The 57,671-nt window shown below is 52.3% G+C and carries 60 protein-coding genes (1 of these 60 cut by a window edge); 50 read left to right on the top strand and 10 right to left on the bottom strand.

The window, feature by feature from the left end:
- On the top strand, window positions 1–1,394 hold the 3' portion of the coding sequence (locus SNR34_RS05905) for an acid phosphatase (protein WP_486181413.1). 385 nt of this gene lie to the left of the window's left edge; only the last 1,394 of its 1,779 coding nucleotides appear in the window; its start codon lies beyond the left edge, outside the window; the stop codon is at window positions 1,392–1,394.
- Between the two features lie 825 nt (window positions 1,395–2,219).
- Here SNR34_RS05905 and queF read toward each other — a convergent pair.
- From queF to SNR34_RS05935, 6 genes are all read right to left on the bottom strand, one after another.
- The gene (gene queF, locus SNR34_RS05910) at window positions 2,220–2,711 is read right to left on the bottom strand and encodes a preQ(1) synthase (RefSeq protein ID WP_236415359.1); all 492 of its coding nucleotides are present in this window, start codon (window positions 2,709–2,711) and stop codon (window positions 2,220–2,222) included.
- Between the two features lie 62 nt (window positions 2,712–2,773).
- The gene (gene queE, locus SNR34_RS05915) at window positions 2,774–3,553 is read right to left on the bottom strand and encodes a 7-carboxy-7-deazaguanine synthase QueE (protein ID WP_486181414.1); all 780 of its coding nucleotides are present in this window, start codon (window positions 3,551–3,553) and stop codon (window positions 2,774–2,776) included.
- Between the two features lie 46 nt (window positions 3,554–3,599).
- Entirely contained in the window at window positions 3,600–4,091 is a 492-nt protein-coding gene (gene queD, locus SNR34_RS05920; protein WP_236415357.1) for a 6-carboxytetrahydropterin synthase QueD, read from the bottom strand.
- Window positions 4,088–4,768, bottom strand: a complete 681-nt coding sequence (queC, locus tag SNR34_RS05925; protein WP_236415407.1) for a 7-cyano-7-deazaguanine synthase QueC — start codon at window positions 4,766–4,768, stop codon at window positions 4,088–4,090. Before queC ends, queD begins: the two co-directional genes overlap by 4 nt.
- Window positions 4,769–5,155: 387 nt before the next feature.
- Window positions 5,156–5,863 carry an AIM24 family protein gene (locus SNR34_RS05930; protein WP_236415355.1) on the bottom strand — a complete coding sequence of 236 codons (708 nt, stop codon included), beginning with the start codon at window positions 5,861–5,863 and terminating at the stop codon, window positions 5,156–5,158.
- Between the two features lie 18 nt (window positions 5,864–5,881).
- Entirely contained in the window at window positions 5,882–6,337 is a 456-nt protein-coding gene (locus SNR34_RS05935) for a hypothetical protein (protein ID WP_236415354.1), read from the bottom strand.
- Between the two features lie 512 nt (window positions 6,338–6,849).
- Between SNR34_RS05935 and SNR34_RS05940 the strand changes: the two genes are divergently transcribed.
- The 3 genes from SNR34_RS05940 (at window position 6,850) to SNR34_RS05950 (ending at window position 9,057) form a co-directional block, all read left to right on the top strand.
- The gene (locus SNR34_RS05940) at window positions 6,850–7,017 is read left to right on the top strand and encodes a hypothetical protein (protein ID WP_236415353.1); all 168 of its coding nucleotides are present in this window, start codon (window positions 6,850–6,852) and stop codon (window positions 7,015–7,017) included.
- A gap of 209 nt (window positions 7,018–7,226) precedes the next feature.
- Complete coding sequence (locus SNR34_RS05945; RefSeq protein WP_236415352.1) at window positions 7,227–7,922, top strand: hypothetical protein; 696 nt, start codon at window positions 7,227–7,229, stop codon at window positions 7,920–7,922.
- A 169-nt stretch (window positions 7,923–8,091) separates the two neighbouring features.
- Window positions 8,092–9,057 (top strand): helix-turn-helix transcriptional regulator, encoded by a 966-nt coding sequence (locus tag SNR34_RS05950; protein WP_236415351.1) that lies wholly within the window; start codon window positions 8,092–8,094, stop codon window positions 9,055–9,057.
- 34 nt (window positions 9,058–9,091) lie between these two features.
- Here SNR34_RS05950 and SNR34_RS05955 read toward each other — a convergent pair whose 3' ends face one another.
- A complete protein-coding gene (locus tag SNR34_RS05955; RefSeq protein WP_236415350.1) occupies window positions 9,092–9,760 on the bottom strand; it encodes a 3'-5' exonuclease in 669 nt (222 codons plus the stop codon).
- A gap of 539 nt (window positions 9,761–10,299) precedes the next feature.
- Between SNR34_RS05955 and SNR34_RS05960 the strand changes: the two genes are divergently transcribed.
- Window positions 10,300–12,126 (top strand): proline--tRNA ligase, encoded by a 1,827-nt coding sequence (locus tag SNR34_RS05960; protein ID WP_486182411.1) that lies wholly within the window; start codon window positions 10,300–10,302, stop codon window positions 12,124–12,126.
- A 469-nt stretch (window positions 12,127–12,595) separates the two neighbouring features.
- On the opposite strand, the gene SNR34_RS05965 is transcribed toward SNR34_RS05960, so the two are convergent.
- The 3 genes from SNR34_RS05965 to SNR34_RS05975 all read right to left on the bottom strand — a co-directional run bounded on the left by SNR34_RS05965 (window position 12,596) and on the right by SNR34_RS05975 (window position 15,484).
- Window positions 12,596–14,398 carry a 5'-nucleotidase C-terminal domain-containing protein gene (locus tag SNR34_RS05965; RefSeq protein ID WP_236415349.1) on the bottom strand — a complete coding sequence of 601 codons (1,803 nt, stop codon included), beginning with the start codon at window positions 14,396–14,398 and terminating at the stop codon, window positions 12,596–12,598.
- Between the two features lie 180 nt (window positions 14,399–14,578).
- A complete protein-coding gene (locus SNR34_RS05970) occupies window positions 14,579–14,995 on the bottom strand; it encodes an ImmA/IrrE family metallo-endopeptidase (protein WP_236415347.1) in 417 nt (138 codons plus the stop codon).
- A 42-nt stretch (window positions 14,996–15,037) separates the two neighbouring features.
- Window positions 15,038–15,484 carry an XRE family transcriptional regulator gene (locus tag SNR34_RS05975; protein ID WP_236415405.1) on the bottom strand — a complete coding sequence of 149 codons (447 nt, stop codon included), beginning with the start codon at window positions 15,482–15,484 and terminating at the stop codon, window positions 15,038–15,040.
- Between the two features lie 379 nt (window positions 15,485–15,863).
- Here SNR34_RS05975 and SNR34_RS05980 point away from each other — a divergent pair, with 379 nt between their 5' ends.
- The 45 genes from SNR34_RS05980 (at window position 15,864) to htpG (ending at window position 57,474) form a co-directional block, all read left to right on the top strand.
- Window positions 15,864–16,346: an ArpU family phage packaging/lysis transcriptional regulator gene (locus SNR34_RS05980; protein ID WP_236415345.1), complete on the top strand. Its 483-nt coding sequence runs from the start codon at window positions 15,864–15,866 to the stop codon at window positions 16,344–16,346.
- Window positions 16,347–16,438: 92 nt separating this feature from the next.
- The gene (locus SNR34_RS05985; RefSeq protein ID WP_486181415.1) at window positions 16,439–18,130 is read left to right on the top strand and encodes a GAF domain-containing sensor histidine kinase; all 1,692 of its coding nucleotides are present in this window, start codon (window positions 16,439–16,441) and stop codon (window positions 18,128–18,130) included.
- Window positions 18,127–18,855 carry a response regulator gene (locus SNR34_RS05990; protein WP_236415342.1) on the top strand — a complete coding sequence of 243 codons (729 nt, stop codon included), beginning with the start codon at window positions 18,127–18,129 and terminating at the stop codon, window positions 18,853–18,855. The genes SNR34_RS05985 and SNR34_RS05990 overlap by 4 nt, the downstream gene beginning before the upstream one ends.
- A gap of 231 nt (window positions 18,856–19,086) precedes the next feature.
- Window positions 19,087–19,653: an NADPH-dependent FMN reductase gene (locus SNR34_RS05995; protein ID WP_486181416.1), complete on the top strand. Its 567-nt coding sequence runs from the start codon at window positions 19,087–19,089 to the stop codon at window positions 19,651–19,653.
- A 68-nt stretch (window positions 19,654–19,721) separates the two neighbouring features.
- Entirely contained in the window at window positions 19,722–20,174 is a 453-nt protein-coding gene (locus SNR34_RS06000) for a VOC family protein (RefSeq protein ID WP_486181417.1), read from the top strand.
- 32 nt (window positions 20,175–20,206) lie between these two features.
- Window positions 20,207–20,881 (top strand): VOC family protein, encoded by a 675-nt coding sequence (locus SNR34_RS06005; protein WP_486181418.1) that lies wholly within the window; start codon window positions 20,207–20,209, stop codon window positions 20,879–20,881.
- Between the two features lie 476 nt (window positions 20,882–21,357).
- A complete protein-coding gene (locus tag SNR34_RS06010) occupies window positions 21,358–23,208 on the top strand; it encodes a DUF4127 family protein (protein WP_486181419.1) in 1,851 nt (616 codons plus the stop codon).
- A 403-nt stretch (window positions 23,209–23,611) separates the two neighbouring features.
- Window positions 23,612–24,535, top strand: coding sequence for a hypothetical protein (locus tag SNR34_RS06015; protein WP_486181420.1), 924 nt, complete (start codon window positions 23,612–23,614; stop codon window positions 24,533–24,535).
- Between the two features lie 85 nt (window positions 24,536–24,620).
- The gene (locus tag SNR34_RS06020; protein WP_486181421.1) at window positions 24,621–24,821 is read left to right on the top strand and encodes a YqzN/YkzM domain-containing protein; all 201 of its coding nucleotides are present in this window, start codon (window positions 24,621–24,623) and stop codon (window positions 24,819–24,821) included.
- Complete coding sequence (locus tag SNR34_RS06025) at window positions 24,821–26,284, top strand: phage tail sheath subtilisin-like domain-containing protein (protein ID WP_486181422.1); 1,464 nt, start codon at window positions 24,821–24,823, stop codon at window positions 26,282–26,284. Before SNR34_RS06020 ends, SNR34_RS06025 begins: the two co-directional genes overlap by 1 nt.
- Before the next feature lie 330 nt (window positions 26,285–26,614).
- The gene (locus SNR34_RS06030) at window positions 26,615–27,022 is read left to right on the top strand and encodes a phage tail tube protein (RefSeq protein ID WP_236415328.1); all 408 of its coding nucleotides are present in this window, start codon (window positions 26,615–26,617) and stop codon (window positions 27,020–27,022) included.
- 139 nt (window positions 27,023–27,161) lie between these two features.
- A complete protein-coding gene (locus SNR34_RS06035) occupies window positions 27,162–27,596 on the top strand; it encodes a phage tail assembly chaperone (protein ID WP_339276520.1) in 435 nt (144 codons plus the stop codon).
- A gap of 14 nt (window positions 27,597–27,610) precedes the next feature.
- Window positions 27,611–27,754 (top strand): hypothetical protein, encoded by a 144-nt coding sequence (locus SNR34_RS06040; protein ID WP_486181423.1) that lies wholly within the window; start codon window positions 27,611–27,613, stop codon window positions 27,752–27,754.
- Between the two features lie 30 nt (window positions 27,755–27,784).
- Window positions 27,785–29,386: a hypothetical protein gene (locus SNR34_RS06045; RefSeq protein WP_486181424.1), complete on the top strand. Its 1,602-nt coding sequence runs from the start codon at window positions 27,785–27,787 to the stop codon at window positions 29,384–29,386.
- A 54-nt stretch (window positions 29,387–29,440) separates the two neighbouring features.
- The gene (locus SNR34_RS06050) at window positions 29,441–30,070 is read left to right on the top strand and encodes a LysM peptidoglycan-binding domain-containing protein (RefSeq protein WP_236415404.1); all 630 of its coding nucleotides are present in this window, start codon (window positions 29,441–29,443) and stop codon (window positions 30,068–30,070) included.
- Window positions 30,067–31,053: an XkdQ/YqbQ family protein gene (locus SNR34_RS06055; RefSeq protein ID WP_486181425.1), complete on the top strand. Its 987-nt coding sequence runs from the start codon at window positions 30,067–30,069 to the stop codon at window positions 31,051–31,053. The genes SNR34_RS06050 and SNR34_RS06055 overlap by 4 nt, the downstream gene beginning before the upstream one ends.
- Entirely contained in the window at window positions 31,046–31,456 is a 411-nt protein-coding gene (locus tag SNR34_RS06060) for a hypothetical protein (protein ID WP_486181426.1), read from the top strand. Before SNR34_RS06055 ends, SNR34_RS06060 begins: the two co-directional genes overlap by 8 nt.
- Window positions 31,449–31,910, top strand: a complete 462-nt coding sequence (locus SNR34_RS06065; protein ID WP_339276525.1) for a DUF2634 domain-containing protein — start codon at window positions 31,449–31,451, stop codon at window positions 31,908–31,910. Before SNR34_RS06060 ends, SNR34_RS06065 begins: the two co-directional genes overlap by 8 nt.
- Window positions 31,911–31,913: 3 nt before the next feature.
- Window positions 31,914–33,053 (top strand): baseplate J/gp47 family protein, encoded by a 1,140-nt coding sequence (locus SNR34_RS06070; RefSeq protein ID WP_486181427.1) that lies wholly within the window; start codon window positions 31,914–31,916, stop codon window positions 33,051–33,053.
- 105 nt (window positions 33,054–33,158) lie between these two features.
- Window positions 33,159–33,809, top strand: coding sequence for a YmfQ family protein (locus SNR34_RS06075; RefSeq protein ID WP_486181428.1), 651 nt, complete (start codon window positions 33,159–33,161; stop codon window positions 33,807–33,809).
- Window positions 33,809–34,780, top strand: coding sequence for a tail fiber protein (locus SNR34_RS06080; RefSeq protein ID WP_486181429.1), 972 nt, complete (start codon window positions 33,809–33,811; stop codon window positions 34,778–34,780). The genes SNR34_RS06075 and SNR34_RS06080 overlap by 1 nt, the downstream gene beginning before the upstream one ends.
- 16 nt (window positions 34,781–34,796) lie before the next feature.
- Window positions 34,797–35,225 carry a hypothetical protein gene (locus tag SNR34_RS06085; protein WP_486181430.1) on the top strand — a complete coding sequence of 143 codons (429 nt, stop codon included), beginning with the start codon at window positions 34,797–34,799 and terminating at the stop codon, window positions 35,223–35,225.
- Window positions 35,226–35,275: 50 nt separating this feature from the next.
- Complete coding sequence (locus SNR34_RS06090; protein WP_486181431.1) at window positions 35,276–35,407, top strand: hypothetical protein; 132 nt, start codon at window positions 35,276–35,278, stop codon at window positions 35,405–35,407.
- Window positions 35,408–35,490: 83 nt separating this feature from the next.
- A complete protein-coding gene (locus tag SNR34_RS06095) occupies window positions 35,491–35,976 on the top strand; it encodes a phage holin family protein (RefSeq protein ID WP_486181432.1) in 486 nt (161 codons plus the stop codon).
- A gap of 8 nt (window positions 35,977–35,984) precedes the next feature.
- The gene (locus SNR34_RS06100; RefSeq protein ID WP_486181433.1) at window positions 35,985–36,164 is read left to right on the top strand and encodes a hypothetical protein; all 180 of its coding nucleotides are present in this window, start codon (window positions 35,985–35,987) and stop codon (window positions 36,162–36,164) included.
- A gap of 128 nt (window positions 36,165–36,292) precedes the next feature.
- Window positions 36,293–36,721 (top strand): phage tail terminator family protein, encoded by a 429-nt coding sequence (locus SNR34_RS06105; protein ID WP_339276537.1) that lies wholly within the window; start codon window positions 36,293–36,295, stop codon window positions 36,719–36,721.
- 47 nt (window positions 36,722–36,768) lie between these two features.
- Complete coding sequence (locus SNR34_RS06110; RefSeq protein WP_486181434.1) at window positions 36,769–37,083, top strand: hypothetical protein; 315 nt, start codon at window positions 36,769–36,771, stop codon at window positions 37,081–37,083.
- Window positions 37,084–38,400, top strand: coding sequence for a phage tail sheath family protein (locus SNR34_RS06115; protein WP_486181435.1), 1,317 nt, complete (start codon window positions 37,084–37,086; stop codon window positions 38,398–38,400).
- 1 nt (window position 38,401) lies between these two features.
- On the top strand, window positions 38,402–38,860 hold the full coding sequence (locus tag SNR34_RS06120) for a phage tail tube protein (protein ID WP_145320645.1): 459 nt from the start codon (window positions 38,402–38,404) through the stop codon (window positions 38,858–38,860).
- Window positions 38,861–39,113: 253 nt separating this feature from the next.
- Window positions 39,114–39,536: a phage tail assembly chaperone gene (locus tag SNR34_RS06125; RefSeq protein ID WP_486181436.1), complete on the top strand. Its 423-nt coding sequence runs from the start codon at window positions 39,114–39,116 to the stop codon at window positions 39,534–39,536.
- A 200-nt stretch (window positions 39,537–39,736) separates the two neighbouring features.
- A complete protein-coding gene (locus tag SNR34_RS06130) occupies window positions 39,737–41,812 on the top strand; it encodes a hypothetical protein (RefSeq protein WP_486181437.1) in 2,076 nt (691 codons plus the stop codon).
- On the top strand, window positions 41,813–42,514 hold the full coding sequence (locus SNR34_RS06135) for a LysM peptidoglycan-binding domain-containing protein (RefSeq protein WP_236415294.1): 702 nt from the start codon (window positions 41,813–41,815) through the stop codon (window positions 42,512–42,514).
- A 16-nt stretch (window positions 42,515–42,530) separates the two neighbouring features.
- The gene (locus SNR34_RS06140) at window positions 42,531–43,502 is read left to right on the top strand and encodes an XkdQ/YqbQ family protein (RefSeq protein WP_486181438.1); all 972 of its coding nucleotides are present in this window, start codon (window positions 42,531–42,533) and stop codon (window positions 43,500–43,502) included.
- A 5-nt stretch (window positions 43,503–43,507) separates the two neighbouring features.
- The gene (locus SNR34_RS06145; RefSeq protein WP_236415290.1) at window positions 43,508–43,762 is read left to right on the top strand and encodes a DUF2577 family protein; all 255 of its coding nucleotides are present in this window, start codon (window positions 43,508–43,510) and stop codon (window positions 43,760–43,762) included.
- Window positions 43,759–44,175: a DUF2634 domain-containing protein gene (locus tag SNR34_RS06150; RefSeq protein WP_486181439.1), complete on the top strand. Its 417-nt coding sequence runs from the start codon at window positions 43,759–43,761 to the stop codon at window positions 44,173–44,175. Before SNR34_RS06145 ends, SNR34_RS06150 begins: the two co-directional genes overlap by 4 nt.
- Entirely contained in the window at window positions 44,168–45,226 is a 1,059-nt protein-coding gene (locus SNR34_RS06155; RefSeq protein WP_343262355.1) for a baseplate J/gp47 family protein, read from the top strand. The genes SNR34_RS06150 and SNR34_RS06155 overlap by 8 nt, the downstream gene beginning before the upstream one ends.
- Entirely contained in the window at window positions 45,223–45,768 is a 546-nt protein-coding gene (locus SNR34_RS06160; RefSeq protein WP_339276547.1) for a putative phage tail protein, read from the top strand. Before SNR34_RS06155 ends, SNR34_RS06160 begins: the two co-directional genes overlap by 4 nt.
- Window position 45,769: 1 nt before the next feature.
- Complete coding sequence (locus tag SNR34_RS06165) at window positions 45,770–48,466, top strand: hypothetical protein (RefSeq protein ID WP_486181440.1); 2,697 nt, start codon at window positions 45,770–45,772, stop codon at window positions 48,464–48,466.
- 12 nt (window positions 48,467–48,478) lie between these two features.
- The gene (locus SNR34_RS06170; RefSeq protein WP_486181441.1) at window positions 48,479–48,997 is read left to right on the top strand and encodes a hypothetical protein; all 519 of its coding nucleotides are present in this window, start codon (window positions 48,479–48,481) and stop codon (window positions 48,995–48,997) included.
- Window positions 48,990–49,133 carry an XkdX family protein gene (locus tag SNR34_RS06175; protein ID WP_236415278.1) on the top strand — a complete coding sequence of 48 codons (144 nt, stop codon included), beginning with the start codon at window positions 48,990–48,992 and terminating at the stop codon, window positions 49,131–49,133. The genes SNR34_RS06170 and SNR34_RS06175 overlap by 8 nt, the downstream gene beginning before the upstream one ends.
- Window positions 49,134–49,316: 183 nt before the next feature.
- The gene (locus SNR34_RS06180; protein ID WP_486181442.1) at window positions 49,317–50,261 is read left to right on the top strand and encodes a glycoside hydrolase family 25 protein; all 945 of its coding nucleotides are present in this window, start codon (window positions 49,317–49,319) and stop codon (window positions 50,259–50,261) included.
- A gap of 755 nt (window positions 50,262–51,016) precedes the next feature.
- On the top strand, window positions 51,017–52,669 hold the full coding sequence (locus tag SNR34_RS06185; RefSeq protein WP_236415276.1) for an ABC transporter substrate-binding protein: 1,653 nt from the start codon (window positions 51,017–51,019) through the stop codon (window positions 52,667–52,669).
- 342 nt (window positions 52,670–53,011) lie between these two features.
- Window positions 53,012–54,016: an ABC transporter permease gene (locus SNR34_RS06190; protein WP_236415275.1), complete on the top strand. Its 1,005-nt coding sequence runs from the start codon at window positions 53,012–53,014 to the stop codon at window positions 54,014–54,016.
- A gap of 24 nt (window positions 54,017–54,040) precedes the next feature.
- The gene (gene nikC, locus SNR34_RS06195; RefSeq protein WP_486181443.1) at window positions 54,041–54,937 is read left to right on the top strand and encodes a nickel transporter permease; all 897 of its coding nucleotides are present in this window, start codon (window positions 54,041–54,043) and stop codon (window positions 54,935–54,937) included.
- A 656-nt stretch (window positions 54,938–55,593) separates the two neighbouring features.
- The gene (htpG, locus tag SNR34_RS06200) at window positions 55,594–57,474 is read left to right on the top strand and encodes a molecular chaperone HtpG (protein WP_339276557.1); all 1,881 of its coding nucleotides are present in this window, start codon (window positions 55,594–55,596) and stop codon (window positions 57,472–57,474) included.
- The last annotated feature ends 197 nt before the right edge of the window (window positions 57,475–57,671 follow it).

Below are 57,671 nucleotides of genomic sequence, written 5' to 3' on the forward strand. Positions count from 1 at the left end.
TTGACGGTTTCGGTCCTTATGCCGATACGTATCGTGCCAAAGCTAAAGCGGAAACAACCGTCAAGGAAGTTGCTGCCGATGCAACGACAACGAAGTACAGTGACGAAGGAAATGGCGCAGGGGACGCTGAATCCAGCCTGGGCAAAGTGGTAAGCTTGGTGAACACGCTGCGTGGCGAATATTCGTCCGGCAATCCGTCCAAATATTATTTCCAATATCCGCGTCCGTTCCGTTGGGTGGATAACTCGCTGGTCGTAAACACGCTTCTTCCGGTACAAAGCAATGAGCCTGAAAAAGACGGCGGTTTCCCGAGCGGACATACCAATGCGGCTTACCTGACCGCTTTTGCGTTTGCGTATGCTGCGCCTGAACGTTATCAGGAAATGCTGACGAATGCGGCTGAGCTCGGCGAAAGCCGTGTCGTTGCAGGCATGCACTCCCCGCTGGACGTCATGGGTGGACGCGTATTGGCCACAGCGCTGTCGGCGGCGATTCTGTCCGATCCGGCGAACAGCGAACTGAAGCAAGCGGCTTACGAGCAAGCACAGCGTGAACTCATGAGCACCAAAGCAACGGGTACAGATGCATACGGCGATTATGAAGCCAACAAAAAGAAATATACCGAACTGCTGACGTTCGGTTTCCCGCAAATCGATTCCAAAACCGAACCGATGGTGGTTCCCAAAAATGCCGAGGTGCTGCTGGAAACGCGTCAACCTTACTTGAATGACACCCAGCGCCGTGAGGTACTCGCTACAACAGGACTGCCTTCCGGTTATCCGCTGCTGAATGATCCGGAAGGCTGGGGACGCCTGAACCTGTTTGCCGCGGCAGATGGTTACGGCGCATTCATGTCCGACGTTACCGTGAACATGGATGCTTCCAAAGGCGGCTTCAATGCTGCGGACGTATGGCGCAACGATATTTCCGGCGAAGGCAAGCTGACCAAACAAGGTACGGGCAAGCTGACGCTTAGCGGAAACAACACTTATTCCGGCGGCACTGTGTTGGAGGAAGGTACGCTTGAGGGTGCTTCGAAAACGGCATTCGGTACGGCGGGCGTCACCAACAACGGCGGAACGATCGGTGAAGAGGTTGAAGGCCGGTTCGTGATTGGCGGCGACTTCAAACAATCCGCCAAAGGTACGCTGGAGCTGAACATCAGCAGCAAAAACGACGTATTCCAAGTGGCGAAAAACGCTACCCTTGGCGGCAAGCTGCAACTGAACTTCACGGATGGTTACGTGCCGGCGAACGGCGCAACGATCATGACGTTCGGCCAAAAAGCGGCTGGAACGAAGTTTGCTTCCGTGGACGTTTCCGGACTGCCGAGCGGCGTAAAAGCAAGCGTGGTTTACAAAGCAAACAGCGTTGTGCTGAAAGTGAGCAAATAAGAGGTTTAGGGTTGGGTGGTGGCCTACGTACCCAGCAGGATAGAAATGTTAAGCGGAACCAGGTGACTGCACAGCCTATATAGGTTGAACTAGACATTTACACGATAACGGAGAGGGCAGAACCAATCTGGAGAAGCAAAGCGGTCTAAAAGCTTTCTGAAAGAAAGCTGCATCGGAAGCAAAAGCTTCACCGGATGTTCCCTTTGAAAAAAGGGGATCAAAAAAATCTGGGGATAACAGTGATCGGAAGATCGTTCTGACCACGTAGTGACTCCGTGTAAAAATCATCGGTTCAACTTATATAGAGCTAAATCGAGAGAACCCCGGAAAATGATCCGGGGTTCTTTTTTGTATTGCGTGTTAAACGCGACGGTGGCGAGGAATGAAGTAGACTGCAACAACTGATATGGCGGTAAGGTTTTCATGATACCAGAGCTGTGGTAGCTGGTGATAAGGTAACGCTACCTAAAGAAGCAATTAAAGGTATTGAGGTTACGATTGCAATGAAGGCATTGGTGCCAACCATATGCCGGAAAACCTCCATATAGCGTGTCTGAGGTTCGTTAGCCGCCTATACACCATGTTAATGTGCCTGAAGTTCGCTCGCACGGTCGACCATTGCGATATGTGGGTGTTGTGCCGATCTATATTAACGTTCCAGCTTTGCCGTATCCGATGCGATAAACGCAAAAAAGGAGCGATTCTTCCCCGCAGGGTGCGGGAGAATCTGCTCCTATGTTAGAGATCCGTGATGCCAACTGGCTGAATCACCCTTGAAGGGGGCACCGAGTGCTGGGTTTATGACTAGTCGCCTAAGTTTACCTCTTAACGGTTATCGACCGTTTCCGGGTACATGTCATGGTTCAACATGCGGTGCTCGGCCATCTGCTCGTATTTCGTCCCCGGTTTGCCGTAGTTGGTGTACGGGTCGATGGAGATGCCGCCGCGCGGCGTGAATTTGCCCCACACTTCGATATAGCGCGGGTCCATCAGCTTGATCAGATCGTTCATAATGATGTTCACGCAATCCTCGTGAAAATCGCCATGGTTGCGGAAGCTGAACAAATACAGCTTGAGCGATTTGCTTTCTACCATTTTGACGTCGGGAATGTAGCTGATATAAATGGTGGCAAAGTCAGGCTGGCCCGTAATCGGGCACAAGCTTGTAAACTCCGGGCAGTTGAATTTCACGAAGTAATCGCGGTACGGATGTTTGTTGTCAAAGCTCTCCAGAATGCCAGGATCGTATTCAAACGTATATTTCGTGCCCTGGTTGCCCAGCAGCGTCAAGTCTTGCATCTCGTCAGGTTGTCTCATTGTCGTTCCGTAACTCCTTTAGGTTAAAATCCATATATTTAATCGATAGCCTGTTCATTGGGCTACACGCCGCGTTTATTGCCCCATACGAGTGTATGAAGCTGCGGCAGCACGCGAACGTCATTCAACGTCTCGGAGCCGCTCACCTTGTCAATCAGCCACTCGTAGCGTTCGAGCAGGGAGGAGGCAAGGTCTGCTGTATCCGCTGACGAGACGTCAGGATTCCCGGTTTGCAAAAAGAGAGCTGTTCCCGGATACCGCTCATGCACGCGCCGGGCATAGTCCAGGTCTGTCTCGTCAAAAATGACGATTTTCAGACTCATGCTGCGGTTCGCTGGACACAGCGCCAGCCGCTGAACCAGATCATCCAGCACGCCCCAGTCCGTCTCCATGCCGGAGCTGGGGGGCTTCGGCGAGACGGTGACTTCGTCAATGTCCGCCAGCCAAGGCTGCCAGCGCGAGCCCTGCGTCTCTACCGCCGTGCGGATGCCCTGCTCGCGCAGCAATTGCACCAGCCCGCCCAGCGAAGCAAGCAGGGCGGGGTTGCCGCCGGAGATCGTGACGTGCGAGAAGCGGGCGCCGCCGATGCGGCGCAGCTCCTTCAGAATCTCCTCCGGCGCCATCATTTTGATCTGGTCCTTCCCGGTGCCGTCCCAGGTAAAGGCCGAATCGCACCAGGAGCAGCGGTAATCGCAGCCTGCGGTGCGCACAAACATCGTTTTTTGCCCGATGACCATGCCCTCGCCTTGAACGGTAGGCCCGAAGATTTCCATGACCGGAATGCGTCCCCCGCGTCCGCCATTCGCAGACCTGCTTTCCGGTTCGGGACGTGAGTCCATCATGTCTGGAAAATCCCGGGTTATGTCTGCTGACGCATGCTGCAGGAGGTTATCCATCGATCATCCACTCCCGTCTCGCTTCCGCGTAGCTGGTAGGTGTCTCGTACAGACGAACGAATTCGGTTCGTCCCCCTTCGGCGAGGGATGCATAAGGCTCCGACTGCAGCGCCAGTTCCATTTGTTCGAACAGCCAGACGACCATATTTTCGGCCGTGGTGTTCATCAAAGGTAGGGTCTCGTTCAAGTATTGATGGTCGAGATACCCTTCCATGCGTGTTTTCCAAATGTCTTTGATATGTCCAAAATCAACGGTAAGCCCGGTTTCTCCCGGATAACCGCTGATGCCAAATACGACTTTGTACGTATGTCCGTGCAAATTTTTGCACTTGCCTTCGTAACAGTGCAGGTGGTGCGCGGCGTCAAAGGTAAACTCTTTGCTGACCAGCACCCGTTTGCGATGATAGCGAAGCTGTGCAGGCAAAATGTCTTCGTCGATCCGCTGCAGCCGCTCGACGATGCGGAACGTCCCCGGCTCTCTCATCGATGATCCGCCCCCGGTGTCCCTGTTTGGGTGCGTTGTTCCAAATAACGATCCAATCCGGCTCTCCGCAGCTTGCATGCCGGGCATTCGCCGCAGCCATCGCCAATGACGCCGTTGTAGCAGGTAAGTGTACGTTCGCGCACGTAATCGAAGGCGCCGAGTCGATCGGACAGCTCCCACGTTTGGGCTTTGTCCAGCCACATCAGCGGCGTATGGATTACGAACGGGTAATCCATCGACAGGTTAAGCGTAACGTTCAGCGACTTTACGAAGGAATCCCGGCAATCCGGATATCCGCTGAAATCCGTTTCGCATACACCGGTGACCAGGTGACGCGCACCTTTTTGTTTGGCCATAATCGCGGCAAAGCTGAGGAACAACAAATTTCGTCCATCGACGAACGTGCTGGGAAGCTCGCCTTCCTCATGCGTAATCTCCACATCCGTGCGGGTCAGTGCGCTTGGCGCAAGCTGATTCAGCAGACTCATATCGAGCACGGTCTGCTGCACGCCCAGATCGTGTGCGATCGCCGCCGCACATTCGATCTCCAGTTTGTGCCGTTGACCATAGTCGAAGGTGACGACTTCAACTTCGGCAAACTGCTGTTTAGCCCAGAACAGGCAGGTGGTGCTGTCCTGGCCGCCGCTGAATACAACGACTGCTTTTTCTTCGTTCAACATAAAAAAACCTCTCCATCTTCTTAAGATCGATTCAGGCCAAAAGCCTGCATCGTCGAAGAACAGAGAAGTTCATGAACTGGCATCCATCAAAAAACACACCTTCCCGCAAACAAGCAAAAAAATGCCTGCGAAAAAGTGATCTTAGTTTTTTACATACAGATTTATCCTTCGCCATGCGGTTTCAGACGTTGTTCTGTACGCAGCACATCCGGCCGTCAGGCCTGAAATGCGCTGTAGAGGGAGTTCGCGAACCTCTCCCATGCCAAGCGGCATGGATTTTCTTCTTCAATTGTCCGGTTCAGTATAACACAATTTCAACCTTGCAGCACATGTTCTGCGGCGATCCAACATTTGACTGTCTGCAGCGGTTCGACAGGCCGGCGCTTATTTAATCAGAATGTTGCCGAACGGAATGACTTCTTTCAAGATTCGTTTGAACAGGCCATCGCCATCGTTGACGTCCCGTTCCAGCCTGTGGTTCTCGCGGCCTGCCTGAAACAGGACAGGGCCGTGTCCCGTCATTTTCCAATGATAGTTCATGTGTTGGCTGGCCAAGTGGTTGCCGTATACCGTCAGCTCCAGATGAGCATTTTCAGGATAGGCAATAACGCTGCCTGCATCCACGTACAAGGGAGCGGTGGGGTGCAGTTCCTGTTGGCACACTTGTCCCTGGGTCAGCAGACCGATTTTGCCGTGGCCGGAAAACTTCATTTTCACGGCGTCCCGGGTGATGAACATATTTTTGATCTTCTGGATTTTGGTGTGCATGGTGACGCCGTCCGAATAAAAGAACAGATGGCGAAAGTCGTAGAGCAGGTCGCTCTCGGCCGTCAATTCCACTTCCTTCATGGTGAAGCCGGGCGGGAGTGCAGCCACAAACTGGCAAGGGCCGGTGATTTCGGACTTGATCAGCTTTTTTTTGCGGTACATGCCGGAGATGTTCATGAATTTGTCGTTGCGGCTGCTGCTTGGCCCTCGAAAGGCGACGATTTGCTGGGGGTGTAAAATATGAAGCCGGTCTTCGGGCGTAAGCGAGAACTTCACCACTTGACCGGCCCCGTCCGCTTCGACCGTGTTGAGGTTAATGTGCATGTCGTGGCTCCCTATTCTTTATATTCGGCCTGAACGGCGACGCATCCCCCAACGCATCACGCGAATCAGGATAAAATACCCCAGGATGAGACAAACGGCAGTAATGACTGTGGTTTGAATGCGTTTGGCGGTGACATTGCGAGCGTTCTGCTGATCTTGAAGCTCGCTGACCATTTCGGTCAGTTTCTGGTTTTGGGCGACCAGCTGCTCATTTTGGGCTTTGAATGCCTCGACATTGGCCTCAGCTTGTCCCAACTGCGCAGAGGTTTCGTTCAATTGTTCCAACGTTTGCCGATAGCTTTCCTGCAGAGCATTCACTTCTCCCGGGAGCTCCGATACCCGTTCCCAACTGCTGTATATGTCTGAAAAGATGTTGGCATGTGCCGCATTTACGGTGTGCGTAAACGAAAACGCCATGATCGCGCATGCAGCGAGCAAAATTCGAAGGGTTCCGTGTTTCGACCGTTTGGGCATAGAGGCACCTTCTTTCGATTAAAATCGGTATATTCCGCGTTTCTTGGTACGGAAGGAAAATCACTATTACATTATACGTCAAAATCGGCGCAATGGGTTCAGTACTTCCTTCAGTCCCCAGTGAATTTTTGTGTTTGATCCTACGGATTTTCGGGTAATGGACATAGTCGGCCCCGGCGGCTGATCATTAAATGATTAACCGCGTTTGCGTATCTGCTTTTCCCTTGGCGAAAACGCCGCTATATATGTTGAACTAGACATTTACACGATAACGGAGAGGGGAACCAATCTGGAGAAGCGGAGCTAAAAGCTTTCTGTAAGAAAGCTCCATCGAAAGCATACGCTTCGCATTTATCACCGGATTTTCCCCTTAAATAAGGGGATTAAAAAAATCTGGGGATAACAGCGATTGGAAGATGGTACTGCGCCCGCAGTGGCCTAGTGGGATTTATTAATACGGTAACGAACAAAATATAATCATTTTCACATTGAACGAAAAGGAGCAGAAATCGATGCATACGACAGAACACACAGCACCTACCAAAAAAATAACCATTACCGTCAACGGAGAACCGATTGGAAGAGATTTGATCATAGACAGCATCACCTACGTTCCCGTGCAGAACGAACAAGACGGAAGGTCGCGAGGCGAATGGAGAGAGCGATCCGACTCATTGTAAAATTGGGACTTGGCAACAGATAGAACGGAAAAGCTTGGCTGGAGCCAAGCTTTTTTTGGGTCAAATTCTGTCGCATTTCGGCGGTTTTAGGCGAAGGGGAAAAAGTTTGTGGAAAAAAATGAAGGGAACATATGTTCCGTGACAATATAGTGTCCATTTACCCTGATAACTTAGAAGATAATACATATAAATCGGGGGAGAGACTACCAGTGAACTCAGTCTTTGAAGTAAGTTATTCGTGGAACAGAGAGGCCATTCCGACGGGGGGAGCCGACCCCGTATATATGTTGATTGAATGGCGCAGCGGTGCCTTAGCCAAAAGACCCAGAAAGACGGCACCCAAAATCGTGTCGCGTGACTTGGAATTGTTGCTCAAACCGGAATTCGGAGTTCGGCTTAAGGGAGTCTATGGTTGCCGCTCCAAGGAAACGGATATTGGCTGGGTTCTCAGGTTAGGTGACGTCTACAAAGGCGAAAGCAAAAAAATACTGCTTGAATTCGCGATGTCTCCCCGACTTTCGGGAAAGGTGCCTGTTTGCTCGGCGTATTGGAGCACCCGGAAATTAAAGCAAAGCCAAAGGGTATTGCTGCGAAGGGAACAATTGTACATCCAATACACAAGCCATCTGGGCATGCTGCGCCAGCCGGATAATCCGAAGGTTGAAAAAAGCATCAAGCTCAACGAAACGGTGCCTTTGATCAAACAAGCCTTGCGCGCTTATGAACGGGGGCGTATACAAGAGGGAAGCGATATTTTGCGCAGGCATGCAGATGCCTTGTTAATCGAAGCGGTGCGCAAACAAGATATCGAATATTACGAGGAGGCCGAGATCGTCGAGAAGCTGCGTTGCCATTATGGAATGACTTATGCAGACTTGCCGCATGACAGACGCGAAAACGCGTAATAGGGAGGCTGAAAACAACGTTGGCCTGACTGATGAGGAAATGGTTGTATCTACATAGATAATAAAGGTGAATATAATAAACAGGTCGAATGTACTTAACAACATAACGAAATATTAATAGAGGTTGTGTTGAATTTCATTGAAACAACATCATGGAGGGCCGGCAAAAATGACAGACCGACTGATCCGATTAATGCGCATTATTACTCTGGTGCAGGCCAAGCCGGGAATACTGGCGCGAGAACTTGCGGAGCGGTGCGAAACAACGGAAAGGACGATATATCGCGACATGGAGGCCCTCAGTGCAATGCACATTCCCATAGCCAACATGGGACATGGGAGGGGATACATGTTTATCAGCCAATTTGCCATGTACCCTTTGAACTGGTCTGATGAAGAAACCCAAGCCTTTATGCACCTTGCTGACGTCATGGAGGATATTCGGCCTTTGCTGAAGCCGGCATTCGAGAGCGCTTATGAGAAAGTGGTGGCGTCAACCCAGAAAAACAAGAAGGAACGCGTAGCATGGTCCGAACAAATCGGCAATCTGTTCAAGGTCGGCATGCCTGTTTCACAATACGACGACCAGACAGAGGAAACGGATGATACGCTTGTCAGATTGTTCGAAGCCTGCATTTCGCAAAACACGGTCGAAGCGGAATATGCTGTTCAGCACGCCAAAGCGATGGTTCGAATTGACCCGTATTGCCTCATCCCTCGCGAGTATCGGTTTGATTTGCTTGCTTACTGTCATTTATCGGAGGGATTAAGACGTTTTCAGGTCAACCGCTTGAGGAAAATCCGGGTGATGTCACGCACGTTTCGAAAGGATGATTATTTGTTTAAATCGTACTTCCGGATGCCTTTGGCTGAACGGGGTACGGAATGGATTTCGTTCAGAATTCGATTTTCCCCCGCTATTGCCGATCAGGTATCACAGCAACCGTTCCTCGTACGCCCGGCGGTCACGAAGGAATTGGACGGTTCCCTTTTGCTTGAAACCGCGGTTAGCGATGATCAGGCCTTTTTGGGTTGGCTCGCCCAATACGGGCCCGATGCCGAGATTTTGGAGCCTGAAAACTATCGGAAAATGATGCAGGAACGCCTCAGGCAATGGCAGCGGTTATACGGATAAAGTCAGTCCGATGCCTGGGTCGTTCCCCTTTAGCTTACTCTTTCGATTTGAAGAGATGGGCCAGATTACCGAAAGGGGATTCTTTCTCATCGTCTTCGTGGCTGGAATAAACGACTTTCGACACCAGTCCTTCGTCATCCGCAGCACAATTCGTCTCCAATGCAAACCGATCGTACTGATGAATGAACACCTTTGCCGTATTGATGGCATCGTCCAAAGCCCGGTGCTGTGTTCCGTCGAACTCGATCCCGCAAAGCTCCAGAGCTTGGGCAAGGCCCATCTGCCGGAATTTTCCCTCCTTCCGCGTCGTGCGCGACCACTGTTGTTGCAAATCATTATGGTTTTTGATCCAGGCGACGTCCAGCCCATGGGTACGGCAGTGTGAAATCAGTTTGCTGCGATCGTCCGGCCCCCAGGAACACATATAATACGTTTCGTTGCCCATCCAGGCAATGAATGGTTTGATCGCTTCCGGAAACAGAGGGGCGGCATCGATATCCTTTTGCGTAATCCCCGTAAACTGAACCGTGTCTGTGGAAAGAACGGATTTGTTGGAAGGTCTGACGTAGGAGTGGAACGTATCGGCAATATACAGGCCGTTCTCTCCCTCGGAAACTTTGACTGCACCGATATCGATAATTTCAGAGGAATAGCGGGCATTTCGGCTAACCGTAAATTCAAGATCATAAATGATATATGGCATGGGGTTGGCTCCTTTTACACATCGTTCTATTCAGAAAGCTTGGACCATAGAGAATCCGGATTCGTATAAAGTCTATAGATGTTACGATACTCTCATCCGATCGATGATGCAACACGCCTGTAAAATAATATGATGTGGTACGTAGTCAAGGCAATGATCGCGGCTCTGGCGTCATTTTTGGAATAACGGTTGACAAAGAATTACATATGCACTAATGTGATCAAAAATGAGAACAGCGAACAACGAGGACATGATTGCGTTCCCCGGCATCAACAGAGAGGAAACCGCCTGGTGAGAGGTTTCTGCTGCCGCAGCGCAATTCCCGCCTCGCCAGCTGCGGTGGAGAACGCCTTCGGGCTGCAACCATTGCCGGGAGAGCCCGTTATGCTCAAGAGGACTGCGCCGTGTTTAAAGGCTCCAGTCGAATAAGGGTGGTACCACGACACATTCGTCCCTTGACGAGTGTGTCTTTTTTGTTTTGCCGGGGTTCCCGGGTGTGGTTTGTGCATCGCAAAATAATAATAAGAGGTGTATGTATGATGCGTCAAAGTGAATTGTTAGCTCCAACATTGCGAGAAGCGCCAGCCGAGGCGGATGCAGTCGGTCATCGTTTACTATTGCGCTCCGGGATGATCCGCCAGCTTGCGGCAGGCATTTACAACTATTTGCCGCTTGGAAGGCGTGTTCTGCTGAACGTCGAACGGATTGTGCGCGAAGAGATGGATCGGGCTGGCTGCCAGGAAGTGCTGCTGCCGATCATGCAGCCGGCGGAGCTGTGGGAGCAGTCCGGCAGGTATTCGCAGTACGGTCCCGAATTGATGCGTTTCAAGGATCGTCAATCAAGGGAGTTTGCATTGGGCCCGACCCACGAGGAAGTGGTGACAGCTATTGCGAGGGATGAGGTGAATTCTTATCGCCGCTTGCCGTTCACCTTATACCAGATCGGCACGAAATTCCGGGATGAGCGCCGTCCGCGATTCGGCCTGCTGCGCGGCCGGGAATTCCTGATGAAGGATGCGTATTCCTTTGCATCCAGTTGGGATGAGCTGGATGTGACGTATCAAGCGATGAACAAGGCGTACACTCGCATTTTTGAGCGCTGCGGACTGGATTATATTTGCGTTGAGGCGGATGCGGGCACGATTGGCGGCCAGGGCGAAACGCATGAATTCATGGCGTTGGCGGAAGTGGGCGAAGATACGATCGTTACCTGCAATCACTGCGGTTATGCGGCCAATCTGGAAAAAGCGGGATACAAGTCACTGTCTTCGGAGAATGTAGCGGAGGTTTCGGCGGATACGTTCATTCGCGAAGTGTTGGCCTACATTGCAGCGGATGATAATAGAGGGGATTCCGTCGAACGGACGACGAATGGGGTTGATGTGAAAACATGGAAGGAGAACGGGAAAGAGCCTGTCAGGGTGCATACGCCGAATATTCGTTCCATTGCCGAGCTTTGCGCGTTTACGGGCCAAGGGGCTGAACGCATGATCAAAACATTGCTCTATCGGGCCGACGGCAGGCTGGTTGCTGCACTTGTTCGAGGGGATCACGAACTCAACGACGTTGCGCTTAAACAGGTTTTGGGTGCGGAAGAACTCGAGCTTGCCGACGAGCAGGCATTGGCGGAACATGCCGAGCTGAAAGTGGGCTTCCTGGGTCCCATCGGCCTTGACCTTCCAATCATCGTGGATGCCGACGTGGCCTCCATGACATGCGCGATCGTAGGCGCCAATGAAGTGGATTATCATTGGGTGGGCGTAAGGCCGGGCCAAGACTTTGCGTTGGAGCATGTCGATCACATTCGTTTTGCCGCGGAAGGTGATGCGTGTCCGGTATGCGGCGAGCCGCTTGCATTTACGAAGGGCATTGAGATCGGCCATATTTTCAAATTGGGCACGAAATACAGCGAGGCAATGGGGGCCTCTTTCCTGGACCGGAACGGCCGTGAGAGCGTGCCGGTGATGGGATGCTACGGCATTGGCGTATCGCGCCTGGTGGCCGCGATTGCCGAACAGCATGCAGGCGAAAACGGGATACGTTGGCCGGCAGCCGTTGCTCCGTATCAGGTGCACCTGATTCCGCTGAACTGGAAGGATGCGGCGCAGCGTGAGCTTGCCCTGAAACTGGAGCAGCAACTCGCGGATGCCGGGTATTCGGTTCTCGTCGATGATCGGGAGGAACGGGCCGGCGTAAAGTTTAACGATTCGGAATTGTTTGGCTTGCCTGTGCAAATCGTCATCGGACGTGGAGCAGCGGAGGCTAAAGTGGAATTGGGGTCGCATGCTCTTGCAGCATCCGGCGTGACGGGCAGAATCGACATGAGTGCTTCAGAGGCCTTGAATTATGTAAAAGAGCAGTTGTAGTCCGGTTAGGTGCAGCCGGAAATAATGTTAGGACCGAATAATTTGCGATAGGTTGAAACTACTGCCAAACGGGACAATGGACATGCTGATTTCAAGCATTTTTTAAGACTAAATAACTAAAATTTTAATTTTTTGGTTTTCTTTTGTCAGTCGACTGATCAAATGTTTTATTTCGGCCAAACATGATGAAATGGTGTTGTGTATTTATGTAACTGAATGGCTGGTCATCGAGTGGTTTCCTTTCGAAGTTACCGCATCACCTCTGGAAAGTGAAACAATTGAGCCATAGTTCATGCCCCTGCTCCATTATTTCATCGTTGGGAAATTTCGAGAGCAGGGATTCATTTTCCACCCTCTAAAGAAAAAGGATGTCTCGCCATCGACCGCGGGACATCCTTCTAGTTTTTGAAGCGTCTCCTATTCGGGGTCATCAATGAATGCCGAGGGAGACTTTAACTTAACGTATTTCTTAAGAAGCCGCAGGCAGCTTCAGTTTTTGTCCTGGATAAATCCAGTGAGGGTTTTTGAGACTGTTCAGTTTTTGCAGAGCTTGCCAAGTTGTGCCGTGTTTCTTGGAGATGGAGTACAGGGTATCTCCGGATTTAACGACATATACGTTCGCTGGTGCCGGTTTGGCTGGTGTTTCCGGTTTGCTTGGTTGCGGTTTCGTCGGCTCTGGTTTAGGCTCGGTCGGAGCAGGCTCTGGCGCTGCCGGTTTTTCCGGCTCCACGGCAGGAGCTTTTGCTTCTTCTTTGATACGCCCATCGGTTTTGATATTTACCGCGCCAAGCTTTTGCATGTAGTTGATCAATGCTTCATCCATTGCGCCGTACATGCCGGAGATGGAATATTTGGTGAACATGGTGTACTCGTCGCCGCCTACCGCTGTGAAGTCATTGGTAGCCAGCTTGTAAGTAGCTTCCGGATCAAGGGCTTTGCCGCCTACCGTCACGGAGTGAACGCGGTTGCCTTTATCCGCAGAAGCATCGATGCTGAACTTGATTCCGGATACTTGCGGGAAGCCGCCGCTTGGCTCAGGATAAGAGGCTACGCCGTTTTCCAGTGCTGCAAGGATATCCGCACCTTTGACATCGAGCGATACGACTTGGTTGCCAAAAGGAAGAACGGTGATGATGTCACCTTTGGTTACAGTACCTTCTTTGATGGAAGCGCGAATTCCGCCGCCGTTGGTCAATGCAATATCTGCTTGGGCAACGTCGCGAAGCGCATCGGCGAGCAGGTCGCCCAGATTGGATTCGCCTGCGCGAACTTGCGCACGTTCGCCGTCCAGGTGTACCGCCGTATTCGCTACTTCTTCTTTAAGGATAGGCTCTTGTTCTTTTTGGATGGAGCTGACCAGAGCAGCTACCTTTTCATTGGGTTTGATGTCTTTGGCTTCGGTTTCGTCAATCAGCGTGGCTTGCTTTTTCGTCACTTTGCCGCCGTCTACCCACAGATCGATCACACCTACATAGTTGGTGTATTCACCGGCACTTGCAATCAGCGTTCCATGGTCGGATACGAGGCCGTCCTGCAGAACGGTGTGACTGTGTCCGTCGATGAATACGTCAATGCCAGGCACTTCTTTTACCACTTTGAAGCTTGTATCCGTACTGGAAGCGTCTTGTCCAAGGTGGCCCAGCACAACGACGACATCCACTTTGCCGCGAATTTCATTCACAAGCACTTTTGCTTCGGCAGCAGGGTCCGTAATATCGAGCCCTTCCACGTTTTTCGGATTTGTTTTGTACATCGTTTCCGGCGTGGTCAGGGCGATAATCCCGATTTTGACCCCGTCCACTTCCTTGATGATGTATGGATCGAACAGACGAGTTCCGTCTTTTTTCTTCACGTTGGCGCTGATCATCGGGAAATTCATCATATCCGCCAGCTCAAGCAGACGCTTGGAGCCGTAATTGAACTCATGGTTGCCCGGAACGATGGCTTGATAGCCTATTTCGTTCATGACTTTGACGATGCTCTCGCCTTCGACCAGTGTGGCGAAGGTTGTTCCGTGAACGGCATCGCCGGCATCAAGCAGAAGCGTGTTGGGATTTTCGCTGCGATACTTGTCCGCAATGCCCGCAACTTTGGCAAATCCCATGGCCGGTGAAGCTTCAACAGCACGCGCGTGCGTGTCGTTCGTATGTAGAATCGTAATGTGTTTGCCCGTGCCGGTAGTTGTGTCCGTTGCAGCCGCGGCAATACTTACGCTGCCAAACAGCAAACATACCGTTAGCAGAAGTGAAACGTAAGTCTTCCAGATTTTCATATGAATCCGTACCCTCCCCAAAATAATAATCTACTAAGCCGGACCCGGCTCACGTCATATTTTAACAGACTATATTAAGGAAATCTCGCGATTTGCGTAAAAATACATAACCTGAAGATGACATCTGTCCGCCTTTATCGACCGGCAGTCATTATTTTGGAAAATGGAGACCGTATGTTCTTAATGTGGGTGAAAAAAATGCTGCGCTTCACGGGGCAAGCCTGTACGCAGACAAAATTTTTCGAGCGGTTCATCCGGCTCGGGGGTGGTTCCAAAAGTCAGCAAGGCGATGGCAAACCGGTTGGCTTGCCTCTCCAGTTTGCCGGGAGCAAAGTAAGAATGCTCCTCCAGGAAAAAGCGGTTGATTCCCTTATGCAAACGGTCGTGCCCCAGCTCATGGGCGCATACGAAACGCTGCCATTCCGGAGGCAAATCGTTGTGTATGACGATAAATCTGCGCCGCAGCTTTCGGAAGTAGAGCCCTTTGGTCGATTTTCCCAAATTGGTGAACCGAATCTGTATGCCCAAGGCCCTGGCAATGCTGAACGGGCAGTTCGTCCGGTGTTTTCGAATCAGCTTGTTTACGATGTCATCCATATCAAACCACCTGCCGCAGGATTTGGTATAGGGTGCAGTGCTTCATTGGCGATCGTCCGGCTCGTTTGGCTTCTTGCGTTTGTTCATTTTTTTGGCCTCCCAGAATAGCCCGGTAAGCACGTCCTTGATTCGCTTTTTGTCTTCGGCATCGAGCGGAATGCCGTCGAACATCAGATCATCTTCCTCTTCCAGCATCTTTTTGAAATCCCTGCGGTCCTTGTAGGTTGCCCACTCGGGTGCATCGGCCATTCCGGGAACAGAGCCTGTTTCTTCGATATATCCTGCTCTTTGCATCATGTCGGGGTAGGATGCCGATAGCGCGTCAGCGAGCTTGCGAATCGTTGCAGGTTTGGGAACGCCCCGGACGCCGTTCTCGATTCGTGAAATTTGCGAATTGCTAATGCCGGCGGCATCGGCGAGTTGGTTGATGCTGAACCCTTGCTGTTCCCGGAGATGTTTAAGGTACGGACCAAATGCGTGTTCCACAATTCATGCCACTCCTTTTATATAGGGAATCATTTGTTGCAAATAATATAACGCATTTATACCTTAAGGTAAAGGAATAAGATATTTTGATGCCAAAAGGCAAAGAAAACGAGAGAATGGCTTTAGTTATGTCTGCAAAATGAACGGATATGAGGGTTTACTCTGCTCTCCAGAAAGTGGTATTCTCAAATAGAAATACGAACAATATGCGAACACAATGTAAATTATAAGCTATTTTTCCCTGTTTGTGTAGTGCGATTTCACCGGAACGGGCGACCTATGCCGTGTTCCAAAAGGCAATGAAATCGCCGGAATTTGGGTGTTGCATTCATGGTGGAACAGAAGAACTCTAATTCGAGAGGTTAACTAGGAGGGAACGAATATGGAAATGACATTGCCTGAATTGGATCGACGGAAAACGCAGGCCGCGGTGGAAGCGGCTTTGGAAAAATACCGCATTTATAAAACGGTCGCTTTTGAGGAGCGCGAGGCGATGGTGACGGCCAGTTATACGGCTCGATTTCATGGCGCAACCAATGTTACGGGCGATTCGACGGCCCGAACGGCGATCCATAACGTGGACGTGCGGCGGGCAAGGCAGGCATACTGCGATACGATCGAAACGATTGTTTCAAGGCTGAGCGAAAAGGAACAAATTCTCGTGACCGAAAGATATATGAAGGATGACGATGTTTTTGATTACAAGGTGTACAACCACGTGTTCGATCCGCCCGTAAGCAAAGATACGTATACGAAAATCCGCACGCGTGCGTTCTATAAAATGGCGCTCGCGCTGGCTGACCGCGGCCTGATCAACATGGATCCGCTGGCCTCATCCCGCACGGAACGCAAGAAACTCGGGTGACCGCTGCCGGTGCTGCGGGAACTTCCCTAACCTCCGCCGATTGTATACAATAATGGAATGATTACTCGCGGAGATGGGAGGGAGCAAGCCAAATGTCGGAACAAGCCGGAATCAGGGAAATGTACACGCTCAAGACGATTGCCGAGACGCTGAACACATCGAATGATCTTGGAGCGATGATGGATACCGTCGTAGGCAAGCTGCTTGAATTGACCGGATTGACTGCCGGGTGGGTATTTCTCATCGGGGAGCGCGGCAGCTACCAATGCATCTCTGACGAGCATGTGCCGCCTGCGCTTAAATATCGCGGCGGGGAACCGATGCGCTGCGGTACCTGCTGGTGCGTTAACCGATTTTGGGACGGCCGCCTGGACAACGCCGTCAACATCCTGAATTGCAAACGGCTGGAGAAGGCTGCCTTGCATGCATGGGGAGATACGCAGGACATCACGCATCATGCGACCATACCGCTGAGATCGGGGGAAAAGCTGCTCGGACTGCTGAACGTTGCTGCACCGGGCAAGGCGCATTTCAGCGATAGCGAGCTCGCATTGCTGCAGGCGGTGGCCTATCAGATCGGCAGCGCGCTGGAACGGATGAGATTATATCGCGCAGAGCAGCGAAGGGCTGACCTGTATTCCAAGCTGGGCGAGTTCGGCAATGCCATGGGACAAGTCATAAACGAAGCCGCAGGATCGGAAAATCTGGCCGGAACCGCCATCCGGCTGATCGGAAAATATTACGATTGGCCCATGATCCTTTTTCTTGTCCGGGAGAGCAAAGATTCTATTATCCAGGCCGATTATGTTCGCGGTTCAGGCATGCGTCTGCGGAAACGCCTTTTGTTGGAATCGGAGGCGGATATGCTTCCCGGCATGTTTGAACGCGAGACTTCAGCCGTGCTAAGCCAAGAGGAGATTGTCGCGATTGGAGCCGGCGGTGCGTTGGAGGCCGCATTGCCTGAACTTAGAGCAGGTGCGGTTGCTCCTGTTACATACGGAGCGTCGGAGGAGAAGGGATTGCTGGTGATCGGCAGAGATACGCTGAATGACGATGTACAGGCCGACCTGGAGGTATTGGAGGCGCTCGCGGACCATATCGGAACCGCATGGGAAGGAATGAAGCTGGCCGAACAGCGGCGCGAGCTGGCTCGGCTGGAGGAACGGAACCGACTGGCCAGGGATTTGCATGATTCGGTCAACCAGATGCTGTTTTCGCTGTCGCTGACGGCACAGGGGGCGGAGAGCATGCTGCCCGACTCGCCTGAGTGGGTACTCATCCGAGACGCCATGCAAGATATCCGCTCTCTGTCCAGGCAGGCACTGAAGGAAATGCGGGCATTGATTTTGCAGCTCCGGCCAGCCGGGCTTGAGCGCGGGATGCTTGAGGCATTGCGCGAATATGGCACAGGGCAGGGGCTGATTGTGAGCGCCAGCTGTACCGGTATGCGATCCATGCCGCGCAGCATCGAGGAAGGGTTATGGCGCATCGGCCAGGAGGCGCTGAATAACGTTCGCAAGCACGCCGGAGTAAGTGCTGTCGACATTAGGCTGGAACTGGACGCGGAACAGGTGATGCTGACGATTAAGGATAAGGGGAACGGCGGGGCCAAAAGGCGTGGCGGGCAACCGCCGGGATCGCTGGGTCTATCCATCATGCGGGAACGGGCCGAGTCGCTCGGCGGCCGATTGGAGCTGACCAGTTCGACGCGCAAGGGAACTTCGGTGAAAGCGGTCATTCCTCTTCCGCCCGAACCGATCCTGAGTCAGGAGGAACATCGATGAAGATTCGAATATTGCTTGCGGACGATCATACAATGGTGCGCCGGGGGCTGTACCTGTTTCTGGCCACGCAGCCTGACATGGAAGTGGTTGGCGAAGCGGCAGATGGTTTGGGTGCCTTGGAGCAGGCGGGCCTGCTCCGTCCGGACGTGGTGTTGATGGATTTGCACATGCCTGGATTGAACGGAATTGAAGCATCAGCCCGTTTGCGGACCGATGTGCCGGAGAGCAGGATCATTGTGCTTACGTCGTTTTCGGATCAGGATCATGTCGTGCCTGCGGTACAAGCCGGGGTGAAAGGGTACCTGTTGAAAGACATCGAGCCGGAGCAGTTGGCCGCAGCCATACGAAACGTGCATGCAGGCAAGGTCGAGCTCCATCCGGCTGCAGCGGAACAGATCATGCATATGCTCGCTTCTTCCGAGGTGCCCATGAACGGGGCGGGATCGCTGCCTGTTCAGCCTAACGTTCAGGAAGCAGCGGATTTCCCGGCCAAACCGGCGATGGATAGCAAAGAAGCCGATCACGGCCTGAGTCTTCTCACCCGGCGCGAGCGCGAAGTATTGGCATTGATCGCGCAGGGCATGAATAACCGGGACATCGCCGCCAGGCTGGTCATTACGGAAAAAACGGTAAAAACCCATGTCAGCCATCTGCTGGATAAATTGGGTCTGGCCGACCGCACGCAGGCTGCCGTGCTGGCTGTTCGCAACGGGTGGATGGACTGACGCGTTAGGCGGGCAGATTCCGCAATAAACTACGACCAAAGTCGTAGAATTTTTCCAAGCTCAACCGAGAGGTTGAGTTTTTTTGTGTGGAAAGTTACATCCATATACTGACGATCCGAAAGCGTTGTTGACTGTAGAATAAGAAGAAAGAATGGCATAAAGCAACATGAAAGACCTAAAAAACCGAGATTTAAACATCCAATTTGCCTCGAACTTGAAGGAGTGAGTGATATGAACGTTTTGGTCATCACCGGCAGCAACCGAAAGCATGCAACCAGTACGCGTTTGGCGGAGTATGCGGCTCAATTGATCCGTGAAAAAGGGCATGATGCCGTCCTGTTTAACTTGTACGAAACACCTCTTCCGTTCTACGCACCGGACGATAAAATGGAGGACAACACCCATGTCGCCGAGTTGAAAAGCCGCATGCTGGAAGCCAAAGCCGTTATTTTGGCTACGCCGGAGTATCATGGCAGCATTAGCGGCGTGCTCAAGAACGCGCTTGATCATCTGGGTCAGTCCTATTTTAGCGGCAAACCGGTCCTGTCCATCAGTTCATCCGGCGGGGCGGTAGGCGTCAGCTCCTTATTGCAGCTGCAAGCCATCGTCCGCAATCTGCACGGCATTAATGCGCCGGAATGGATCTCGATCGGGGGTTCGCAGCGGCGACGATTTGAGGCGACCTATGACGGATATGAAGAATACGAAGCAAGTTCGGACATTGAGGAACGTGTGCAGCGCGTCGTCGGTTCGTTCCTGCAGCTTGCGCAGGCGCTGAATCCGGATCAGAAACCATGATATAAGGTAAATCTCGCAAATTGACCGAAGATCTTGATGACAAAATTATACGAGGAAGCAGGGATCCCATGATTAAAGGCATTTTTGAAACCCATCTTAACGTAACCGATTTGGAAAGGTCCCATCGATTCTATGAGCAGGTCGTTGGATTGACGTTTGCCTACGGGCAGCCCGAGCGGGGAAGAAGCTTTTATTGGATCGGCGGGAAAGGCAAGGCGATGCTGGGACTTTGGCAGAAGGACCCGTCCAAGGTGCTGCGTCAGCATTTTGCATTTGAGGTATCGCTCGAGGACATGAAACATGCAGTCGATTATTTGGAAGGCCGGGGCATCAAAACGCGTAACTTCCTGGAGGATGATATCGGCGATCTCTACGTATTCGGCTGGATGCCTGCCGTATCGGTATATTTTACAGACCCGGACGGCCATTCGCTGGAATTCATCTCGATGCTGCCTGACGAAGCCAAACCCGAGCTGGGCATGGTGCCCTGGAAAAAATGGGAGCGAATGCACGGACGCTGAAATCTTACAACATTCGATGAGGAGGAGACAGCATGATTATTGAAGAAGTCCGGTTATATACGGCACATATGAAAGAAATGCGGCATTTTTACGAAAACGTGCTTGGCCTGCCGGCGGTGACGATTACGTCGGATTCGTTTTCGCTGCAAATTGGATGGACGCGCATGGTTTTCGTGGAAAGCCCGGCGGCCTATGAGCCGTTTTACCATTTCGCCTGGATGATTCCGTCAAACCGCTTCCGCGAGGCGAAGGCTTGGATCTCGGAGCGTACGACGCTGAATGTTCACGAGGGCCGGGATGAAACGTATTCCGTCAATTGGAACTCCCATTCCTTGTACTTTGAGGACCCTTCCGGCAATATTCTGGAGCTGATCGCGCATCATACGGTTCTGAACGAAAGCGATCATGCCTTCGGGGCAGGGGATTTGGTTAGCGTATGCGAGATTGGGCTGGTGAGCGAAGACGTATCCCGATCCGTGCTCGAACTCGGTCGGCAGGGATTGGAGCCTTGGCGTGAGTGGAGCGATACCTTCGCACCGATCGGGGACGTCAATGGTTTGTTCATCGTGGTGAAAAAGGAACGCATCTGGTTTTTCTCCGATAAGCCGGCGCAAATTTTTCCAATGACCGTGACCATTCGAGGTGTGGGCGCGATGCATCTGGGAAGCTGGCAGCAGCTGAAGGAACAGCGGACGATCGAAAAATAAAATAGGTGGAAAAGGGAGGACACGGCTTGATTCGTCAAGCAGGGGTCCTCCTTTTTTTATGCAAAATCCTGCGTTTTTCCGACTTGCCCCCGACGATATTCGTGCACAATTCAGGCGTCAAAGCGGCAGCGCCAGCGCGGAAAAAAGGTAAGATGGATTTATCCGATCGGCAGGGATGAAGGCATTCCTTAGCTTTTCGGGTAGTAATAGAAGAAAATATTGATTATATAAGTTGAACTACACATTTTACACGATAACGGAGAGGGCAGAACGAATCTGGAGAAGCGAAGCGTTCGTTTAAAAGCTTTCTGAAAGAAAGCTGCATCGGAAGCATGGGTTTATCACCGGATTTTCCCCTTGAACAAAGGGAATCAAAAAAATCTGGGGATAACAGCGATCGGAAGATGGTTCTGACCACGTAGTGGCTCCGTGTAGAAATCATTCGTTCAACTTATATAGACAGGAGGTTTCATGATATGAAAACAGTAGTGTATGTTCCGCTCGATGATCGTCCGGCAAATCTGGATGACGTCATCGTACAAGGAAAAGCAGCCGGTCTCCATATCGTTGCACCGAACCTGAACGATATTGAAAATCGGCTGGACTCGGAAAAAAGCGTGGATGGAACGATGCTGCTTGGTACATCGACCCCGACGTACGGCAAACCGTCCCGAATTCGCGATTTTATCCGAAAGCATGCGGCAGCGGCCGACGGATTCGTTATTTCTGCCGATATGCTGGCCTATGGCGGATTGATTGGCAGTCGTCAGCTGCGCGACCACGGCGGGGCGAATTACCCGGATTATGATGCAGAAACGACAGCGCTGCTGGACGTAATCCGGGAAATTAAGGAGAAGTATCCACGCAAGCCCGTTTACGTGATGGATACGATCATGCGGCTGGCGACGACGTCCTTTGCGGATGGTTTGACGTTGGACGCCTATAATGAGTCCCGCACCTTAATGCAGCAGCCGCGCAAGGCGTTCACGGCGTTCGAGGATATTATCGCAGGGTACAACGTGTCGCCGGACGGCGTGGAGTATGGGGACACGACCTATTTTGACAAATCCCGATACTATAACACGAGACAGCATAAATTCAAAAGCAATCGTTACATTCTGGAACGTTTGGCACGTGAGGGATATATCGATTTCCTTGCGGTCGGCGTAGACGACGCCAACACGCAGGGTGTGCAAATCAATGAAATCCGCTATGTGGAGCAGCGCATTAACGAATGGCTGGGCGGAATCGACGGGCAAAACCCGGAACGCGCCATCATTTTGCCTGACGCGGATGGACTGGGGCATTCCCTTGTCGCCCGCATGGCGAACCAGCTTCATCGCAGGGGAAAGAAGACAACCTATGGCGTCACGTATTACGGCCCGCACGGCTCCACGATCATCAACACGTATGAATACATGGACGTGCATCAAAATTTGGTCCGGCATGTGGACATTGTCGGCGGCAAGCTGGTGACAGACTCCGCTTCTCCCGAGGTTGAGGCAGAAACGGAAACGGCCGCCGCAAGCGTAACCAGGGAGAGCGGAGTCGGTAATCCGGGTAACGAAACGGACGGATTCAGCGTAGACAGCGAACTGGATCGGATGACCGGCCAAAGCGCGGGAACGGCGAAGCATCGGTATCCCGATCTTTCGATTATTGCGATCACGGCCGAAAATCGGATTCAAGAGGCCATGGCCCATCTTGCTTTGAACGGCGAAAAGGGTGTACCGACCCTCGTGATCGATTTCGTGGGCAAGGGGCCGGCGAATCCGGCTGTAGCCGAAGCGCTGCTGGATTCGCCGCATACTGGGAAACTGCTCGGTTACAGCGCATGGAACACGCCGGGCAACAAAATCGGCATGGCCGTGGGCATGGGACAGTCCCGATACGCTTTTTTGACCACAGAGTCGCATCCGCGGGCGCTGGCCAAAGCGATGGATGCGCAAGGGTCCCTGCTCTTCAAACGTTTCCTAAAAGATTACTATTACAAGGCGGTAGCCATCGCCGATATCCGGACCTATTCCAGAGCGCATGCGCTGTACACCAATGTGGCGACGTTATCGGACCAGAACATGCTTCTGTTCAATTCGGCTGAGGACTACGCGTATTTGCAGCGGCTGCTGCGCGACCTGATGCAGACGCACACGGCAGCGCTCGGAGCCAAGCCGGCCTTTGCCGCCGGAAGTAAGGCCATCTTCCGAATTTGCCATGGCGACGCTTTTTATGCGGAATATCTCCGCACGGAGCTGGCATACGACAATCCGGATTTTATCTGGTGGCGTGCGTTCGAAATTACGTTAAGCCCTCAGGCCAAGCTGAAGTAAACCCAAGAACCTTGTTTTCCGCAATACTGCGGGAGACGGGTTCTTTTTTTTGGTTGATCATAATATCGATTTTCCCCTTCCGCAAAGCGTCGTCTTTTTTCCGCCGATCCGCCTGCCGAATCCGCACGGAAGTCGGACGGAACACCATCCGCGCTAGGAACGGAACGGTGTAAGATTGTATTATCGGATCAATAGCAAACGGGCACCACCGAAAGCATATACGCTAAGTATGAGGACCAGCCGGCGGCTGGTCTTTTTCATGCGGTGAGGTTGCCTAACTATTGATCCGGTACCAAACCAATGCAAGGAGTGAGCCTCCAATGCCCCTTGTTGCTGCGCAATGGGGATTAAGCCAAATCGGCAGCCGAAAGGGGAGAAAACGCATGCAGACATGCAATACAGTATGAGCGATGCAGCATATACAGCAGGCAACCCGGGATCCATGGATACGGGAAACGTCGGCTCGTTGAGCGCACGAATCAGGCAAACCCTCAAGCGCAGACTCGCGGAGGAGATTCCTGCCTGGAACGGTCGTGTCGGGGATATCCCGGCCCCGGGAGAAGTGTTAAGCGGACCTTGCGCGGTGGTTGCTTTTGCCGAGGAGGTGCCGAAGTCGGCCTGGGCGGGTTATCGGCGTATCATCCACGTTTACCCTTATGCCCGTCCGGAAGACGGAGGCGCGGAACAGGTGGAGGCTTGGTCAGCGCAGCTGATCGCAGCTTTGCATCAGGCACGGCTTGAGGATGACGAGGGCGGCGCGTTCACCTGCATCTATGTCGGCTCGCGGGAATGCGACCGTATCGATCAGGCCTCCGGCATGATTACGCGCAGCTTGCGCTTCGCCGTCTACGTGCCGGAACCGGCCGATCACGCTCCGGCTATTTCGTCTGATCCGTGGATGCAGGCGATGCTGGATTGGACGAGCAAAGAGCTTGGCAAGGATTGGGCGGTGTATGCGGATGTATGGCCGCGAGGCTACGAGAACCGAACCGTTTTGTGGCGGCTGGCTGGAAGCAGCACGTCTGCGTCAGGGACGAATGCACTGGAACTGCGCAAGCAATGGATCGGCCACGTCTTGGCATCGGGGGGAGAAGAGACTCGGCTTGCCGTTACCCGGCTGGTGGAGCAGCTTGGCGTACAGGCGCGCATTCCTTTGTCCATTGCGGGTGATAAGCGGTACGCGACTGTGGATGAAGTCTCCGCGGACCTGCAGGCAGATGCCTACCTGAACGGTCAGATCCGGTTGACGCTCCAGCAGCGCATTCGCCGATCTGTGGCAGATGCACCGCTGATGCAGGCAATTCATCACAAACGCGTGCTGGAATAGTCCCGGTGGCGAGGGACTTCAGCTTCATGAATGCGCAGCGGATCAGGCACGCAATAAAACTTATGGATAACGAGGTGAGATGCCCATGGCAGGCACGGTCAAAAAAAATGCGCAGGCAGCCCCGAAGTATACGCGGGCGGAACTGATGAATCATGCGGAAGCCCTCTTTGCCGTCAAGGCTGAGGTGCTGCATGGTGCGCTGTTTGAAGCGGCGCAGCAAACATTTTCCATTCAAGAGGTTAGGGAAAGCATCGATCAATTTATGAAAGCGAAGGTGAACGGATAATGGCAGGCGGAACTTGGGAGCAAACGAATCGTCCGGTACTTCCGGGCTTGTATATGAATTTTCAGGCGGCAGCGGCATCGGCCATTCAGGCCGGATCGCGGGGGACTGTCGTTGTTCCGGTCAAGGCGAACTGGGGCCCGGCGGGCACGTTTGTGGAAGTGGGCAGCGAAGCGGCGATCGGACAGATTTTCGCGGCAAACGCCTTGGATAACGGGACGGCCTATGCGTCCTTGAAGCTGGCACTGTTGGGCGGGCCGAAGAAGTTATTGGCATACCGCGTAACCGGGGAAACGGCGAAGGCGGCAAGCTTGGTGCTGAAGGATGGCAGCGATGCGGACGTGCTGCAGCTGACTGCCAAATATCCGGGCGATCGCGCCAACGGTTTCTACGTGACGATTCAGCCGGGCGTCATCGACAACACGAAGCATGAGGTGCGTCTGTTTGAGGGCAACAAAATGCTGTATGCCTTGCTGACGGCAGACATTTCGGCCGCGGCGCTGGCCGAGCAGATCAATGCGGATGAGAGCAATCTGTGGATTACCGCACAGGCGGTAGGCGATGGAACGGGCACGGTAGCGACGGTGTCGGGAGCTGCATTCAATGGCGGTGTGAGCGGCAACGAAAGTATTGCCAATGCGGATTACATTGCTTTGCAAGCGGCGCTGGAGGGACAAACGTTCGATGTGCTCGCCCTGGATCATGCGGCGGATGCGTCTTTATTGGCGAGCTTTGCAGCGTGGGTGAAACGTGTGCGCAGCGAAGGCAAACCGGTGATGGCCGTGTTTGGCGGTTCTTCCGCGGACGATACTTCGGTGAATGCGGCGCAAAAGGCGGCAGCGCGCTCCCTCACGCTGAACCATGAAGGCGTCATTAACGTGGGGACGGGCGTACGTTTGGGCGACGTTGATTACAGTTCGGCGCAAACCTCTGCGTACGTGGCGGGTCTGATCGCCGGGCAGCGTTTGAACGAATCGACCACGTATGCCGCGACTCCGTTTGATGATGTGACGCGCCGCTGGACGCGTGCCGAGCAGGAGCAGGCCGTGCAGAACGGGGTGTTCGTTTTCATCCATGACGGACGTCAAGTGAAGGCGCTTCGCGGTGTGAACACGCTGGTTACGCCTGAGTCGGGTCAAAACAATGCATGGAAAAAAATCCGTTCGATCCGCGTGATGGATGCGATTAACACGGATTTGCAGCGTTCCGCGGAAGACAGCTACATCGGCAAAGTGAACAATACCGAGGAAGGACGCTTGGCGCTGATTTCGGCCATGAAGTCCTACCTGGGGCTATTGGCACAAAGCAATGTGATCGAAGCGTCCGGTTACGATGTCGTGCTCGACCCGGCATATTACGGCGACTCCCCGGTATTCAAACCGGAGGCGGATCAGGTGTACCTCCAGTGGAATGTGAAACTGACCGATGTGATGGAGCAGTTGTTTGGCACATTTTATGTGCAGTAATTGGCGTTGGGATTAGGGCGTGGCGAACCTTATACCACGTGGCTGATCGCAGAGGGCATGAGATGGAGCAGCCGAATTTTTAACGAACCTGACGCACGTTATTGGCTCCAAATCGATGTGGTTGGCACTTTAACGAACCTCAGACGTCTTATTTGCCCGAAAACGGGCGTTGTTGCTTGTTTCCGGCCCGAATAGCGTGGCTGAGGTTCGTTACATTGTGGCATGCGTGATTTATCTCCAAATAAGGTGTCTACGGTTCGTTAGAACTGCGCAAATGAATCAACGAAGAGGTGTGGAACCTCAACACATATAACCAAGGAGGAATTTTACATGTTGGATGCATCAAGAGTTATTCTCGGTACCCACGGTCAGCTGCATATCGATGGTGTGTGGCAGACCAATATCAACAAACTGGAGGCCAGCGTGGAGATCGAGAAGCGCGAGCTGAACCTGGTCGGCAACGACTGGAAGGTGCACAAAAACGGCGCCAAAAAAGGCACCGGCACCATGACCGGTTACAAAGTGACATCGGACATGATCGTGCGCGGTTTTACCAAATTCGAAATTATTTCCTCGCTGAACGATCCCGAGTCCTATGGTCATGAGCGGGTGCTGCTGAAAGGCTGCATGGTCGACAAAATCCAGTTGGCCAACTGGACGGCCGGCGAGGAAGTGCCGGAGGAGACCGGTTTTACCTTTGAAGGATTCGATCTGCTTGATCCGATTGTAGCCAGATAATTCGAGCGGAATGTGAATGGGCTGGGACGTTTCCCGGTCCTTTCATTGACCAATGTGTAAGAGATGAGAAAGTATGCTGGTGAATGGATCAAGTTGAAGCATTGAATTTATACACAGTCAAAAAAAGGAGCTAACAACCATGAGCGTAAACGAACATTTGTCGGAAGAACAGATTTTGGACCAGCTGTTTGAAGCAGCCGAACGGCTGCCGGAGGAAAACGTGCGCATTCAGCGCCTGGATCTGCTGCTGACCCTGCGCGGCCTGACGTCCTCGAAGGTCGATCAGATCCGCGAACGCTGCACGATCCGCAAAACGGTCAAAGGCCGTACCGAGGAAAAAGTAGACACGGAGACATTCAACGCGCTGCTGATCTCGGAAGCGACGGTCAAGCTGCAGGTACGCAGCCTGGAACTGTCCGGCTGGGGAGACAGCCGCATCACCGGACGCATGAAGCTGTCCGGCGGGGAGCAGGCGGTTCGCCGCATGCTGCTGGCAGGTGAATTGGACGCGGTCGGCGACAAAGTACTGGAGCTGTCCGGCTTCGGCGTGGAGATTGAAGACCTAAAAAACTGATTCACTCCGGCGGGATGACGACGTACCTGTACCACATGTGGGTGCGCCATCATTTGCGTCCCGGAGAGTTCTGGGCACTGCCAAGAGGAGAGCGGTCATTGCTGCTCGCTTTTAGTGAAGAGGAGATGGGCGCGTTGGCCTCAGCGGCCAATCGATAGAGGAACAACGATACGTCAGGAGGTGAACGAATGGCAGAAACGATTATTGGTTTGTCCCAATCGAATGCGCAGATGCGAACGACGATCCGTTATCTCGACCAAATCCAGCGTTCCACGGATCGGTTGGGCCGAACGCGTTATCAGAGTTTGATCAAGACCAACAACGAGTTGCGGACAACTGGGCGACGTCTGGAGAGCATTTATAGCACGGCGGTACGATTGAGCAGGTTACGGATTACCCCACAAGTTGAATTTGCTGATCGAGCCACGCCAGCTTTAGAAGGATTGTTGAATAAACTCAAGTCTATTCGATCAGGGATTTTGGACGCTTCAGCCAATGTAAACTATAAGGTTAGTCACCAAATCTCAGGTGTATCCGTCGATGTAAACTCACAGCCTTTGATAGATGCCTTACAAGTGAACACGCAATCATTAAACAATCTAACTAATAAGCTGGACTCCATAAATATCGGGGCAGCTGGAGGAGAAGAAAAACCTAAAACATTTTTGCAAAAAATGAAAGGTATGTTTGATCGGGGGAAGTCACTCTCGTCTGGAGTAACGAAAGCTTTCGATGCAAGAAGCAGCGGGAAAAAACTGTGGAAAGAAATAAAAAGACCCTCTACACCAGGAAACAGGTGGAAAAAGGTGTTCAAGGTTACAAAACGCGGAGCTAAGTTTGTCAATGACTTCTCTACAGCAGGCTCTGATTTAATTGGTGGTATTGATGGATTGTGGGGAGATGTAAAGGGATTATTTGGTGGTGGAGGAACAGAAGGCGGCGGGGGCTCGGGCCTTATTAGCAAAATAGGCAGTGGAGTCGTCAAAAAAGCAGGAAAATTTCTGGGTCCTCTCAACACCATGATGAGCGTGGCGGATTTTGCCACCGCTTCACCAGAACAAAGAGGACGTGCCGGTGGATCAATGATCGGTGGTGCTGCTGGAACGGCCATTGGTAGTGCAATCGGCACCGCGCTACTCCCAGGCATTGGAACCTGGGTTGGCGGTGCGGTTGGTGGCTGGGCTGGCAGTGAAGTCGGTGGGTGGATCGGAGATAAGGCGAAAGACATTGGAAACGCTTTGTCCGGCGCTGGTAATTTTGTAGCCGAGAAGGCGAAGAATATCTTCGGCGGTATCACCGATTTCTTTGGAGGCTCCAAAATAGAAGAACCTCCTGTGGCGCCAGCGCAACCAGCCCCCGCTGCCCAACCGATGCCTGCTCCAGCCTATATCCCATCCGCTCTCTCGATAACCGGTCCGAATGCCTACTTGTCCGGCATGGGCGGCGGCCCAACGGCGGCGGCACTCGCTGGACCGAACCTGATGCAAATGCAGGCCATGGGCATGGGTACAGGTGCAGGTGCGCAAGCACAGGCCGCGGGCAACGGCACACCATCCACGATGACCGTGCAAATTTCCGAGGAACAGATGAGCAGTCTGGCTGGTTACCTCACCGATTTCAAAACTGAGGTCACCAACCAAGTCTCTGTCAACGTGCCTGCGGGAGCGGTGCAAGTGACGGTGCGCGAAAACGCGATCGATTACGATGCCCTCGCCCTTCAGATCGGGGGACGCCTCTCGAATGAATTGCGCCGTGCCATGGAAAATCGCCGATCAACGGTGATGGCTTAAAGTGGAAGGAGGTCAATCATGGCATTCATTGAAGATACACCCGAAGGTTTGGACATGCTCTTTACCTTGAAGGACGGATCGACCACTTTCGAGTTTCCGGTCAATCCGGAGGAGGTAAGCATATCCCGTTCCAAAGGGTACGAAACGATCAACATGCTGGAGCATGGCGAGTTTGATTTTGCGATTGGGGAGAAGGTGAAGGAGATCACCTTCTCTTCTTTTTTTCCGAAAGAACATAACCGATCCTTCTGCCAAACGACGACGGTTCCCGATCCGCGCGTGGCGATGAACGTACTGAATACGTTCCTGGTGTCCAAAAAACCGCTGCGCTTCATTATCTCGAACACAGGCGTGAACGTACCGGTATACTTAGTCACCCTGAACACCACCTTCCGGGGAGGCGAGCCGGGGGACATTTATTTCGACCTGACCCTCCGCACTTGGCGGGATTCGAAAGTGGAGAAGCTGGGTGCAGGAAGGGCGAGCAAATCATCGTCCTCCCGGACCGACCTGAAAAAAAACAGCAAAACGTATACCGTCAAATCCGGTGACTCGTTATCGAAAATCGCCAAGCTGGAGCTGGGAAGCAGTTCAAAGTGGAACGAGATCTACCAGCTCAACAAAAAAACGATCGGCAACGATCCTAACCGAATCAAGCCTGGGCAAAAGCTGGTGCTGCCATGACGTACAAAGTCATTGTCGAAGACAAATACGATGTCACCAAGCTGGTCGAGACGATTACGCTTAAGGATTCGCTCGACCAAATTGCTTACCAAGGCAATGTCCGGTTGGCAGTGTCAGCAACTTCCGGTTTGCCTGCGATATCGCCGGGCATGGCGGTGCGGATCAGCGGGGTTCCTTTTGGCGGCACAGGAATGGCGACGTTGCTGCATCCTGCAGTCATTTGGGAGGCGGAAAGCTCGAACGGCGGCGTCAAACGGTTATCCCTGATGATCTACGACCGGATGATCTATCTGGAAAAATCGGAGGACGAGTTTCTGCTGCCCAAAGACCAGACGGCCACGCAGCGGCTCAAAACGTATGCCAAAGAGTGGAAAATCCCATGCGCCACGCTGCCGAATACAACGACAAAGCTTAGCAAAGCGGTGTACCGATCGCAGACGATCCTGTCGATGATCTATGCCGATCTGAAAGAGACGGTCAAATCGGGCGGGGACATGTATCATCCCCGCATGACGCCTGCCGGGCTGCAACTGTTCAAGGTGGGCAGCAATGCCAAGGTGCATGAACTGGATCGGCTGATCGACCTGTCGCAAATGCGTACATTGGAGGGCGCGGTGACCAAAGCAAAAGTCATGGCAGCCTCCGAGTCCAGCAGCGGCAAGGAGGTTCCCTCCAAGGTGCTGGCGATCGAGGAACAGGGTATTGCCGAACTCGGTACGCTGCAAAAGCTGTTCCAGGACGATCAAGTCAAAACGGCAGCGGCCGCCAAAAAGCTGGCCAAGAGCAAGCTGACCGGCATCCAGGAGACGTTTACCGTGACGGCGCCGGACATCAATACGATTCGAGCCGGAGACGCGGTGCGCCTGAAAGGGATAAAGCTGATCGTTATGTCGGTCAGCCGGGATTTGTCGGCAGGTCCGGGCACGATGACGCTGGAACTCGGCACGGCCGAACTGGTGAAAAGGAGGTATTACCTTGAATAAAGATGATCCGTATGGGCATTTTGCCGATGTGATGCGCGGCGCGATGAGCAACCATACTCGCCAGGCCGTCAGCGGCCTGGGCGCGGTGCTGGGCACGATCACGTCGTCCGGCGTGAAGCTGGACGATTTCAAACATGAGGTACAGGACTATTTTGTGGCCGAATACCCCGGCACCTTGGAGCTGCCCGAACGTGAAACGGCAGGGGCGATCTCCGACATCAGCGAGGTGGCGAACGGCGGAACGACGAGCGAGGGACGCTTTCTTTTGCAAAAAGAAGAAGTGGAAGAGGCGACACTATCCCTTGGAAAAGGGATGAAGCCCGGCGACCGGGTGCTCGCAATGCGGGTGAACGGGGGCAACGACGTCGTGGTGCTGTGCAAGGTGGTGAGTGCGGGTGCCTAGTTTGTTTCCGGAAATCGGGATGGTGTGGGGCGACGAAGAAGATTGGTCCGGCCAGGAGGCGGAGTCGGTAGAGGTGCAGTTTGGCCGAAGCTGGCGTTTCGATTACGATGCCGGGGAATTCGTGCTGACGCCGAGCGGCAAAGTTGCCGCGGCAGACGGTCATGAAGCGTGGGTGCAATGGTGCAGCAAAGCGGTGCGCACGCCACGATACCGACATGTCATTTATTCGCGCAATTACGGCTCGGAGCTGGAGGACCTTATTGGTGGTGGCGACAGCCGGGGCGTGGTGGAAAGCGAAATCGTTCGCATGGTGACGGAAACGCTGCTGGCCGATCCACGCACGGAGACGGTGGACCAGTTTGCGTTTGATTGGGAACGGGAAGTGTGCCGATTCTCTTGCCGGGTGACGAGTGTGCAGGAAGAGTCAATGATTTTGGAAAGCGAGGTGATCTGACGGATGGCAGAGTTTCCGAATTATTTGGAAGAACAGACCGAAGAGCAAATTATGCAGCGCATGCTGGATCGGTTGCCCGTCGATTTGGATAAATCGGAAGGATCGTTCCTGTGGGATGCGCAGGCACCGGTGGCTTTTATGCTGTCGGAGGCGGCAGTTTGGGCGCAAGAGCTTTTGCGGCGAGGGTTCGCGAGTACGGTGGCAAGCGATGACCCGAATTTCCGTGCAGAGGAGCTGGACCTGCGGGCAGGCGAGCATGGCATTACGCGGCGTGCAGCGGTGGCGGCACAGGGAGTGGTGCGTTTTGCGGGAACGCCGGGCAAAGTAGTGCCTGCAGGCACCGTTGTCGCTACGCTCGCGGACGAAATTTCGGGCGAGGCTTCGCTTGAATATGAAACGACAGGTAGTGTGGAGCTGGATGCGGATGGTTCTGGAACCGTGGGCGTGCGTGCATTGGTTGCTGGAAAAGAGAGCAACGTGCCCGCAGGCACGGTCGTTGTGCTATCCACGCCTGTGAGTGGCGTGACGTCCGTGGTGAACCCTGATGCGATCAAGGGCGGCGCGGATATTGAAACGGATATGGCGCTGTTGGAGCGCTTTTATGCAAAGGTCCGCAACCAGGGGACGAGTGGCAACAAGGCGCAATACATCCAGTGGGCGAGCGAAGTGCCTGGCGTTGGCGCGACACGCGTCATTCCGCTCTGGCAGGGGCCGGGCACGGTTGGGCTGTATTTGCTCGACACGGACAAACGGGCGGCTGGCCCGGATCTGGTGCAGGCGGTGCAGCAGTATATCGATCCGACGCAGGATGGACAAGGCGAAGGCGTTGCTCCTGCTGGACCGATCGTCAGCGTGATGCCGGCCGAGGAAGTGCCGATGAACATTGAAGTCAAACTGACGTTGGCGAGTGATGTCACATTGGCGGAAGTAAAGGAGCAGATCGAGCGCGGGGTGACCGCGTATTTGAAGCAGCTTGCTTTTGCCGATCCATTGGTGCGTTACACCCGCATCGCCGCGATTCTGCTCGACATTCCGCCGATCATCGATTATGCGGAGCTGACCGTGAACGGCATGAGCGACCAGAACATTGAAATGACGCCAAGCCAGGTTGCTGTACTTGGGACGGTGGACGTGCATGAGTAAGGTGCTCGGGGAGCAGCAAATCATGGATGACATGTGGACAGCGCTGGAGATGCAGAAGGAATTTTCAAGGCAGGACTCTGGCGGAGCGGAAGGAGGTGGCCGGATGTGAGTGCTGCTGCGATGAGTGACCAAATGGATGGCAAGAGCAAAGAATTTGTTGTTCAGAGTGAAGGGATTGCCTTCAAAAGCGTAGATATTTCGAGTGCCAAAGGGCGTGAGCTTTTTTCCTATCTCCCCGGGTACTATGAAACTTCGCGCGTAATGCGTGCCGATATGCAGGCCAAGGGTGCGGAGATGGACATGCTGTACCAAGCGCTGGAGGAAACGTTGGACCAATTTTTCGTGCGCACGGCGACGTGGGGACTGGACTACTGGGAGCAAGAATTGGGCATTGAGACAGATCGTCTCAAACCCGTGGACCAGCGGCGCGCCGTGGTGGAATCGAAGCTGCGCGGTGCAGGAACGTTTTCGGGCAGACTCGTGAAAAGTGTAGCGGAAGCCTATGCGGGCGGCAAGGTGGACGTGACGTTTCAACCGGGGGCGTGGAGTTTTACGGTGAGCTTTGTGGACACGATGGGCATTCCGCCGAATATGGAGGATCTCAAGCGAGCTATCGAAGAACTGAAGCCGGCTCACATGGCTGTCGAGTATGAGTACCGTTATCTGAACTGGGATGATCTGGACCGCAAGCAAGTGACATGGGATGAACTGGATGCCGCGTCATTGACGTGGAATGAACTGGAGGTGTGGGCGTAATGCCAATGGAAACGGATCGTTTGAAACTGCCGCTGCCTTTGGGGAACGAGAATGTGACCCGGGAGAGCATTAATGCAATTTTTGAAAAGATTGATGCGGGTGTTGCGACGCAGGAAGATTTGGAGACGCTGCGGGAAGCGGTGAGCAAGATGGATATCCCGGATGCGTCGTTGACGCAGAAGGGAAAGGTGCAGCTGTCGAGTAAGACGAATGGGACGTCCGAGACGCTGGCGGCGACGGAGAAGGCGGTAAATGTTGCATTTGCTGAAGCGCAATCGGCAAAGCAGCTTGGAGTTGAGCAGAAAGTCAATGTGGTTGCCGCTCTCAACTCCATTGGGGTAGCGGCATCCACAAGTGAGTCATGGGCGCAGCTCATTGCCAAAATGGCATCGATGATACGGGCCACGGGTAATGCTACGGTTGGACAGGTTTTGGCGGGGGCAACGTTCAGCAATGCAAGTGCTAACGGGATTGTAGGGGCAATGCCCAATCGGAGCGCCGAAAGCGCTCATCAGCAGGCTTTGAGTACAGAGGTTTGGCAAGCCGATCGTACATTTTTCCGCCCGCCCAATGGATATTTTGACGGTCAATCGTGGGTGTATGCTCTTACGCCCGATCTGCATCCCAACAATATCCGAAGTGGTAAAAATATTTTGGGTTTAGTAGGAAATTTAATAGAAGGGAAAAAGTACGCATCCGGTTCCACTCCGACAGGTAATTATAAATTAGAAGTTACAGGACTCGCTTTTCGACCTGCTATAATCTTATTTTATTATAATCTTACACCGGGTTTTTTACATTACGGAGTCGCGGTAGATAGCACAGTTTTTGGCGGTAGTTTTGGTCTGAAGTTTGACACTGGCAATCCAAATTACTTAGGATTCACGATAAATGATAATGGCTTTGTGTTGAATGTGGGCGTGGCTGTTGGGTCGTCTCCTGGTGTGTCATGGATTGCTGTAAGTTGGTAAATGAGGAGGGTGTTAAATGTTGCAAATTGGAGCAAAGATTTATTACGACAAATCAAATGGTAATGTTATTGCCAATACAGGAGAGCGGTCCGGCTATGTTATCGAGACAACATGCGAACAAGACTTCGCCGCATATGCTGCGTTGGCAGAGCGTGTTCCCGATACGGTCGATATGTTGCAATTGGAATACGGCGCATATGCAGCCGATTATGCGGAAGGAGGTATCATTACACGGATCAATCTGGAAACGATGGAACCATTGTTCACCTATCCTGATCCAGTCGATCCAGAGGCACCGCAGGAGCCGCGCCCAGCACTCAGCAAGCAGGTGGACACACTTATTCAAGAAAGCACACTCCTGAAAGCACAGAGCAAGGCACTTGCGGAACGAGCTGCATTCACAGATGATGTTATCGCTGAAATAGCAATAGAGGTATATAAGTGATCCAGCGTGAATTATTCTGATTGCTTCTACGCTTGAAAGGAGGTGATACGATGGTAGCAATGTTCTTCTCGCAGCGTATTATTTTCGGCACTACAGAGTATAAGACAGTTCCTGCTTCTCTTCGTGAACAAGTTGACGCTATTCTGATCGAAAGTGGAGTTGAATTTCTAATTGAGAAGTAAAGAGCGTACCCAAGTAGTGCGCTATTTTTTTTATCTCTGGAGTAATCAGGGGAATTATCCTATTAAAGAGGTAGGAGATTATAATGGAAAACTTCATTAAATGGCTCCTCGCCTTCCTCACCAGCACCGCCACCTACTTCTATGGAGGCTGGTCAGGCGTACTAGGTGTTCTGCTCGTCTTCGTCATCCTTGATTACGTGACCGGGATGGCGGCGGCTGCGGTGGAGGGCAGGTTGGAGAGTAATGTCGGCATATTCGGCATTGCACGAAAGGTGTTTATTTTTGCCATGGTATCGGTGGCTCATCTGGTGGACGGCGTCCTGGGAGACGGACATATGTTCAGGGATGCGGTTGCCTTTTTTTATATCGCGAATGAGCTGTTGTCCATCATCGAAAACGGGGGCAAGCTCGGCGCACCGATCCCTCCGGCGATCCGTCAGGCGATTGAGGTATTGAAGGGCAAAGGGGGCGAAGGGTTAGCTCCCACAACCCAATCTTCAAATACCAAGAACGACTCAAATGCGGACAGCGAAAATAAAAACAATGATGCCTCTACCACAAACCAATGACTCTCGGGATGGAAAAGGCCAAACCATCCACCGTGAACCATGCGGTGCAGAGTCGCTATTCTTGGCTGGACGGTAAAGAGAAGAGGGGCAGCGCCCCCAAAGCATCGTCTTTTTTCCGCCCAAGCCTCGGCATCTTTTCGCAGAAACTCAAACCTTCTACCATCCGCGCTAGGATCGAAAAGGTGTAAAGTTATATCATGGCATAACAAGGAAGTTAGCCGTGAACATATCAGCACAATCAAACATCCAAACATCAGCAGACCGGCAGACAAGCTGGTCTTTTTCTGTCCTATGAATATCGCAAAGGAGGTGAATCATGTTTACAGAAAAACTAACGGCTGCCGTCGTCAACGCGCTCTCGCTGAAATTTCCGGATATGCCGATCCGTCCCGCAGCTTCTGCCAAGGAGATTTCCACGGATGTGGAGGCGATCGAATACCGGTTGTTATCTGCGCAAATGACGCGAGAACGCAGCGATCGTTTTGTGCAGTCGTACGCTTACGAAATGGTCTGGTCCACAACAAAGGATATACGAGCCGGCTTGCCGGACGAGCTGTTTGAGGCATTGGAGACGGTCGATGTGGAGGGCACGCCGTATCGGGCGGCGGAATTGCGCTGGGAAGGCCGGGAAGACGGGCTTCCGCGCATGATGGTGTATTACACTGCACGCACAAGCAAGGCATCTCCGCCCGTGGTCGTCATGCAACATTTGGACTCATCCTCTGCCTTGAAAACAGCAACATAACGAGGAATGAGGGATGCACAATGAAAACGATGGGAGGTGTCCTGGCCATGTTTACGAAAAAAGCTCAGGAGCAGAAAAGCTCTAATCCAAGCACGCAAGCAAACCCAACCAATCCAAGCAATGAATCCTTTGCAGGCAATCTGTCTGAGCAAGAAAATGTTTCGGAACAGCTGCCCGGAGTGAACCCAACGGATCCGGCAGCTCGGCCGCCTTCGTTCAGCAAAGCGCAATTTGCTCACGCAGAGCATTTTACCCGGATTGAACGGGATATTTTGATGGCCATGCTGCCGGAACACGGAACATGCACCATGGAAGAAGCGAAACAAACCATTCACCAATTCAAACTCAAGGAGGCGCAATAAATGGCTGGAGGAACATGGACAACGCAAAACAAGGTACGCCCTGGCGTATATATCAACTTTGCATCGGAGGGATCTTTGCCGGGCACCGTTGGAGAACGGGGGACTGTAGCGCTCGCTCTGCCACTGTCCTGGGGACAAGCAGGCAAAATAATGACGATCCAAGCAGGGGAGGACGTGCAGTCCAAACTCGGCTACGACTGGACCTCTCCTCAATTGCTGCTCATTCGCGAAGCGCTCAAGCGCGCCCAAACGCTGCTGCTCTACCGATTGAACGCAGGCACCCAAGCCAAAGCCACGCTCGATAACCTGACTGCTACAGCCAAATTTGGCGGTAAACGAGGGAATGATCTGAGCATTGCCATCGCCGCGAACATTAACGATGCAGAACAATTCGACGTCACCACCCTTCTAGGCAGTAAAGAAGTGGACAAACAAACCGCTGCGACGATCGGCGAACTGGTTTCCAACGATTACGTCGTTTTTGCCGGGACAGGCGAGCTGACGGAAACGGCAGCTCTTCCGCTTACCGGCGGGGAGGATGGGACGGCAACGAACGAAGCGCACGCAGATTTCCTCGCTGCACTGGAAGTGCTTGATTTCAATACGGTCGGCCTGATCTCCGAGGACAATACGCTGAAATCCGTATACACGTCCTACATTCGCCGTTTGCGTGAGACGGAGGGCAAAAAGGTGCAGCTGGTCGTGTCCAACTACCCGGCTGCCGACCATGAGGGCGTGATCAGCGTACGCAACGGCGTTGTGCTGTCTGACGGGACGGAGCTGTCCGCGCAGGAAGCGGTGGCTTGGACGGCTGGCGCGACGGCCGGAGCAAACATCAACGAATCGCTGACGTTCCGTGCCTATGACGATGCGGTGGACGTCAATGGCCGATTGACGCATACCGAGACGGAGGCTGCTCTGCGCAATGGCGAGTTCGTGTTTACGGCGAGCAGCAACCGGGCCGTCGTGGAGCAGGACGTGAACACGTTCCGCTCGGTAACGCCGGAGAAGGCGCGCCATTTTGCGAAAAACCGCGTGGTACGCGTCCTTGACGGCATTTCCAATGACCTGAAACGGATCTTCGAATCGTACTTCATCGGCAAAGTGAACAACAACGAGGACGGCCGCAGCCTGTTCCGTTCCCAGTGCGTGACGTACCTGAAGCAGCTGCAGGACATCGGCGCCATCCAAAATTTTGACTCCAATGCAGACATTACGGTTGCGGCAGGCAACGAGTCGGACAGCATCGTGATCGACGTTGCCGTGCAGCCTGTGGATTCGGTTGAAAAAGTATATATGAAAGTGAAGGTGGCTTAAGATGGCATTTTTGAAAGCAAGCGACACGATTTCCGGCCAGGAGGGCCGCGCATACGCAACGATTAACGGACAGACGGAAGAGATGTTCTACGTCAAAACGCTTGAAGCTACGGTAGAGAAACAAAAAGCCGAGGTCAAAACGCTGGGCCGCCGCGGCGTGCAGCACAAAGCAACCGGGTGGTCCGGTTCCGGCTCGATGACGATTTTCTATACGACGTCCCGCTTCCGCGAGCTGATGCTGCAGTACATGCAAAACGGCGTGGATACGTATTTCGATATCGAAGTCACCAACGAGGACCCTTCTTCCACGATCGGCAAGCAAACTGTAACGCTGAAAGGCGTCAATCTGGACAGCGTGATCATGGCGTCGCTGGATACCGAGTCCGAGGCGCTGGAGGAGGAAGTAAGCTTTACTTTTGAAGATGTGGACATGCCGGTGTCGTTTAATTTGCCGAAGTAAGATAGCCACCCTTTTGAGTCGAAAAGAAAATCACTTCAACTTCATGCTGTAAAGCAGTCTGGAAAAGTGAATGTATAACCCAACGTACCCGCCATAATAGACGGGTTATTCGTCGTGCCCAGCATGAACAGCCATTTCCGCTGACGATGCTGGGTTTATTTTTTAGAGGAGAGAGGCGGTCTGCTCTCTTTACAACATATGTCCAACAGCTGCACGAATTGCGGTGGGACTATTTTCTGAGGAGGAACCATTCATGAGAGGATTGAGTATGTTTTTTGCGCAAAATGCAGCTTCGGAGGCAACGGTCGATTTCGTCGTGTCCCCGCGTTTCAAAAATGAGGACGGCGAACCGGTCGCTTGGAAGCTGCGCAGCATGACCGAGGACGAAAACCAGGAGTGCCGCAAAGCGGCCACTCGCAAAGTGAAAGGCAAAAACGGCGTTTACACGCCTGACATCGATGCCAATGATTACATGGCACGCTTGATGACGGCAAGCATCGTCTACCCGGATCTCAAAAACGCGGAGCTGCAGCGTTCCTACGGCGTCATGGGCGCGGAGTCGCTGCTTCGCAAAATGCTGCTTCCGGGCGAGTTTGCCACCTTGGGGGAGCAGGTGCAGAAGCTGAACGGCTTCAACCAGGACATGAACGACATGGTGGATGAAGTAAAAAACTGATCAAAGAGGGCGACCCGGAAGCCAATCTGGCCTATTACGCCCTCCATGAACTGAAGATTCTCCCCCATGAGCTGATGGCGCTCGCTCCAAGGGAGCAGGCGGCCATCTATGCCATGATCTCTGTTCGGGTAGAGGAGGAGAAGAAAGAACGCGCCCGTAGCCGTACCCGCAAGAAATAACAGGGAAAGGAGGAGAAGAAGATGTCTGATACAAGAATAGACGTGATCAACCCTCCGTCAATAAACAATTTGATCAATAATTTGAATCTGGTACAAGTAAAAACGACTGAAATCCTAAATAATTTCAACCAGATCAATCGGATTAATCTCAATCAATTCAACCAGACCAATATATCCAATCATTTTAATCAAGTGAACCAACAGTTGAATGTAACGATTAACCTGATGGACAAACTGGACGACGCCGCTGATGATGCGGGGAAATCTCTAAGTGACAACCTCAGCCAATTATCCAAATGGCTTCAAATGGTGAAGTCCGTCGGGAGCGTTGTACTAAAAGCTGCTGCTGAGGAAGAAGATTGGAAGTATCGTTACATGATTGCAGCGGAAGATCCGGATCTTGGAAAGGGTGCTTATCATAAGGTTCGGGATCAAGCATTTAAAGGCGGACAAAATGTGAACGATTCGCTTCAGTCTTCACTAGGTTTCCTACCCCTGGTACAAAATATGGGCCAGATTGAACAACTGAATGAGTTGTCCAAACGTCTAAGCGTGCTGTCTCCGGATGGGAAAAGCCTGACAGATGCCTCATCTGCATTAGTCAGTGCTATGAATGGAGACAATTCGAATTTGGCATCTGATTTTAATGTTTCCGAGGGTGCACTTGACAATGCTGGTTTGGAAGGATTCATCGAGACCAAGGATTTGGATGGTTTTATACAGAAAATGCAGACGGTGCTTGAGATGCAGGGGTATACCAAGGAGGCATTCGATACGATGCTCGATTCGCCGCTTCAGAAATGGACGGGGATCGTGAATCAATTTAATGCTGTATTAGCCGAATTGGGAACGAAAGCATTAGAAGTTTTATCACCTGTATTGGACCAATTAAGTGAAGCATTTAGCTCGGGGCAATTCAGTAGTTTTACGGAGTGGATTGGTACAGCCTTTGCCATGATTGCACAGGTCATCGCTTTCATCGTGCAGGGGGTTATCGCTTTTGCCACCGTCGTTCAGGAAAACTGGGATTTGATTGCGCCGATATTAACGGCTATTGCCCTTGTATTGCTTGCAAACATCATCATTCAGTTGAGCGTTGTCATCGTGCAGGTACTGGCACTTGCCGGTGCTTGGTTACTATTAAACTGGCCAATCTTATTGGTTATTGCGGCAATTGCTGCAGTGATAGCGATACTGAATTTATGCGGTGTTTCAGGCACGCAGATTGTCGGATCAATCATTTCTGTATTTCTGATGTTGTTCGAAAATATTCGAGTGAAAATTGCTATGTTGTGGAATCTATTCGCTTCTTTGGCTGAGTTCCTCATCAATTTATTTATTGATCCGGTGTATGCCATCAAGAAACTATTCTATGATCTTGGAATGTTCGTGCTTCAAACCTTGTACAACGTAATGGTAGGAATCGAAAGTTTCCTGGGCAAGGCTGTGGGTGCTATTGGCAAAGTTGCTTCATTCATTAATGACACGTTCGGCACCAATCTTGACGTCGTTTCTGAAGCCGATATTAATATCGGAAGCAAAAAGGTAAAGGAATGGATGAATACATTAGAATCCATGGCTCCGGAAAGCGATAAAGACGTTGTATCTTTGTTCAGGATGGATAGTGAATTCGATCCGAATGCTGGAGATAAAGGGCAGCAGCTGGCTGAGGATTTCTTTTCCAAATTTTCTGTCGACGATACCGTTTCAGATGGTGGTTTCCCTGGTAATTTTGGCGATGGTTTCAAACCAGAGACCCCTACAATGCCAACCGTACCATTAGCACCAACAGCCCCATCCGTGCCGACCATGCAAATGCCCAACAACACAAGCAACATCAACAAAATCAACAATGTCGGCAAGGTCGATCAGATCGGGGACGTGTCGGGCACGGTGGACGTGACGAGCGAGGACCTGAAGCTGATGCGCGAGTTGGCTGAAATGCAGGCTATCCAACGTTTCGTCAGCCTTACGCCGACCGTGCAAGTGACGACGGGGGATATCAACAGCGGCCACGACATCGACAGCATCATTACGAAAATCACCGATGGCCTGAACAGCCAAATCGTCTCCAGCGCACAGGGGGTATATGGATAAATGGACTATTACATTCAGCTCAGCTACAACAACCGCGCGGAATATATGTACTTTCCGGTCAACCCGGAGACGATCGAGTTTGCGGATGCGCTGGATGGCAGCACGCATGACGTGACCGGAATCGGGGAGATCAATGTCATCAAATCGCCTCGTTTAAGGGAAGTGAGTTTTAGCGGTATTTTTCCGGCCGATTACAGTCCTTACCATATTTATTACGATGCCAGACATTCTTCTATTAAAGAGCAATACTACGACGATCCCTATGAATACGTGAAAAAAATCATTCGCTGGATGCAGACGGGCAAACGAGCCAGATTGTTCTACTCAAGCGCCCGCTACACGATCAACATGCCCGTGTCCATCGAGAGCTTCGACTGGAAGGAAACGGCCGGGCAGGTCGGCGACATTCAATACGATATCAAGCTGAAGGAATACAAGTTTTATTTGCCCAAAAAGGTGGAGCTCGTCAAGAAGAATGACGCGAAACAGGCATCTGCCGCCAAAACGAAGGATGAAACGACGCGCTCGGATGAAAAGGTGCAGCCGAAAACGGTGACGCTCAAAGCCGGCGATTCGTTATGGTCCATAGCCAAAGCCCATCTGGGAGATGGTGCGCGCTGGAAAGAACTGCAGAAGCTGAACGGCATCCAAGATGCTCAGATCAAACGCCTCCCGATCGGGCTTGTACTCAAGCTGCCTTGAAAGGAGGGAAAGGAAAATGAAACACCAGCTGCTGCTGGATAACAAGCAGGGACAGGTATGGGACATTACCGGGATCGTGACGGACATTACGCACAAAACGTCGCGCATCGGCAAGCCCGCGTCGCTGGAGTTTACGCTGATCCGGAGAAAGCATAACCCCGGCGCCTCATTTACTTATGAAAACGGTTATGTTGTAAGGTATGTATCCGGTGATATCGGCGTTTTCTATGGGTACATTTTCTCGATAGACAGCGGCAAGGATGAGACGGTCTCCATTAAAGCATACGATCAGACGCGGTATTTGACGGCGAACCAAACGTATCAGTTCCTGAACGCAACCGCAGCGGACGTGATCCGCCGGATCGCGACGGATTTTCAGTTGAAAATGGGGGACCTTGGAAAACCGGAGTACGTCATTCCGCGCATGCTTTTCGACAATAAAAAGCTGATCGACATGATCTGCGAAGCGCTGGACCGTACTCTCATTTACAGCGGCAAAAACTATATTTTCTACGACGATTTCGGCCAATTGGTGCTCCGTGAACCGGAGCAGATGCCCTACGGCTTCGTGATCGGAGACGGGAGCCTGCTCACCGATTATTCGCATTCCCGCTCCATCGACGACGAAACGTACAATAAAATCAAGCTTTACCGCGACAACAAGGAGACGGGCAAACGGGAGACCTATGTCGCGCAGAATTCAAGCAGCATCCGGCAATGGGGGCTGCTTTTTCTATATCAGAAGCTGGATGACGACCTGAACGAAGGGCAGATCAACGAGATGCTGAACACGTTAATGACCTTGCGCAATCGGGAAACCCAGAAGCTGAAGGTGGATGCGCTAGGCGACTTTCGGGTGAGGGCAGGGACGTACGTCAATATTCAGATCGAAGATTTGCAGATTAATCAATATTTTCTGGTGGATGAATGCACTCATAAGGTGGAGGGCGGGATGCATACCATGTCGCTGGATTTGAAGGTGGTGTAAACGCAATGCTGGATGTCATCAAAAAGGCGGCGGTGGCCGCCGTGGATGCGCGTGTTCCCGTACAGGTCATGTACGGAACCGTGACGAAAACCGGACCGCTGGAAATCACGGTGGAACAGCGGCTCGTTTTGGAGGAACCGTTTCTCGTGCTGCCCGAATCGATCGTGAATAAATCATGGCAAACGGGGGATCAGGCAATTCTGCTGCGCGTACAGGGCGGAGACAGCTTTGTGGTGCTGGATCGGCTGGTGAAAGCATGATTCCGCAAGGGGCACAGATAACGGAGTCGAAGGACGATGTGGCGCGGACTGTTGCGCCCAGCAAAACCTATGAGCTGGATCTGGCAGGAGGCCGAATCGGGAGATTGGGCATGGATGGCCGGGAGGCTGTCAAGCAAGCCATCCATAAGGCTTTATCTACCCGCCGTTATGAATACCTGATCTATTCATCCGATTACGGCATGGAATGGTCACCCGAGGGACTTGCCGGTCGTTCCATGGTGGAATCGGAGCTGGAACGTTGGATTCGGGAGGCGCTGATGCCGGATGACCGGATCACAGAGGTAGGGGATTTTCGATTCCGCCATGAGGGGGATCAGGTGACGGTTTCTTTTACCGCCCAAACGGGCTTCGGCAGCTTGACGGAGGAACTGGAGGTGAACGTGAATGTATGAGCAACAAACGTATGAAACGATTTTGAACCGCATGCTGGACCGCGTACCGGAGGGCATCGATAAAAGGGAGGGCAGCATCATTTATGATGCGTTGGCCCCTGCCGCCGTAGAAATGGCGCAGATGTATATCGAGCTGGACGTGAACGCGAATTTGAAATTTGCGGATACGGCTACCGGTGAATACCTGGATCGGGCAGTGGCTTGGTCAGGCATCTCACGTAAACGTGCGACACCGGCACGGTGGGTTGCTTCTTTCAAGAACAGCCGGAATCAGCCGGTGGATGTGGAACTGGAATCCCGGTTTTCCATGGGAACGCGCGTGTATGTGGCCGTGGAGCGGCTAACGGCGGGGCAAGTTGTGCTGGAGTGCGAAACGGCCGGCGCGATGGGCAATGAATACAAAGGAACGCTGCTTCCGATCGATTATATTCCGGATCTGGCCGCTGCGGAAATGGTGCGTCTGCTGGTGCCCGGTGAAGACGAAGAGACGGATCAGTCGCTGTATGACCGTTATCAAGACAAGGTATCTCGCCCGGTAACGAGTGCGAACCGCTATCAATATGAGCTGTGGGCGCGAGAAATTGCGGGTGTGGGCAAAGCCCGGGCATTTCCGCTCTGGGATGGTCCCGGAACCGTGAAGGTTGCATTGCTGGGCAATGACATGCGCCGTCCCGCCGAATCGGTGATCGAAGAAGTGCAGACTTATATCGATCCGACCCAAGATGGCATGGGGGAAGGTGCAGCGCCGATCGGCCCTGTCGTTATGGTGGTTGGCGCAGAAGAGATTCCGATCGATGTCGAGGTCAAAGTGACGCTTGCTGCCGGATCTACGCTGGAGGGGATCAAGACCTTGATTCAGGAAGGCGTAACGGCGTATTTGAAAGGGTTGGCCTTCGATGATCCGCTGGTGCGCTGGACCCGAATCGCCAACGTCATCATGGACATTCCGCCCGTGATCGACTACAGTGATTTGCTTATTAACGGAGGGACCAGCAATGTGGACATTGCGCAGGATGCGGTGGCCGTGCTCGGCACGGTGAAGGTGTCATGAGCCGCAAGCCTGACTTGATGACATACCTGCCCCCGCTGTATGAGCAGGTGGTGGAGATGAAGCTGCTTGCCCGGACCGAGGGCGAGGAATTGGGGCAGCTGTTGGATGGCGTGGACAGCGTGCTGGATCAGTTTTATCCCGAGTCGGCGACGTGGGCGCTTGCGAGGTATGAGCAGGACTTGCATATCCCGGTCAATCCGTTAAAGCCCGCGGATCAGCGCCGGTCGGTCATTATTTCGAAGATGCGCGGCAGCGGCAAGGTGTCCGGATCGATGCTGCGCAATGTGGCGCAGGCGTATGAGAGCGGCGGCATCGAGGTGTCCGTTTTGCCAGGGGAGTATGCGATCCTGATTCGCTTCGTGGATACATATGGCTTGCCGCCTAATCTGGATGATTTGAAGGCGGCCATTGAAGAGATCAAACCAGCACACATGAGCGTGGAATTCCATCTGCGCTATTTGACGATTGCCGAAGTCGAAAGCATGACGCTGAGCGAGATCGAACAGACTCGGCAGGATAAATTCATGGGAGGTGGCGCTTGAAATGAGTGAGCCGAAAACACCGAATCTTGCGTTGAATCAGATCGACCGTTCTTCTCCGGCAACGACGTATTTCGATCTGGACCGATATCTGGATCAGAACTGGGGCAAGGTGGACGATTTTGCAGGCGAGATCAAGGAGCAAGTGGATGAAGTAACAACTAAGGCGGAGGGGCTAAAAGAACGTCTGGATACGGAGCAGCGCAAATCGGTTACGCTGAAGCCAGGGCTTCAGGTGATTGAAGCAGAGCGGGCGTCGGCTTTTAGGCTGGAAGGGCTGAAAGGCCGGACGTTGGTGAATTTGTTGGGGCGTGCAGGGAACGGTGAAAAGTTGCCCGAATTGCCTGGTATTGCGTCTACATTAGCAATTGACTCTACAACGAGTGATTTAGGGGGGACATCGTTTAAGGCAACAGCATCGGGGACAGCCTCGGTGGAGCATTACACAGAAATGGCGGTATTAGATGTAACACCTGGCGCTTGTTATGTGCTAGTGGCTATGATTAAGCCAAACGACAAAGCTAATGGGCGCATGATGGTTTACGGGGCGTTAAATGATGCCCCGAACGATTTTTTTCCAGTTTCAAATCTGGCAGTCGCTACTAACCAATATACTCCCGTATTCTTGAGATTTAACCCTACAACCGCACCAAAGGCAGTTGTCAGACTACAAATCCTTAATTCCGGGGGAGATGCTATTTACAAGCAAGACGGACAATCCGTTAATTGCGACTCTATTCGGGTTTATCAAATCAGCCCTGCCGAATACAATGCGTTGGGGAGTATGACGGCGGAACAGGTAGCGGCCAAGTATCCTTACACGGAGTACATCGCAGGGGTTACGAATCCGTATGTCATCCGGTATGGAACTAATCTGTTGCCGCCATTTTATGAATGGACTGCTGGCGGTATTCCGTACAGCATAACCTCGCCCTACGAAGTCGTTAGAAGCGCGACAGACGTTTTGTATAATGGGCCGAGTTTAACCGTTAAAGTACCAGTCATTCCGGGCAAAACCTACACGTTAAACTTTGAGATTACGGGGGATTTGGCAAAGGCTTATATTAACTGGTCTTGGAATGATAAAGAGGATAACCGCATTTCATGGACGGATGGGAACAAAACTACTATTACAGCAATCGCCCCTAGTAATGCTGTCACTGCGGACGTGCGAGTGACCGGAACAGCTCCCGGAACATTTACGATTAAAAACCCAATACTCACACTCACCTTAGGAACAGAAGTCAAACCGGCCGCGCCGCGCGAGGACGCTATGCTTGCGTTGCAAACGGAACTGAATGCCGATCCAGCTACTGGAGCCAACCCAGATACAGTGTTCGAGAGGGGTGGACAGTATTTTAAGCTAACGAAGTGGAGGAAATTATCGATAGGTTCTGACTATACGTATGCCTTTTTTAATTCATACACTGGAGGTAAGTGTGTCAGATTGATTTATGACATAGCAGACAGAGCTAAGAATATGTACCCTATTGTAACTAAATTTAATGGTTCTCCCGTGGTGGCGGGATCGCCTTCTCTTTATGTGGATCAATACAGCCGCGGAGATTGGAACACAGACGCAAGCGGAGTTTTAGGGATAGGTGTGTCCAGTGCAGACAGCGGTTGGGGAGATGCTTATACACCTACAGACGATGAGATTAAGGCTTATTTTATGGGATGGAAGATGTTTTTAGGTGGTCAAGGAGACGTAAGTAAGCCGTACAACGGTGAATCTGCTGGTAAGGCATGGTGCCCATTAGACTCCATTTATCAATCGGGAACTGCTGCAACGACTTATTCAACTACGTTGCCGACTTCATCAACTACATCATTGACATATACAAGGTACACACCATGGACGCCATACCAACTTCTATACCAGCTTGCTACGCCAGTCGTCGAGCCGATCACGTCTGAGGGGCAATTGACTTTCTTCAAGGGTGATAATCAGGTTGAGGTCGGTACGGGGTTGGTTGTACGGGAAGAGACGAAGCCTCAACTTAATAATTCTCAGGACAGCTATACAATCAACACAGCGTCTGGTTTTGGGGACTTAAGTACTCAATTGAGCTACAAAGTCGACAGATTTATGAACGTGTATCGAAATTCAAAATTAGACTATCAATGGTCCGATAATACCTATGCGCCGTTTGGGAAGGTACGTAAGGCAATCTTAAAAGATAAATTCGATCAATCAGCCGCCTACAGTGTTACGTACCTGATGCTTGCCAAGTATCCGGCTGCCAACTTCGACGGAACCTATAGCCAGAACGAAAAGGCCCTTCTGCTGGATACGATCAAATCGGTTCAGGAGAACACTACGCGGATCTCGGCCCTTGAGAGCAAGAGGGCAGAGAAAGACGCCCCTCCATGGATTACGCCGACGCTGCTTAATGGGTGGGTTACCTTTGGATCTACCTTTCAAACAGCACAGTATTACAAAGACTCTATCGGCATAGTACATTTCAGAGGATTTGTTAAATCAGGAAGCGTTACGTCCGTGATCTTCATCTTGCCAGAGGGATATCGCCCACGAGGAACAACAATCGCCATGCCTGTAGTGTCAGCAGGGGATTCAGCAGGGATGGGGATTTCCTCTGGGACTCTTAACATTCAACCTAATGGACAGGTGCAAGCAGCTGTGAACGTAAAAAATGGGTTCCTGACGTTGGACGGAATTTCATTTTTGGCCGAACAATAAAGGAGGGATCACATGAAAGCCGTACCTAAAGTAAATACAGACGGACTCTATATCGAGGACGTGTTGGTGGACGATGCCTTTTCCGGTGTCGTCCCTTTTTATGCTGGATCTGTACGAGCCGAGTTGAATCCGGAAACCGAGCTGCGAGAAACCCCGGAAGCGGAAGAAGAACAGAAACCGGAGATTGCCGGATATCTAATCGGTGTACCTGTGCCTGCTGGCCTATTCCGGCCACGCTTTGACCTAGCAGCTTGGGAAGCATACCAGGAAGCATTGAAAGAAAGACCGCAGGAACAGCTTCCTGACCTTTGGGTTGAGGGGCTAAGCCAGGAAGAGATTGACGTACTGACCAAGCCGCAGCCTATGAATCCTTCCGAAATGGACAAGATCGGGGAGCAGCTGGTTCAACGCGAACTGGAGGCATTGGAATTGAAACAACAAAACGAAGCTTTGGGCGCACAAATCGTCGGTCTGGAATTGCGAGTATTATCGATGGAAACACAACCGAAGGGAGACGGGGCAAATGTTTAATTCCGATTTCGAAAGACTCCAATATTACTATGAGAAAAAGTGGGCAAAAGAACAACAACTCAAGCAGTATGTTTCCTTTGGCGTTATTTCGAGTGACCAATATGAGCAGATTACAGGAAAAAAGTACGAGATATGAGTATTTCTATGAGTGTTTCTCGGACATATTTTAAGAATATAGTACCTAAACCATAGAACTTACTGGTTCCCTGCATCATAACCCAACATACCCCAAACCGGGACATGCATACAAGCCAACCTATCGCTCCACGCATCAACTATAGTACAAACGGCGATATGCCGCATAAAGGAAGTGAGACACATGCAGACGAGAAGCTCGGGCAACGCGCGGGGCATTGACGTATCCCGGTACCAAGGCAGCATCGATTGGGCCAAAGTGAAGGCAAGCGGCATGACGTTTGTGTTCATCAAGGCGACCGAGGGGCAGACGTACACCGATCCGAACTTCCAGACCAACGTGAAAGGCGCGCTGGCGGCGGGCATGCTGGTCGGAACGTATCACTTTTTCCGGGCCACATCGACTGACGGAGCCAAAGCCGAAGCCGCGCATTATGCCAATACATTGCAAAAAGTGGGCGGAGCCCAGACGCTGCAGCTGCCGCCCGTCATGGACTATGAGAACAACCCCGGCAATCTGAGCAAAGCCCAAATCAACGCGGTGGCCAAAGCCTTTCTGACCGAATTGGAGCGCCTCACCGGGCGCAAACCGATCATTTATACAGGCAATTCCTTTGCCGGCAATTTCGATGTCTCGCTCGGAGCGTACGATCTATGGATCGCGCGTTACAGCACGTCCCGTGTGCCGGACGGCCAACCGGCGTGGAAGCGCTGGACATTCTGGCAGTACACGGACTCGGGTAAAGTAGACGGCATTAGCGGCAACGTGGACATGAACGAGTTCGAGGGATCGGCCGTAGAGCTGCGGGCGAGATATGCTCCGGCAACCGTGCCGATACCAACCCCGACACCGTCCAATCCGAATCCGCCATCCAATGCAAGCGAACCGCCGAAAGGAGATGAACCGATGACAGCCGAGGAAAAAGCAGCGTTTGATGCGCTCAAAGCACAGGTAGACCGCCTCCAGGCACGTCAGCAGATGGAGGTTCCGTCATGTGCGAAAGCAGCCGTAGATGCTGCACTGGCGTATGACACGAAGAACCCGCTGTTCAACATCGAAAATGGGGCGAGCTATGATTTTTATCGTTTCATTACGGTGATGCACCGTCGGGGTTTGTTCAAAAAATAACGCGGCATGCACGCTGAACACAGTTCCAAATGCCAGCGGAAAGACGTCTCTCCACCAATGGAGCAGGCGTCTTTTAGTTTTTACAAAAAGGTGAAACGGCGTGTTCCAAATCCAACTCCAATTCCAATTGCCAGCTCTCCCAAACTCGCAATGGAAACTGTCCGAAAGTTGTACCATTTTCGCATTTTGTGTAAGGGATGTTGACATAACGCATAAAGTTGAGGACGAATATCCGCAAATCTCTTGTCTAAATGATCAATGTAATGTAAAGTAAAGTACACCAAATGGTTTTATCCCCTACAATGTTTTACACAAACCCTCTTACCATGACATCACCTTAACATTGCAAAGTTATTGGAATGTCGTCCCATTGGACATGTTTACACCTCAGCGATCACGCAGCCATTTCGTACGTTCCGTTTATACACACCAATTCACTTGAACACTTCCATTTCCCGGTTTGATACTATCGCTGCATCTAATGGGCAATTCGTTTTCCCTTTAGGACAAGCTATTTTCAACCCCACAAAATCGCTCTTGCAGACAGGATCGTTTATGTTCTGATCTTCTGTTAACCACCACTATGCTGTTACTAATTGACCTTTGTTCAATTTTTTATAACCTTATCGTTCATGGTACCACTCCATTTAGCGGTATCACAGGCATTCAAAGCCTATAAAGATACATATCGATTTCATGCCTTTGGTCTATGCGGCAGCGCGCAAAATTTTGAGACGGGAAAGGGTGTTGGTTGTATGAGGAGCAGAAAAAAATGGTTATCCGGCTTGATGATGCTGGCGTTAAGTACGGTGGTCGTTTTGTCGGGATGTACCGGGGGAGAGAGCGGACAGAACAAGCCTGCACCTGCGGAAGGCAGCGACCCGCCGACGGAAACGGCTGCTCAGGATACGCTGATCATGGGACGCGGCGGAGATTCCGTGTCGCTGGACCCGTCGATCGTGACGGATGGGGAATCGCTGAAGATCGGGCACCAGGTGTTCGATTCATTGCTCGATTACACGGAGGGCGGCACGGAAGTCGTTCCGGGGTTGGCGGAGAGCTGGGAAATTTCCGAGAACGGCTTGACGTATACGTTCAAGCTGAAGTCCGGCGTGAAGTTCCATGACGGCACCGATTTTAATGCCGAAGCGGTTGTATTCAACTTCAATCGTTGGGGCGATCCGAACAGCGAGTTCAAATTCGAGGGCGATTCCTTCGACTACTACGATTCGATGTTCGGCCCGCCGGAAGGAAGGGTGATCAAGGAAGTGAAGGCAATCGACGAAACGACGGTCGAATTCACTTTGAACCAGCCGCAGGCGCCATTCCTGCAAAATATCGCGATGACGCCGTTTGGCATTGCCAGTCCGGCCGCGGTGCAGGAGAAAAAGGAAAACTTCAAGAACGAGCCGGTGGGCACGGGACCGTTTGTCTTTGTGGAGTGGAAGCGGAACGATTCCATCACTTTGGACAAAAATCCAAACTACTGGAAAGAAGGCCTGCCGAAGCTGAACAAGGTGATCGTGCGTTCCATCCCGGACAACACGGCCCGATTCAACGCCTTGCAGAACGGCGAGATCGACGTCATGGAAGACCTGAACCCGGACGATCTGTCGATTCTGGAATCCAACGCCGAGCTGCAAAAAATCGAGCGTCCGCCATTCAACGTGGCCTATCTCGGCTTTAATTTCAAGAAAAAACCGTTCGATAACGTGCTGGTACGCCAAGCGCTCAACCATGCGGTGAACAAGCAGGCCCTCATCGATGCCTTCTTTGCCGGACAGGCGCAGCCTGCCGTGAACCCGATGCCGCCGACGCTGTGGGGATATAACGACGCCATTGAGGATTATCCGTACGACCTGGAAAAAGCGAAAGCGTTGCTGGCGGAAGCGGGCTATCCGGACGGTTTGCCTGATCCGATCACGTTCTATGCGATGCCGGTATCCCGGCCGTACATGCCGGATGGGCGCAAGGTGGCCGAAGCGATCCAGGCGGATTTCGAAAAAATCGGCGTGACCGCCAACATCGAATCCCCGGAATGGGCGACGTATCTGGATGATGCGAAGGCTGGCGAGAAGGACGACATTTACATGCTCGGCTGGACGGGCGATAATGGTGACCCGGACAACTTCCTGTACACCTTGCTGGACAAGGATGCGATCCCCGGCAACAACCGCAGCTTTTACGTGAACGAGGATTTGCACAAGCTGCTGACCGACGCTCAGAAAGAGACGGACCAAGAGAAACGGGCCGAGCTTTACAAACAGGCGCAGGTCATCATTAAAGAAGACGCGCCGTGGATTCCGCTGGTGCACACGACGCCGATTCTCGCAGGCAAAGCTAACCTGAAGGGCTTTACGCCTTCGCCGCTGGGCAGCGAATCCTACGCCAATGCCTATTTTGAATAACAAGTTTCGCAGCTATATAAAAAACATACACACATTAACGGAGAGGCAGAGCCAATCTGGAGAAGCGAAGCGGTCGCCTTTATCACCGGATTTTCCTCTTTGGAGAAGAAAATCAGTAAATCTGGGGATAACAGCGATCGGAAGATGGTACTGCACGCGTAGTGGCCTGTGTGATTGATTAGTGCTGTTTATATAGCTAGCGCATAACCGAATCATCCAAGAGCGCAGGCGGGCCTGCCATGCTTACCAGAACCGACACCCGGAACCGACTTCTCAAGCCATGTAGGCCCGAGGGGCGCTTTGAAATCCAATCAGCCACGAAGCAAAGGCGGTGAATGAGGATTGAGCAGTTACATCGTCAAACGCGTACTTGTACTGCTGCCCGTGCTGCTCGGCATGAGTATCATCGTGTTTTCCATAATCCATGCGATCCCCGGCGATCCGGCCGAAACCATCCTGGGGCAAAAAGCGACCGAACAGTCCAAACAGGCACTCCGCGAGCAGCTCGGACTGGACAAGCCCTGGCTTCAACAGTATTTCGCCTATCTTGGCGACCTGTTACAAGGCGACCTCGGCACATCCATCCGCACCAAGGTACCCATTGCCCAGGAAATTATGCCATATCTGACGGCCACGCTGGAGCTGACGATGGCAAGCATGCTGTTTGCAGTTATCATTGGGGTCAACGCCGGGATTATCAGCGCATGGAAGCACAACTCCTGGTTTGATTACTGCTGCATGGTCATTGCTTTGGTCGGGGTTTCGATGCCGATCTTTTGGCTGGGATTGATGGAACAATGGCTGTTCGCCAACCAATTGCAATGGCTGCCTTCCATCGGCCGTATGAACCCGCGCGATCCGGTGGATGCGGTGACAGGCCTGTACGTGCTCGATACGATGATCGCCGGGCGCTGGGACCAGCTGTGGACGGTCACCAAACATTTGATTCTGCCAAGCATCGCGCTGGGTACGATTCCGATGGCGGTCATCGCGCGTATGACGCGCTCCAGCATGCTGGAGGTGATGAGCTCGGATTATATCCGGACGGCCAAAGCCAAAGGGCTCGGTCCTTTTTTCGTCGTATACGGGCATGCGCTCAAAAATGCGTTCATTCCGGTGCTGACGGTTATCGGCATTCAGACGGGCTCGCTTCTGGGCGGCGCGGTGCTGACGGAAACGATCTTTGCCTGGCCGGGCGTCGGCCGTTATATATATGAAGCAATCAGTTCAAGGGACTATCCGGTCATTCAGAGCGGCATCTTGATCATTGCGTTCTTTTTTGTCGTCATCAACCTGATCGTGGATCTGCTGTACGCCGTCTTCGATCCGCGCATCAACTACAAATGAAGCTGAACCGAAAGGAGATGCCGCATGGCCAAATTATCGACGAATACCGGGCATGCATTTGAGACGGCAAACGTGCCGAAATCCGGTCCATGGCGGGATGCCTGGCGAACGTTTCGCCGAAATCGGCTTGCGCTGGCGGGACTGGTCATTATTACGGTTTTTATTGTGCTGGCATTTCTGGCCCCGGTAATCGCGCCCTACGATTATAAGGAACAGGTGCTGGCAGACCGGTTGCAGTCGCCTTCGGCCGGGCATTGGTTCGGGACGGACGATCTCGGGCGCGACATCTTTTCGCGGGTGCTGTATGGAGCGCGCATATCGCTGTGGGTCGGATTTTTCTCGGTCATCGGTTCGATCGTTGCGGGGGCACTGCTGGGATTAATCGCGGGATTTTACGGCAAATGGGCCGACATGGTCATCTCGCGCCTGTTCGATATTTTGCTGGCTTTTCCAGGCATTCTGCTGGCGATTGCGATTGTAGCCATTCTCGGACCTTCCTTGCAAAACGCTTTGCTTGCCATCGCCATCGTCAATGTGCCGACATATGGGCGATTGGTGCGCTCCCGTGTCCTCAGCCTGCGGCAGGAGGAGTTTATCACGTCCGCGCGAACGCTGGGGGCCGGCAATAGCCGGATTTTGTTCCGGCATATCCTGCCGAACAGCCTGACGCCCCTGATCGTGCAGGGCACGCTGGGCATCGGCACGGCCATTATCGAAGCCGCCGCGCTCGGCTTCCTGGGCATGGGCGCCCAGCCGCCCGACCCCGAGTGGGGCAAAATGCTGTCCGACTCGCGCCAGTTCATCCAAAAGGCGCCGTGGACGCTCATTTTTCCCGGCTTGTCCATCATGCTGACGGTGCTGGGCTTCAATCTATTGGGAGACGGCCTGCGCGACACGCTCGATCCCAAAATGGTGAAGTAGGTATCGTGAGAGTTGGGCTGGTGATGTCGTTTGAAGTGGTGGTAAACAGCAGCGAAGTTTGTTGTATCGGCAGCGGTGCACCGTGTGAGTGAGTGGTGTGCTTCATATAGAGAAGGTTGCATTAAAAAATAATGCCGGGAATGGACAAATAAGGGGTGGTCGCATTGGAGACCAGCCCTTTTGGCGCGTGATGGGCAGCCGGCGAAATTTAACGAACATTAAACGTCTTATTAGGGCCAAAAGGCACACTCCCACACGCTAACGAACCTCAGTATCGTTATTCGGGGTGCCAAGGCACCAAACGATCGATTTTCGGCCGATTAAGGTGTCTCAGGTTCGTTACAGTTTGCAAGCGCTCGATTTCTCTATAATAAGGTGTTTAATGTTCGTTAGAATCCAGGGCGGTCTGGCGGGTTGCAGAAAGGGAGAGCGTTTTTCGCCCATCAATCCGCGCTCCACCCACCTTTTCGTCTAAAAACCACTCGCCAGGTTGACACCCAAATTTCCCATATGTTATATAAAAGAAAGGGATTAGCACTCCAATGTAACGAGTGCTAACAGTTAATCGTTGCCATCGTTGCATGAACTGCGATACGATGGGCCAGGGCATAGTCCCAAGCCAACCATTTCCTATTCTGAAAGGAGACCCATTCTTCATGACCAAGAAACAGTTTCAGGCGGAATCCAAACGTTTGCTGGATATGATGATCAACTCCATTTACACTCAGCGCGAAATTTTCCTGAGAGAATTGATCTCCAACGCCAGTGACGCGATTGACAAAATATATTACAAAGCCCTCACTGACGATCAACTCGTCTTCAACAAAGAGGACTATTACATTAAGCTTACCATCGACAAGGACAACCGCACGCTGACCATTACGGATACAGGCATCGGGATGACCGAGGAAGAGCTGGAAAACAACCTCGGCGTTATTGCGAAGAGCGGCTCCCTGGCGTTCAAAAAAGAGAACGAAGCGAAAGACGGCCACAACATCATCGGCCAATTCGGCGTAGGTTTCTATTCTGCGTTCATGGTGGCGGATAAGCTCACCGTCACGAGTAAAGCGCTGGGCAGCGACCAGGCGTGGAGATGGGAATCCGAAGGCGCGGACGGATACACGATCTCGCCGGCCGAGAAAGATTCCGTCGGCACGGAAATCGTGCTGACCATCAAAGCGAACACCGAAGAAGACTCCTACGACGAGTTTCTGGAAGAGTATCGCCTGAGATCGATCATCAAGAAGTACTCCGACTTCATCCGTTATCCGATCAAAATGGACATTACCAGTTCCCGTCCGAAGGAAGGCGCGGAGAACGAGTTCGAGGAGTATACTGAAGAACAGACGATCAACAGCATGGTGCCGATCTGGCGCAAAAACAAAAGCGAGTTGACTGAAGAAGACTACAACAACTTCTACATGGAGAAGCGTTACGGCTTCGACAAACCGCTGAAACACGTACATATCAGCGCAGACGGCGCGGTGGTGTACAACGCGATTCTGTTCATTCCCGAGCATACGCCGTTCGACTACTACACCAAGGAATACGAAAAAGGGCTGGAGCTTTACTCCAACGGCGTGCTGATCATGGACAAATGCGGCGACTTGCTGCCGGACTACTTCGGCTTTGTGAAAGGTATGGTCGATTCCGAGGACCTGTCCCTGAACATCTCCCGCGAAATGCTACAGCATGACCGCCAGCTCAGCCTGATTGCGAAAAACATCAAAAACAAAATCAAGAGCCAGCTGCTCAGCATGCTCAAGGACGAGCGCGAGAAATACGAGAAGTTCTACGAGGCATTCGGCCGCCAGTTGAAGTACGGCGTATACAGCGACTACGGCACGCACAAGGACGTGCTGCAGGATTTGCTAATGTTCACGTCTTCCAAAGAAAAGAAATTGGTGAGCCTGGACGAGTACGTCTCCAGAATGCCGGAAGACCAGAAGTATATCTACTACGCAACTGGCGAATCGGTGGAGCGCATCGAGAAGCTGCCGCAGATCGAAGGCGTGCTGGATAAAGGATACGAAGTCCTGTACTTCACCGACGACATCGACGAGTTCGCGATCAAGATGATCATGAGCTACAAGGAAAAAGAATTCAAATCCGTGTCCAGCGGCGACCTGGGCATCGAAGACGCGGCGGGCGAGAACGAGAAGGACGCTTCCGAGAACGACAACAAAGAGCTCTTCGAAGCGATGCAGGCCCAACTGGCAGGCAAGGTCAAATCCGTTAAAGCCTCCAAACGGCTGAAAAGCCATCCGGTATGCTTGTCCGCCGAAGGCGACCTGTCCATCGAGATGGAGAAAGTGCTGAAAGCCATGCCGAACAGCCAGGACGTGCAGGCCGATAAAGTGCTTGAAATCAACGTGAACCATGACGTGTTCAAATCGTTGAAGGAAGCCTTCGCGCAGGATCAGGACAAATTGAAGCTGTACACCAGCTTGCTTTACAATCAAGCTTTGCTGATCGAAGGTTTGCCGATCCAGGATCCGGTAGAGTTCACCAACGATATTTGCAAGGTGATGGTATAATACCACGAGCGGAAGCGGCAGGACGATGATGTCCTGCCGTTTTTGCGTTTAATGATGTGCAGCCAACATGAAATATTTTGTTTTAAAACATACTTGACAGGTAGGGATAAGGGGTTTATAGTTATCTCAAACCTTCAACACTAATTAAATGAACAGTGAAATAATGTTGAGCTCATTGGACCGCCAAAGGCTCCTGT

It is taken from the genome of Paenibacillus sp. XP01 (assembly GCF_057364885.1).

Bases quoted from the DNA above. Each gene is read 5' to 3' on its own strand.
- SNR34_RS05930 (WP_236415355.1), bottom strand. From the start codon at position 5,863: ATGCACATTAACCTCAACACGGTCGAAGCGGACGGGGCCGGTCAAGTG.
- queF (WP_236415359.1), bottom strand. From the start codon at position 2,711: ATGAGACAACCTGACGAGATGCAAGACTTGACGCTGCTGGGCAACCAG.
- SNR34_RS05985 (WP_486181415.1), top strand. From the start codon at position 16,439: ATGTCGGAACAAGCCGGAATCAGGGAAATGTACACGCTCAAGACGATT.
- SNR34_RS06020 (WP_486181421.1), top strand. From the start codon at position 24,621: ATGGCAGGCACGGTCAAAAAAAATGCGCAGGCAGCCCCGAAGTATACG.
- SNR34_RS06070 (WP_486181427.1), top strand. From the start codon at position 31,914: ATGGCAGAGTTTCCGAATTATTTGGAAGAACAGACCGAAGAGCAAATT.
- SNR34_RS06170 (WP_486181441.1), top strand. From the start codon at position 48,479: ATGAAAGCCGTACCTAAAGTAAATACAGACGGACTCTATATCGAGGAC.
- SNR34_RS06165 (WP_486181440.1), top strand. From the start codon at position 45,770: ATGAGTGAGCCGAAAACACCGAATCTTGCGTTGAATCAGATCGACCGT.
- SNR34_RS06025 (WP_486181422.1), top strand. From the start codon at position 24,821: ATGGCAGGCGGAACTTGGGAGCAAACGAATCGTCCGGTACTTCCGGGC.
- SNR34_RS06140 (WP_486181438.1), top strand. From the start codon at position 42,531: ATGAAACACCAGCTGCTGCTGGATAACAAGCAGGGACAGGTATGGGAC.
- SNR34_RS06185 (WP_236415276.1), top strand. From the start codon at position 51,017: ATGAGGAGCAGAAAAAAATGGTTATCCGGCTTGATGATGCTGGCGTTA.
- SNR34_RS06120 (WP_145320645.1), top strand. From the start codon at position 38,402: ATGGCATTTTTGAAAGCAAGCGACACGATTTCCGGCCAGGAGGGCCGC.
- SNR34_RS06030 (WP_236415328.1), top strand. From the start codon at position 26,615: ATGTTGGATGCATCAAGAGTTATTCTCGGTACCCACGGTCAGCTGCAT.
- SNR34_RS06000 (WP_486181417.1), top strand. From the start codon at position 19,722: ATGATTAAAGGCATTTTTGAAACCCATCTTAACGTAACCGATTTGGAA.
- SNR34_RS06135 (WP_236415294.1), top strand. From the start codon at position 41,813: ATGGACTATTACATTCAGCTCAGCTACAACAACCGCGCGGAATATATG.
- SNR34_RS05955 (WP_236415350.1), bottom strand. From the start codon at position 9,760: ATGCCATATATCATTTATGATCTTGAATTTACGGTTAGCCGAAATGCC.
- SNR34_RS05965 (WP_236415349.1), bottom strand. From the start codon at position 14,398: ATGAAAATCTGGAAGACTTACGTTTCACTTCTGCTAACGGTATGTTTG.
- SNR34_RS06010 (WP_486181419.1), top strand. From the start codon at position 21,358: ATGAAAACAGTAGTGTATGTTCCGCTCGATGATCGTCCGGCAAATCTG.
- SNR34_RS06110 (WP_486181434.1), top strand. From the start codon at position 36,769: ATGTTTACGAAAAAAGCTCAGGAGCAGAAAAGCTCTAATCCAAGCACG.
- queD (WP_236415357.1), bottom strand. From the start codon at position 4,091: ATGAGAGAGCCGGGGACGTTCCGCATCGTCGAGCGGCTGCAGCGGATC.
- SNR34_RS06150 (WP_486181439.1), top strand. From the start codon at position 43,759: ATGATTCCGCAAGGGGCACAGATAACGGAGTCGAAGGACGATGTGGCG.
- SNR34_RS06145 (WP_236415290.1), top strand. From the start codon at position 43,508: ATGCTGGATGTCATCAAAAAGGCGGCGGTGGCCGCCGTGGATGCGCGT.
- htpG (WP_339276557.1), top strand. From the start codon at position 55,594: ATGACCAAGAAACAGTTTCAGGCGGAATCCAAACGTTTGCTGGATATG.
- SNR34_RS05990 (WP_236415342.1), top strand. From the start codon at position 18,127: ATGAAGATTCGAATATTGCTTGCGGACGATCATACAATGGTGCGCCGG.
- SNR34_RS06085 (WP_486181430.1), top strand. From the start codon at position 34,797: ATGTTGCAAATTGGAGCAAAGATTTATTACGACAAATCAAATGGTAAT.
- SNR34_RS05950 (WP_236415351.1), top strand. From the start codon at position 8,092: ATGACAGACCGACTGATCCGATTAATGCGCATTATTACTCTGGTGCAG.
- SNR34_RS06035 (WP_339276520.1), top strand. From the start codon at position 27,162: ATGAGCGTAAACGAACATTTGTCGGAAGAACAGATTTTGGACCAGCTG.
- SNR34_RS05940 (WP_236415353.1), top strand. From the start codon at position 6,850: ATGCATACGACAGAACACACAGCACCTACCAAAAAAATAACCATTACC.
- SNR34_RS06015 (WP_486181420.1), top strand. From the start codon at position 23,612: ATGAGCGATGCAGCATATACAGCAGGCAACCCGGGATCCATGGATACG.
- SNR34_RS05970 (WP_236415347.1), bottom strand. From the start codon at position 14,995: ATGGATGACATCGTAAACAAGCTGATTCGAAAACACCGGACGAACTGC.
- SNR34_RS05980 (WP_236415345.1), top strand. From the start codon at position 15,864: ATGGAAATGACATTGCCTGAATTGGATCGACGGAAAACGCAGGCCGCG.
- SNR34_RS06115 (WP_486181435.1), top strand. From the start codon at position 37,084: ATGGCTGGAGGAACATGGACAACGCAAAACAAGGTACGCCCTGGCGTA.
- SNR34_RS06040 (WP_486181423.1), top strand. From the start codon at position 27,611: ATGACGACGTACCTGTACCACATGTGGGTGCGCCATCATTTGCGTCCC.
- SNR34_RS05995 (WP_486181416.1), top strand. From the start codon at position 19,087: ATGAACGTTTTGGTCATCACCGGCAGCAACCGAAAGCATGCAACCAGT.
- SNR34_RS06180 (WP_486181442.1), top strand. From the start codon at position 49,317: ATGCAGACGAGAAGCTCGGGCAACGCGCGGGGCATTGACGTATCCCGG.
- SNR34_RS05960 (WP_486182411.1), top strand. From the start codon at position 10,300: ATGCGTCAAAGTGAATTGTTAGCTCCAACATTGCGAGAAGCGCCAGCC.
- SNR34_RS06125 (WP_486181436.1), top strand. From the start codon at position 39,114: ATGAGAGGATTGAGTATGTTTTTTGCGCAAAATGCAGCTTCGGAGGCA.
- queE (WP_486181414.1), bottom strand. From the start codon at position 3,553: ATGATGGACTCACGTCCCGAACCGGAAAGCAGGTCTGCGAATGGCGGA.
- SNR34_RS06090 (WP_486181431.1), top strand. From the start codon at position 35,276: ATGGTAGCAATGTTCTTCTCGCAGCGTATTATTTTCGGCACTACAGAG.
- SNR34_RS06130 (WP_486181437.1), top strand. From the start codon at position 39,737: ATGTCTGATACAAGAATAGACGTGATCAACCCTCCGTCAATAAACAAT.
- SNR34_RS06045 (WP_486181424.1), top strand. From the start codon at position 27,785: ATGGCAGAAACGATTATTGGTTTGTCCCAATCGAATGCGCAGATGCGA.
- SNR34_RS06160 (WP_339276547.1), top strand. From the start codon at position 45,223: ATGAGCCGCAAGCCTGACTTGATGACATACCTGCCCCCGCTGTATGAG.
- SNR34_RS06175 (WP_236415278.1), top strand. From the start codon at position 48,990: ATGTTTAATTCCGATTTCGAAAGACTCCAATATTACTATGAGAAAAAG.
- SNR34_RS06050 (WP_236415404.1), top strand. From the start codon at position 29,441: ATGCTCTTTACCTTGAAGGACGGATCGACCACTTTCGAGTTTCCGGTC.
- SNR34_RS06005 (WP_486181418.1), top strand. From the start codon at position 20,207: ATGATTATTGAAGAAGTCCGGTTATATACGGCACATATGAAAGAAATG.
- SNR34_RS06100 (WP_486181433.1), top strand. From the start codon at position 35,985: ATGGAAAAGGCCAAACCATCCACCGTGAACCATGCGGTGCAGAGTCGC.
- SNR34_RS06095 (WP_486181432.1), top strand. From the start codon at position 35,491: ATGGAAAACTTCATTAAATGGCTCCTCGCCTTCCTCACCAGCACCGCC.
- SNR34_RS06105 (WP_339276537.1), top strand. From the start codon at position 36,293: ATGTTTACAGAAAAACTAACGGCTGCCGTCGTCAACGCGCTCTCGCTG.
- SNR34_RS05935 (WP_236415354.1), bottom strand. From the start codon at position 6,337: ATGCCCAAACGGTCGAAACACGGAACCCTTCGAATTTTGCTCGCTGCA.
- SNR34_RS06055 (WP_486181425.1), top strand. From the start codon at position 30,067: ATGACGTACAAAGTCATTGTCGAAGACAAATACGATGTCACCAAGCTG.
- nikC (WP_486181443.1), top strand. From the start codon at position 54,041: ATGGCCAAATTATCGACGAATACCGGGCATGCATTTGAGACGGCAAAC.
- SNR34_RS06080 (WP_486181429.1), top strand. From the start codon at position 33,809: ATGCCAATGGAAACGGATCGTTTGAAACTGCCGCTGCCTTTGGGGAAC.
- SNR34_RS06155 (WP_343262355.1), top strand. From the start codon at position 44,168: ATGTATGAGCAACAAACGTATGAAACGATTTTGAACCGCATGCTGGAC.